This window comes from Pantoea sp. GM_Pan_4, assembly GCF_026541005.1.
Classification (GTDB): domain Bacteria; phylum Pseudomonadota; class Gammaproteobacteria; order Enterobacterales; family Enterobacteriaceae; genus Pantoea; species Pantoea dispersa.
The window spans coordinates 57,672-112,298 of record NZ_JALNUZ010000005.1 but is presented as its reverse complement, the minus strand read 5'-3'; the positions used below and the strand labels follow the sequence as shown (position 1 = coordinate 112,298).

The following is a 54,627-nucleotide window of genomic DNA, read 5'->3' as shown; positions in this document are numbered from 1 at the left end:
ACCAGCTGGTGCGACGATCACGACCAGATTTTAAAAGCGCTGATGCGCAAAGATCCCGCCGCCAGCAAACTGGCGATGTGGCAGCATCTGGAAAATACTAAACAGATGCTGTTCGACGCCACCGCCGATGATTTCGAATTCAACGTTGACCGCTACATGTTCGCAGAAAATCCGGTGATCCTGCCCTGAAGCCGCAATGGCAGAAACGCTGCATTTTCAGGCTAAAAAGTCAGTTAATCTGCAATAGTGTCAGCTCGTGTAAAGCTCCTTTTGACCATCTGCGTCAAAAGGTAAAACTCCTGTGCGACCGCGACTTTACACTGTCTGAATCCCGCGATTTTTGTTACAGTTATCGCCCTTTTCTTACCCTTTGCGACAGGGCTATAAAAAGTCGCTGATTTAACAATCAATTCTGGATGGATCCGGAAATCCTGCTCAGGTGGCATACCTAAAATGTATAACTTAACCCGCCTGCGCCTAAGCCCCTCACGGGCACGTTTAACAATGATGTTCAGGAATGATTGATGGATATTTTGCAAGCATTGCTGCATGCCCTGTGGCAGCAGGATTACGAAATGCTCTCCGACCCCACGCTGGTGTGGGCGATTTATGGCGTGTTGTTCATGATTCTGTTTCTCGAAAATGGCCTGCTGCCCGCCGCGTTTCTGCCTGGTGACAGTCTGCTGATTCTGGTCGGCGTGCTGATAGCGAAAGGCACCATGAGCTTCCCGCTTACTCTGCTGGTGCTGACCACCGGCGCCAGCCTTGGCTGCTGGGTCAGTTACATTCAGGGCCGCTGGCTTGGCAATACGCCGACGGTGCAGAAATGGCTCTCCCATCTGCCCGCGCAGTATCATCAGCGCGCCCACAGTCTGTTCCACCGCCACGGTTTGTCTGCGCTGCTGATTGGCCGCTTTATCGCGTTTGTCCGTACCCTGCTGCCGACCATTGCCGGCCTCTCCGGCCTGAGCAATGCCCGCTTCCAGTTCTTTAACTGGATGAGCGGCTTCCTGTGGGTGCTGATTCTTACCGTGCTCGGCTTTGCGCTGGGGAAAACCCCCATTTTCCGCCGCTATGAAGATGAGCTGATGTTCTGCCTGATGCTGCTGCCGCTGGTGCTGCTGGTCATCGGTCTGGTGGGTTCACTGGTAGTGCTGTGGCGTAAACGTCAGGCGGGTCAGAACGGGAAGTCACAGTAATGACAGGGTTGCGTAATTTCCCCAGGCGTTTACTCCCCTGGCTGTGCGCTGGCGTGCTGGCGCTGCTGGCTATCGGCATTGTGCCCAAACTGATGCAGCATGAAACGGTGGTGAAGATCCGCGTGGCACACAGCGGCACCAATCTGCCGGACGGCTTTTATCTCTACCAGCAGCTTTCAGCGCAGGGCGTGCGGATTAAAAGCATTACCTCGGCAGGCGATGCGCTGGTCATTCATTTTGAGAATGAAGAGCAGAGCCTGGCCGCGCAGAAAGTACTGCGCCGCCTGCTGCCACAGGGCTTTGTCGTGGCGGCGGGTCCGCAGGCGTCACAGCAGGTGGTGGACGCTAATCGCCCCACCTATAGCTGATCCCCGCCGTCGGGTTCACCGCCCGGCGGCACCTCAATCCTCGCTATCCCCGCGTGTTTTTTGAATTTTTTCGTCTGCTGTCTATTCTTAAGTAAGCGCGAGCAGACGACAAGCTGGGATGCCCCTCCTGTCCGGTTTGCGACAGGTCGTCAACAATGGAAGGTAAAAACCTGATGAAACAACAACTACTGCTGGGTGCGATTCTTTTCTCTCTCTCGGGTTCACTGCTGGCAGCGGAATCGCTGTGTCAGCAAAAACAGCAGGATATTCAGCGCGAAATTGAGATGGCGAAACAGCACGACAACCAGCGCCGGGTCACCGGACTGGAACGCGCGCTGACTGAAGTCCGCGCCAACTGCACTGACGAGAAACTGAAATCCGCCCACGCTGAACGCATTGAAGCCCAGCAGCATAAAGTGGCTGAGCGCGAGCACGAACTGCAGCAGGATCGCCAGGAAGGCAAAGACCAGGAGAAGATCGGTAAGCGCGAACGGAAGCTGGAAGAGGCACGCCAGGAGCTGAAAAAGCTGCAGGCCGAGCCTTATTAATCGGACTTAAATAAATGATGTAATGGAGAACACCATGGCTAAAGACACCACATCTGAACATCTGCGTGCGGAACTGAAAAACCTTGCCGACACCCTGGAAGAAGTGCTGAGCAGCTCGGCTGATAAGTCGAAAAGCGAGCTGGATAAACTGCGTCACAAAGCACGCGGTGCCATTGAGAGTTCACGCGAGCGGCTGGGCGAATCCGGCGAACGCATCGCGCAGACCACGCGTGAAGCGGCGGAGAAAGCGGACGTCTACGTGCGTGAAAATCCGTGGCACGGCGTGGGTATCGGCGCAGCAGTCGGCGTGCTGATCGGCATCCTGATTTCACGTCGTTGATATGAGCGAGAATCAGAGCCACGGCCCAGGCAAAGGGGTCTTCAATGTAGGTCAGCGCGTGGTGACAACGCTGGTTGGCATGGTCGAGACACGCGTGCGGCTGGCCGTTGCCGAGCTGGAAGAGGAAAAGGCCAATCTGATCCAGATGCTGATCATGATAGGCCTGACCATGCTGTTTACCGCTTTCGGATTGATGAGCCTGATGGTGCTGATTATCTGGGCGGTGGATGCGCAGTACCGGCTGATGGCGATTGCCATCACCACCGGCGTGCTATTCGCGCTGGCGCTGATTTTTGGTTTATGGACGTTGCGTAAATCCCGGCAGTCCACGCTGTTGCGCCATACGCGCAAAGAGCTGGACACCGATCGCACCTTACTGGAGGAGCATCGCTCATGAGTCAGCGTGAACGTGAAGCACGCATTCATGAATTGCTTAATCAGGTACAGCAGCAGCGGCTGGATCTCAGCGCTGCCCGCCGCGATTGGCTGGAAAGCACCGCGCAGTATGATCGCGGCTGGCTGACGTTTCTCAGCCTGCGCCGTTATCTGGCGATTGGCAGCAGCGCGCTCGCCATCTGGTCGATCCGCAGCCCCAACCGCATCATGCGCTGGGCCAAACGCGGACTCGGCCTGTGGAGCACCTGGCGCATGATCAAATCGGCAATGCCGCCACGCTAACTTCCTCACCTTAAACCGGATCGAAAAGGTTCGGTTTTCCTCCTTCAGAATTCCTGAATAACATCGACAGTTTATCTCGCTTACAACTATTGCTGCGCGCGACTATCATCTCCCTCCATCAGCCCGACGAACTGTTTAACGCGGTTTAGCGGGAAAATAACCCGGCAGGCCAACAACCTGCGCCAAAAACCTTGTTGGAGTAAATGATGAAAAAATTCGAAGACTCAGGCCTGCTGCTGGCACGCGTATTAATGACCATCCTGTTTATTACTGCCGGCTGGGGCAAAATCACCGCCTATGCAGGCACCGCACAGTACATGCAGGCGATGGGCGTGCCCGGCTTCCTGCTGCCGCTGGTGATTCTGCTGGAACTGGGCGGCGGCCTGGCGATTCTGTTCGGTTTCCTGACGCGCTTCACCGCGCTGTTCACCGCCGGCTTCACGCTGCTGACCGCGTTCCTGTTCCACAGCAACTTTGCGGAAGGCGTTAACCAGCTGATGTTCATGAAAAACCTGTCCATCGCCGGTGGTTTCCTGGTGCTGGGTCTGGTGGGTCCGGGCGCCTACAGCATTGACCGCCTGATTCGTCAGCGCTTTATGCCAGCAACCGCACGCTAAGCACACAAGCCGTGCAACAGCACATATACTGAATAGCAAGGGCGGGGATTTTCCTCGCCCCGTTTTTTTTATGGAGGGCTTATGGGACAACTGATTGACGGTGTCTGGCATGACACCTGGTACGATACGAAGTCAACCGGTGGCCGCTTCAAACGCACAGAAGCAGTCTGGCGTAACTGGATCACGGCAGACGGCAGCGCCGGGCCAACCGGGAAAGCCGGCTTTGCCGCCGAGCGCGATCGTTATCATTTATACGTTTCGCTGGCCTGCCCGTGGGCGCATCGCACCCTGCTGATGCGTCAGCTGAAGGGGTTAGAAGAGATGATTTCGGTGTCAGTGGTGCACCCGCTGATGCTGGAGAATGGCTGGACCTTCGACGATGACTTCCCCGCCGCGACCGGCGATTCGCTGTATCAGAACGAATTCCTCTATCAGCTCTATCTGCATGCCGATCCGCAGTACAGCGGGCGCGTGACCGTGCCGGTGCTGTGGGATAAAAAGCAGCACACGATTGTCAGTAATGAGTCCGCCGATATCATCCGTATGTTTAACAGCGCCTTCGACGCGCAGGGCGCTCGCGCCGGCGATTACTACCCGCCCGAGCTGCGTGACAAGATCGACGAACTCAACGGCTGGATTTATGACACCGTCAATAATGGCGTCTACAAAAGCGGATTTGCCACGTCACAGTCGGCCTATGATGAAGCCGTAACCGCACTGTTCCATTCGCTGGCACGGCTGGAGCAGATTCTGGGTCAGCATCGCTATCTGACCGGCGATCGCCTCACCGAAGCCGATCTGCGCCTGTGGACCACGCTGGTGCGCTTTGACCCGGTCTACGTGACCCACTTTAAGTGCGATCGTCATCGCATCAGCGATTACCGTAACCTGAACGGCTTCCTGCGCGATATTTATCAGATGCCGGGCATTGCCGATACGGTAAACCTGCCGCACATCCGCCATCACTACTACTGCAGCCACAAGACCATCAATCCGAACGGCGTTATTTCGCTGGGACCGGCTTTTGACTGGGATGAGCCGCACGGCCGCGGTTAACGGCTTGCTTACGCATGCCTGCCCTTCTCTCCCACTATTGGGAAAGCAAGGCAGGCAGTATTGCGCTGCCTTAGGCAAATTTGATCAACACCATCCCGGCCAGCAGCAGTGCCACGCCCAGCCAGCCGCGGGTGTTCAGACGTTGTCCGAACAGGATCCAGCCTGCCGCTACGGTAGCCACCAGACCGAAACCGCCCCACAAGGCGTAGGCCACCGAGAGATCGATCCCCTTCACTGCCTGCGACAGGGCACTGAATGCCGCCAGGACAGCCACCAGCGATACCACGCCATACAGCGGACGACGGAAGCCGTTGGCGTATTTCAGCGCGATGTTCGCCACAATTTCCAGCACGATGGCCAGCGCCAGCCAGGCCAGATGCACGACATTAAGCGTGGTCATGACGCAGCTCCTTACGGCTGAATGTCCCCGCTTTGATCAGCGCGATACCCGCGATCAGCGTGATCAAACCCGCCGCCTTCATCACCGACAGCGCCTCGTCAAACAGCATCACGCTGGACAGAGTGATAAACAGAATACCGACGCCTTCCCACATGGCATAAGCCACGCCAAGGGCAATACGTTTAACGGCAAAGGTGAGGAAGATGTATGACAGGGCGATCATCAACAGCATAAAAATATAGCCAGCGCTGCCGCCATTAACGCTGGCCCATTTCATTGACACGGTGCCCGTAATTTCGGCAGCAATCGCTAACGCTAATAAAATCCAGTACAGCATGATTTCTCTCCTGTGAGAAATAAACGCCATCCACGCGCAAACAGCAGCGTGATAGCTGAAAAAGATAAAAATCCAGGAAGGAGAGAAAAAACTACAGCGCGAAGCGCCAGTGCCGATCGCTCAGTGAGCAGCAGAAAACGCAGGTGGGTGAAGAGGTTAATACGTAAAGTGTAACGAAATGGTTATCCATAATTTTACAACTTATCCACGTTGTTGCTTTTCCCGGTGTGGATGAAAAATTGTCCTCAGTAGTTGAACACGCGCCTATTCTGGCACAGGGAAAAGAATGTTTTTGCGGATTTGCGTTTCTTTACGCAGAGAAATGGGGGTTTTGTGCGGTTTTATCTGGCTACGTGCGGTTTTCTGCCCTCACCCTAACCCTCTCCCACGGGGAGAGGGAATAGTTAGGTGCGATTTTCTGGCTACGTGCGGTTTTCTGCCCTCACCCTAACCCTCTCCCACGGGGAGAGGGAATAGTTAAGTGCGGTCTGGCAGGGCGAGCACTCAACTCGCCACACGCACAATCGGTCCCTTCTCCCGCTTGCGGGAGAAGGTTAGGATGAGGGACAGCACGCACCTTACCCCAAAAACAAAACGCCCGCAGATTCTCACCTGCGGGCGTCTTTATAAAAAAGTCGAAACTGACCGATAAGCCGGGTTCTGTCGTGGACAGTCATTCATCTAGGCCAGCAATCGCTCACTGGCTCAAGCAGCCTACCCGGGTTCAGTACGGGCCGTACCATGTGAACCCCTATTTGGCCTTGCTCCGGGTGGAGTTTACCGTGCCACGGACTGTTGCCAGCCGCGCGGTGCGCTCTTACCGCACCCTTTCACCCTTACCTGATCCCATTACTGGGCCATCGGCGGTTTGCTCTCTGTTGCACTGGTCGTAGGCTTGCGCCCCCCAGGCGTTACCTGGCACCCTGCCCTATGGAGCCCGGACTTTCCTCCCCTCTGCCCGTCTCCCCCGAAAGGGACGACGACAAAGCGGCGACTGTCTGGTCAGCTTCGGCGCGGGATAATAGGCGATCCGCCCGCGTTTGTCACGCCTCTTGCTGCTCCAGCGCATACTTGTACAGGGCGTTTTTCTTAACCCCATGAATTTCCGCCGTCAGCGCCGCCGCCTTTTTCAGCGGCAGCTCAGCCTGCAGCAGCGCCAGCGTGTGCAACGCCTCTGCCGGCAGCGTCTCTTCATCCGCTTTATGGCCTTCGACAATGAGCACCATCTCGCCCTTGCGGCGATTCTCATCCGCCTGCACCCACGCCAGCAATTCACCGACCGGCGCACCGTACAATGACTCCCAGGTTTTGGTCAGCTCTCGTGCCAGCACCACGTAGCGCGCCGCGCCCCATACGCTGACCATATCCTGTAGCGTATCCAGCACGCGATGGGTCGATTCGTAGAAAATCAGCGTGCGCGGCTCATCACTCAGGGCACGCAGCGCATCGCAACGCCCTTTACTTTTGGCCGGCAGAAACCCTTCGTAACAGAAACGATCGGACGGTAATCCCGCCGCGCTCAATGCTGTGATCGCCGCGCAGGCACCGGGCAACGGCACCACGCGTACCCCGGCTTCGCGGCAACGACGCACCAGATGGTAGCCCGGATCGTTGATTAACGGCGTGCCCGCATCGGAAACCAGCGCAATGCTCTGGCCCTCCTGCAGCTTCGCTAACAGCACGTCGGCCTTCTGCTGTTCGTTATGGTCGTGAAGTGCGAACAGTCGCGCATTGATGGCGAAATGTTGTAGCAACAGCCCGGTATGACGTGTATCTTCCGCAGCGACCAGATCGACGCTCGCAAGCACCGTCAGCGCACGCTGCGTGATATCACCCAGGTTACCGATCGGGGTAGGAACGATATAGAGCGTGCTGGCAGAAATCTCTGCCCGATCGAGTTGTTTCATTGTTTCATCCGAATTGCCGATTTAATATTGAGCATCTTGAAAAAAACATCACTGGATACAGTATGCTTCCTTCGAAAGTCGTACGTCATAAAGCAGGACGCCTGGTCCCTGTTTTGCTCGCGGGCCTGATTCTGGCCGCCTGTAGCGGCCAGGGACCGCAGCAAACCTCAAGCGTAAACGTGCAGGGTCCTGCCACGGGCCGCTCTGACTATTATCTGCAGCAGGTGCAGCAAAGCAGCGATGATAGCAAGACCGACTGGCAATTACTTGCCATCCGTGCCCTGCTGAAGGAAGGAAAGTATCCGCAGGCGCAAAATCAGCTCGGTCAGCTGCCACAGCAGCTCTCTGACGTGCAACAGCAGGAACTGCTGCTGCTGCGCGCCCAGCTGCAAATTGCCCAGCAGGATTTCAACGGTGCTCAGCAGCTGCTGGGACAGATAAAAGCCGCTGACCTGTCGCAGGATCAGCAGGTGCGCTACTACGCGCTGCAGATTGCCGCTGCGCAAAATCGTCCGTCGCTCGCGCTGCTGCGCGCCTATATTGCTCAGGAACCGCTGCTGAAAGGCGCCGATCACCAGAGCAATATTGACGCCACCTGGCAGGCGCTGACCCAGCTTACCCAGGATCAGCTCAACAGCGTGGTGATCAACGCCGACGAAAATACGCTACAGGGCTGGCTCGACCTGCTGAATACCTGGCACGCCAACAGCCAGGATGCCCAGATGCTGAAAGCCGCCATTAGCGACTGGCAGACGCGCTATCCGCAAAACCCCGGCGCGAAAACCCTGCCGACCCAGCTCAGCCAGGTGCAGAACTTTACTAAAGCCTCGACCAGCACAATCGCGCTGCTGCTGCCGCTTAATGGTCAGGCGCAGGTGTTCGCCAGTGCCATCCAGAAAGGCTTTAACGATGCGAAAAACGGTGTGCTGACTGCGCCGGCAGCCCCTGCCGCACCGGCCAGCAGCGATGCCAGCGCCTCCACGCAACAGCCCGCCAGCACGGCAACGCCAGCCAATGGCGATGCCAACGCGGTAGTCAGTCCGGCGGCCGCGGCCATCACGCCGTCAGACAGCGCACAGCCGCAGCAGCCCGCCGCACAGCCAGCCGTCGCGCAGCCTGCCAGCAGCGCCCAGGTGAAAGTGTATGACACCAGCAGCCAGCCGATTGCTCAGGTGATGCAGCAGGCGCAGCAGGATGGTGCCACCCTGGTGGTTGGTCCGCTGCTGAAAAATAACGTGGAACAGGTCGCCAACAGCCAGACACCGCTGAACGTGCTGGCGCTCAACGAGCCAGAGCAGATCCAGAACCATCCGAATATTTGCTATTTTGCGCTTTCTCCTGAAGACGAAGCGCGCGATGCCGCGCACCATATCTGGGATCAGGGCAAACGCCAGCCGTTGCTGCTGATGCCGCGCAGCAGCTATGGCGACCGCGTGGGCAAAGCGTTTGCGCAGGAGTGGCAGAAGCTGGGCGGCGCAACCGTGCTGCAGCAGCGTTTCGGCGGCGTGGGCGAGCTGAAACAGGGCATCAACAGCGGTGCCGGTATTGCACTGAGCGGCACGCCGCTGACGGTACAGCCGGACCAGCCGCAGGGCGTGGCGGTCGCCGGTCTGACGATTCCGGCACCGCAGACCAGCACTCCTGCACCTGAGAGCGCCAGCAGCAGCGGCAGCGTTGATGCGGTTTACATTATTGCCACTCAGGACGAACTGCAGCTGATCAAGCCGATGATTGCCATGCGCACCAGCAGCCGCAATAACATCGCCCTGTATGCCAGCTCGCGCAGCGCGCAGGCTGGTGCCGGTCCGGACTTCCGGCTGGAGATGGATGGCCTGCAGTTCAGCGATATTCCGCTGCTGTCCGGCGCCAATCCAGGCCTGATGCAGCAGGCGGCGCGCAGTTTCAACAACGACTATTCGCTGGTACGCCTCTATGCGATGGGCATTGATGCCTGGACGCTGGCGAATCAGTTTAACCAGATGCGTCAGGTACCGGGCTTCGCCATTGATGGCAACACCGGCAAGCTGAGCGCCGACACGGATTGCGTGATCAACAGGAAGTTGGCATGGAACCAGTATCGTCAGGGACAAATCGTTCCGGTGCAGTAAACCGCCAGCGCCTCGGCGCTGAGCAGGAGCAGCAGGCGCGTCGCTACCTTGAGCGCGCCGGACTGCAGTGGGAAGCCAGCAATGTGCGCTGCCGCAGCGGGGAAATCGACCTGATTATGCGCGACGCGGATTGCTGGGTGTTTGTTGAAGTGCGCTATCGGCGCGATGCACGTTTTGGCGGCGCGGCTGCCAGCGTGACGCGCCAGAAACAACAAAAGTTGCTGCGTACCGCTGCGCTGTGGTTGCTGGCACGCGGCGGCAGTTTTGATACGGTGAATTGCCGTTTTGACATCATCGCCATCACCGGGCGCGAACTGGTGTGGCTGGCCGATGCCTTTCGTGCGGATGGATAGAACCAGGTGGTCTTGTGCAGGACAGAATTAAAGCGTGTTTTACCGAAAGTATTCAGACGCAAATCGCCGCAGCCGAAGCGCTGCCAGATGCGATTTCCCGCGCCGCGATGACGCTGGTGCAGTCATTGCTGAACGGCAACAAAATCCTCAGCTGCGGTAACGGCGCTTCGGCGGCTAACGCCCAGCATTTTGCCGCCAGCATGATTAACCGTTTTGAGACCGAGCGTCCCAGCCTGCCGGCGCTGGCGCTGAGTGCGGACAATGTGATGCTGACGGCAATCGGTAACGACCGTCTGCACGACGAAATTTATGCCAAGCAGGTTCGTGCGCTTGGACAGGCCGGCGACGTTCTGCTGGCCATCTCCACCCGTGGCAACACCCGCGATATTGTTAAAGCGGTGGAAGCTGCGGTTACCCGCGATATGACTATCGTCGCGCTGACCGGCCATGACGGCGGTGAGCTGGCGGGCCTGCTCGGTCCGCACGATGTGGAAATTCGCATTCCGTCACATCGCAGCGCACGCATTCAGGAGATGCATATGCTGACGCTGAACTGCCTGTGCGATTTGATTGATAACACCTTGTTCCCACACCAGGAATGACTGAAGGAGCTCAAATGAAAGCATTGAACGCTATCGCCATTCTGTTAACCGCCATGCTGCTGCAGGGCTGCGTGGCGGTTGTCGCCGGCGGCGCTGCGGTCGCCACCAAAACCGCCACCGACCCACGTACCGTGGGCACGCAGGTTGATGACGGCACGCTGGAGCTGCGCGTCACTAACGCGCTGGCAAAAGATGAGCAGATCAAAAATCAGGCGCGCGTGGTCGTGACCGCGTATCAGGGCAAAGTACTGCTGACCGGTCAGGCACCGTCAGCCGATCTCGCCAGCCGGGCGAAACAGATCGCCATGGGCGTTGATGGCGCGACAGAGGTGTATAACGAGATTCGCACCGGGCAGAAAGTGAGCCTTGGCACGTCTTCATCGGATACGTGGATCACCACCAAAATCCGCTCGCAGCTGCTGGGCAGCGATCAGGTGAAATCGTCCAACGTGAAAGTCACCACTGAGAACGGGGAAGTGTTCCTGCTGGGTCTGGTAACGCAGGAAGAAGCGAAGGCAGCAGCGGATATCGCCAGCCGTGTCAGCGGCGTGAAGCACGTCACCACCGCCTTTACCATTCTGAAATAATGCCACAGGCGGCCAGCAGGGCCGCCTTTTTTATACCGGAATATCAATCACCAGCGCACGCAGCGGCGTTTCCGCCTGCAGCGTAATCTGCGCCTCTTCACTGACAAACGCCCCATCGCCACAGCGCAGCTGCTCCTGATGCGCACTGCTGGCCCGTACCTCAAGCGCACCGTGAATCGACTGCAAATAGGCGCGCGGTCCGTGCAGCGCCAGGCTGTACTGCTCGCCTGGTGCCAGCGTGACCTGATGTACCCACACCTGCTGGCGCAGCTGCAAACTGCCGTCCGCACCATCCGGTGACGCAATCAGCACATGGGTTTGCTGCGGCAGCGCACGTTTTTGCAGCAGCGGATTTTCCCGTTCCGGACAGGCGGCCAGCCACAGCTGCATGCGCGTCAGTGGGCGATCCTTGCTGATATTGTGTTCGCTGTAATTGACGCCCTGGCGAGCCGACAGCAGCATCGCTTCGCCCTCGCGCGCCACCAGGTGATTGCCTTCGCTGTCGCGGTATTCGGCTTCACCCTGCAGCACCAGGTTGAGCACATCCACCTGCGGATAGGTGCGCGGCTGAAATGCCGCACCGGGTGCCAGCACTTCCTGATTTAGCACGCGCAGCGAGGCGTAGCCCATCAGCTGGGGATCAAAATAGTGGCCAAATGAGAAGCTATAGCGCGCCTGCAACCAACCGAAATCGGCCTGGCCACATGCGGACGCGCAGCGGGTTGTCATCATGCTTTACCTCCGACGCACTGCGGTGAGAATCCACCACAGGCTTTATACGTCAATGGTAAAAGGCTGGACGCCGGATTGTTAGCCAGTTAATCTGCCTGGCATATTCAAATTTACTGACAGAGAGTCGGCATGGCTAAAGAGCGCGCGTTAACCCTGGAAGCTTTACGTGTGATGGATGCTATTGACCGTCGCGGCAGCTTCGCCGCGGCGGCCGACGAGCTGGGACGCGTGCCATCGGCGCTGAGCTACACCATGCAGAAGCTGGAAGAGGAGCTGGATGTGGTGCTGTTTGACCGCTCCGGCCATCGCACCAAATTCACCAACGTCGGGCGAATGCTGCTGGAACGCGGCCGCGTGCTGCTGGAAGCCGCCGATAAACTCACCACCGATGCCGAAGCGCTGGCGCGCGGCTGGGAAACCCATCTGACCATCGTGGCCGAAGCGCTAATCCCGACCGAACTGCTGTTCCCGCTGGTCGAGAAGCTGGCCGAGAAAGCCAATACGCAGATTTCGCTGGTCACCGAAGTGCTGGCGGGCGCGTGGGAGCGACTGGAACAGGGGCGCGCCGACATCGTGATCGCGCCGGATTTGCATTTTCGCGCCTCCACCGAAATCAACACGCGCAAGCTGTACAGCATTATGAGCGTGTATGTTGCCAGTCCGGATCACCCGATTCATCAGGAAGCCGAGCCGCTGTCCGAGGTCACGCGCGTTAAGTATCGCGGCATCGCCGTGGCGGACACCGCGCGCGAACGTCCGGTGTTGACGGTGCAGCTGCTGGACAAACAGCAGCGCCTGACGGTAAGCAGCATGGATGATAAACGCCGCGCGCTGCTGGCCGGTCTGGGCGTAGCGACCATGCCCTATCCGATGGTGGAGAAAGATATCGCCGAAGGCCGCCTGCGCGTCGTCAGCGCCGAGTATACCCGTGAGGTGGATATTATTATGGCGTGGCGTCGCGATAGCATGGGTGAAGCCAAAGCCTGGTGTCTGCGTGAGATTCCGAAACTGCTGGCGAAACGCGGCTGATTTCTGGTGCTGGCGGCGTTTCGCCCTCACCCCAGCCCTCTCCCGCAAGCGGGAGAGGGAGCCGTCCGCGCGTGGTTTGAGGGCCAGAATTCAGTCATTCCACCGGGCCTGAGGATCAGCGCCTGAACTCACTCGCCGCTGGGTCGGTCCCCTCGCCCGCTTGCGGGAGAGGGCTGGGGTGAGGGACAAACCGCACCCATCCCCATCACAACCGGCTCAGACAATCCATCGCCACCGCTTTAAAGCTGACGAAATCAGCGCAGTCGCGCAGTCTTGTTACCGCCCTTTCGCGCAGGAAGGTGACAAACAGATCGTAAATCGCCATCGCCTCCTCGTATTCACTCTTACTGATCGCCAGCAGAAAAATTACCGAAGCCGTCTCATCGCCCCAGCTCACGCCGTGCGGGGCCAGCACGGTATAAACCACGGTTTTTTTAGCCAGTAATCCCAGCGAGTGTGGCAGCGCAATCCCTTCGCCCAGCATGGTACTGACAATCGCTTCACGCTCTTCGACTGAAGGATAAAAATCAGCATCGACATAGCCCTCCGCCTCGAGCCGATCGCACAGCAGGCGGAACAGCGCCGACTGACTCATCGGCCGGTCGAGCACCATGAAATGCTGCGCGTCGAAGTACTTCTCCAGCATGTAAGGCCGGGTGCGGTCCACCAGCACCAGCTTGCCGAGCTGTTCCAGCTGAAACTCCGTAGGGAATGGCGACATCATCACTACCGGCTTGTTCTTCTCGCTGAGCCGCGCGGTTGAAATAACAAAATCTTCATCAATGTGCGCACGCACCTCGTAGTCACGCTGCGACAGCCGCGCCGTCACCACCAGCTGCGGGTATTTGCGCAGCAGCAGCGCCTCGATCATGCGCAGCGTGGAGTTGCCGCTGTCGCAAACCAGCAACACCTGCGGATGTCGCTGGTAGCCGACATCGTAATGTCGCTCCAGCCCGACGCCGATGTGCAGCACCAGAAAGCCAATTTCGTTTTCGCTGATGGTATACGGCGTGTATTTGCCCCAGCTGGTGACGGCCGCCAGCGTCACATCGTAGGCCATCGGATAGTGCTGCTTGATGTTACTCAGCAGCGGATTAGGGATGTGGATCTGATAGCGCACGCGGGTGATCATGGTTTTGATGTGCGTGAGCAGATCGGCGCGCAGCTGCTCATCCTGCTGCAGCCGGTAGTTGTAATGGGTGTTGATGTAGTTAAGCAGGTAATCCACCAGCGCATCCGCGTCATCGGCGTTGATGGTGCTGGGGGCCAGCGCCTGAATCTGCCGCGCCGCAATGTTAACGCGCAGCCAGTTCTCTTCCGCCTGCGAGATGCCTTTACCCACCAGCGGACGCATCAGATTAACCAGATCGTGCGCCGCCTCGCGTATCTCCTCGCCGACATCCTCCGCGCCGGGATCGCTGAGCGGGAAGCCTTCGCTGATGCGGCGCACCGCCACCGCGCAGTAAATCAGCAGATAGCGCTCGCCTTCATCGCTCAGCCGGATGGCATGCTGCGTGAAACACTGCGCCAGCAGTGGCTGCAGCTGCGCCAGCATGCCGCTGTGCAGCGCCTCGACCGTCAGCAACGGGCTGTCGGGTGTCTGCTGGTCGATTTGCCACAGCAGATCGGTCAGGCAGGTGCGAATCGCCGCCTCGCTGCCAAACAGTTTCATACCGTAGCGCGGCTTGGTTTCGATGTTGAGATGATAGCGGCCCAGCCACTCGCGCACTTCCGCCATATCGCTCTGCAGCGTGGCGCGGCTGACGAACCACTCTTCCGACAGATCTTCCAGCTTGAGCGAATACGCGGCGGTGAGAAAGCGGCTCAGCAAATAGCGCACCCGATCCTGCGAGGTGCGCGGCACCCGCAGCGGTGCCGCACTCTCCTGCTGCAGGCGGCCGAAGCGCACCGCGTCGTCGATTTTTAGCTGATAGCCCGCGCCGCGCGCCAGCACGAACTGAGCGCCGTGCTGTTCCAGCAGCGCATTGAGCGCGGTGATGTCGGTGCGCACCGTGCGCGTTGAAACGGAAAAACGCCGCGCCAGCTCATCCTGTGGCAGCGTTTCGCTTTGCAGCGCCGCGAAGAGTTGAGCTAAACGCTGATTGGGAAATCTCACGGAGCCTCACCTGTTACTCATTTGTTACAGCAGTTTCTTGCACGTTGCCAGAAGCTGACGCACATCGTCAATGCGCGTGTCGCCGCTGGCGCTATCAATAATTGAGCTGTAAACGTGCGGGATGACTTTACTGACCCCGGCCTCCAGAGCAATCCGCACAATCTCTTCGAAATTACTGAGATCGATACCGCCGGTCGGCTCCAGCCAGAAATCATGGTGCGCACAGGCGTCCGCCACCGCGCGATACTCCTCCACCGCTTTCAGTCCGCCCATCGGGAAATACTTCACCGAACTGCCGCCCATATCCTGCAGCATGGCGATCGCCGTGGCGATCGGCACAATGCCGTCCGCCGCCTGCGAACTGCGCGGACCGGTGGAGATTTTCACCTTGCCCGGCGTGCCGGTTGGTGAAACCAGACCGTTCACGATGGTGTGTGGCTGTCCGAGCAGCGCGCGGCTGGTGGCCACGCCGGTAAAGACCTGATTAACGTGCTGCGGCTGCAGTTCCGCCGAGATTTCACTGACCATCGCCGACTGATTCGGGTCGCCCGCACCCAGCCCGACCGACAGCGCATTATCAATCAGCGCCGCGTACTCGCGCATATCGGCAATCGCGGCCTCATTCGAGGCGTAGTTTTTCGACAGAACGCCGACCAGCACATGCCCTTCTGCCGCCTGCCAGATCGCCTGCGCATTCTGCTTTGAACCAGCCAGCACGTTGAGGCACAGACGGCCCTGATAGAAATTGGGGTTGAGATTCATGCGCGTTTTCCTCCGCTGAGCAGCGCCTGGATGCGGCTAAAGATAATGTGCAGCTGTTCCGCGCTGACGCTGCGCACATCCGCTTCGATAATGCCTTCGTTGGCTTTATAGCCGCGGAAATAGATGGCGATGTCGCCGTTTTTCAGCGCCTGCACCAGCTCGCCGGTCGGCCAGCCCGTCACCGCTTCATCAAATTTGATCTCAGCGCGGGCGATATCACGACCGGCCGCATCCCACACCACGCGCGCGCTGACGCCGTTCAGCGTGTTGAGGTTATCGATAAAGGGCGTCATCTTCGCCACCATGTCGGCACCGCTGGTTTTGCTCTGCAGCAGATAGTTTTCAATCGCCTGAGTCAGACCGAGAATGCCCTCTTTGCCAACTTTCATCGCGCGGCCAATGCCGTTGCTCTGGCGTTTCACCCACTCGACGTACTGGCTGCGGCCAATCACCAGGCCGCTGGTTGGCCCTTCAATCGCTTTGGCACCGCTGTAGATCACCAGGTCAGCCCCCATCTGGTAATAGCACTGCAAATCCTCTTCGGCCGCCGCATCGACAATCAGCGGAATGCCGTGTTTGCGTGCGACCACCGCCGCCTGTTCGACGCTGAGATGGCTTTTCTGCACACAGTGATGCGACTTAACGTACAGCAGCGCCGCGGTGGTCGGCGTGATGGCCGCCGCCAGCTGTTCTGGCGAGCACTCATTGCTGTAGCCGGCTTCAATCAGGCGTCCGCCGCCCAGCGCCACCATGCTGCCCACCGGCGCGCCGTAGTTCACGTTATGGCCTTTCGGCACCACAATGTCGTGCGGCACGCTGAGCGGCGCGGTGTGCAGGTTATCCAGCAGCCAGTCGTTATCTTTGACGATCACCGCCGCTACGCACTGGGCAATACCGGCCGAGGCGCAGGACACCACCACCGCGTTTTCGACTTCCAGCAGGCGCGCGATGTAGGCACCGGTTTTGTTGACCAGATCTTTGATCTCAAAGTAGTGATTGAGGCCGTAGCTGACGGTATCCACCACGTCGGCGGACGGCGTCGACACGCCAAGAATGGTCATACGGCCGGAGGCGTTGATCACCTGTTTCAGGTCATATTTCTCATAAATCGAAGACATGATGCGCTTTCCCTTCCTCAGTCAGATGCCACTGGCCCGCGATCACCACGGCCAGCGGCAGCAAATGTTGCTCACCCGTGACCCGTTCGCCTTCAGCATCGACGAACGGGCGGGCTTCCTCTTTGACGGTAAAAATTGTCAGATCGGCGTCATAACCGGCGGTGAGATGCCCTTTACCGGCCAGACGCAGACCCGCTGCGGCATTAACGGTGACGCAGGCGATCACCTGCGGCAGCGTCATGCCGATGGAGAAAAATTTCGACATCACGTGCGCCAGGCTGTGCACCGGGCCGTTGATGCGGTTGCGACAATAGATATCGGAGCTGATGGTGTCCGGCAGAATGCCCTGGGCAATCGCCTCGCGCGCCACCGCAAAACTGAAGCTGGCGCTGCCGTGGCCGATATCCAGCTTCACGCCGCGCGCGATCGCCTGCTTAACCGCCGCTTTCAGCTCGCCCTGCGGTGACAGAATGCGGTTCGGCTTGCCGTTAAAGCAGTGAGTGATGATGTCGCCGGAAGTGAGCAGCGCGGCGATCTCCTCCAGCACCGGCGGGTTGTTACCGATGTGCACCATCAGCGGCAGATTGCCCGCCGCCTGCTGAATGGCTTTGGCGCGCACCAGCGGCTGAATGCCGTTGTCGCCGACCACGCTGCTGCTCATGCGTGCCTTCAGGCCGACAATAAAGTCCGGGCGACGCTGTACCGCCTGCACCACCGCTTCACCGTCGATCTGCGCCATGTCGGCCAGCTCGTTCTGCGTGACGATGCCGGTGCGCGAGATGTTGATCAGCGCGCGCACTTCGGTCTTCGCGCTGCGCGTCAGCTGATAAAAGTCGTCGATGTGATCGGCACCGGTGCTGCCCGCATCCACCACGGTGGTGACGCCCTGCGCCACGCCAATCGCGTCGGCTTCGTCGTGGTAAATCGGTGATTTGGGATAGCAGTGTACGTGGCTGTCAATCCAGCCGGCGCTGACGTAGTAGCGGCCGCCGAGATCGCGCTCCTGTTGCGCTGCGCCGTCCACCTTACCGACCGCCGCGATTTTGCCGGCGCGAATCGCGATATCCACCAGCTGTTCATCACACAGACGCGCGCGGCGCAGAATCAGATCAAACATGCTTACTCCTCATGGTGCGCATGAATGCGCACCCTACAATCAATGCTTTACTCTAACGCTTGCGTAATATCAGGCATTGTAGGGTCGCCATTCATGGCGACCGCACACATCAAAGCGAAACCGGGAAGATAGCGCCGAGCACCATGGCACCGAGAATCGCGCCGCCGGTAATCGGCTTGTTCCACAGGTAAAACAGCAGCGCACCGACCAGCGAACCGAGGCCGATCGGAATCGACGCCGCCATAGCAGACAGAATAATCAGTGGACCAAGGAAGCGACCGGAGGCATTCCCGGCGCCCATCATTACGTCCGCGCCGTAGGTGGAATCGCTCTGGTTGATGGTGAATTTACGCGCGAGGATAATCACGTAGCCAATCGCCACGCCAATCACCAGCCCGGTTGCCAGCGAGGCGGCAAAGTTCGCCACCGGAAACACGATACCGGCTCCAAGCAGCAGCGCTGGCACACCGAGGCCGACGCCGGTCTGAATCGCGCCGCCGATATCCAGAATCCCTACCAGCGAGCCTTCAATAATGCGGGCAAACAGGAAGCTGGCACCAAACGCCGCCACCGCGCCGTACACGCCGGTTTCCATGCCGGAGCGCAGCATCGAAACGAATGCCACTTCGTTAAAAGCACCGATGCCGTACAGGTAGTACATGTGCGTCCCGGCGAATACGCCGGAGGAGAGCAGGCCGACAAACAGCGGGAAAGACCAGTCGGCGTACCAGAACCCTTTGTTTTCGTTCTCGTTCATGCTGAAGGCTCCTTATTTGCCGCTCAGACTGTTGTGGATCATGTCGAGCCAGCCAGGGATGCCGAGCTGGAAGGATTGCAGCAGTTTCACATCGAAGCCACGGAAGAAGCCGCTCAGCACAAACAGCAGGACAATCGCAGCCATCATCACTTTGGTGACTTTGTTCCAGCCGCTCTCTTCCACGCCTTTACCGATCAGAATGCCCAGCACCAGACCCGGCACGGCATTACCCATGATCAACTGCGCCAGACCACCAAAAATGGTTGCCCAGAAGCCCGATTTCTTACCGGCATCTATCGCCGCCAGCCAGAAGATCACCGGCATCACCGTGTTCACCAGCAGATTCGCCGCCGGCACCAGCACCTTTACCGCGGTCACCTGCAGCGCAGCCGGTACGGCGGAAGCAGTACTGTTCAGGAAGGCCACCACGATCATGCCGATGATGCCGCAGGCAATCGCCATGCGTTTCGGGTTATGCAGCGTTTCCGCGACGTTGCGGTTCTTTACCATCAGTGCGGCCGCGCCCCAGTTCGGCAGAATGCGGTGATCCACATCCTGCGTGAAGGAGCCCGCGGCAACGGAGGATGCCCAGGCGTTAAAGAAGAAGCCGAGACCAAAGGAGAAGTGCGAAGCCGGATCGCCCTCGCAGGAGTTGAGCTCGCCCAGCGTACGGAAGGCACCCATCCCCTGCGTGACGGGCGCGTGGAACATGCGCGCCGCGCCCGCTCCAACGCCCACGCCGACTAATCCACCTATGATCAACGACTTAAACAAAATGATTAAAAACATAATGTTACCCTTGTTGTCGTTATTCTTACGTTGCTGTGAAGGTCACGCTCTCGGTGTCGATCACAGTGACGCTGACGGTAATTTCCAGCTCCACGCTGTAATTCCGCCGTTCACGCGCGAGGAAGAAGAACAGAAATTTCTCCTTCCGCACGCTCTCCTGCGCGCGCAGCACCCGCACATCGAGCGGTTCAATGCGCAACAGAATTTTCTGGCTGGTGCGCAGCACCTGCTGCTGCACCTTGCTGAGCGCATCGGCGAAGGCTTTTGCTTTGCTGTCGCCTTTGCCCTGCACCGTGACCTGCGTCTCATACTGTTGTTTCATGCTTAGCTGCCGTGTTTTTTATTCCAGGCCTGAACCAGACGCTCACCCAGCTCTTCTTTATCCATGAAGCCAAAACCGAGCACGGTGGCGCCTTCGTTGATGGCGGTTACCCCTTCGTCAACCGAACGCATGCCGTGTTTGGCTTTGTAGCCGTACTTGTTCTGTGCGGTGATGGCACCGGCACCGCCGCTGCCGCAGAAGGAGATGCCGAAATCAGCGTTTTCCGCTTTCATCACGTCGCCCAGTTTCATATCCGCCGCCACGCCCGGCACCACTACTGCCCGGCCGCCGGCTTTTTCGACGCCAGCTGCCACTTTCTGTCCTTTACCCAGACGATCGCCAATCACTACCGTTACCATATTCTGTTCCTCTCTCAATTCATGCTTCGTTCGATTTCGCCACTTCGATATGCACCGACAGCAGCCAGGCTTCTTCGACAGGCAAATTGCCAAACAGATCCACCACCTGCTGCGCCAGCGCCATGGTCTCAGGCGAGATGTCCTCAAACAGTTCGGCTTCGACGTCCGGCAGCGCCTCTCCGGTGAGAGAGCGAGCCGCCATGGCGCGGACATGTGAGGCCAGCATTTGCTGTTGCACCGCATTGGCTGCAATGTGGTGCGCGGCATACAGCGCCGCGATTTGATTCATCACCTTATCCGCCAGCGCCTGGATTGCCTCCGGCGTGCTCGGTTTCAGCGGGACAGCATCACTCCTCACCTTGTTACTCCTGTTTACAGCGGACAATGTCAGATAATTCGCGTTGAGAAGAAATTACGCTGTCCGCCTGGCGGTGTGGAGACGCAACATTTCCACCTCAAAGTGGAAATCCCACGGGCGACTGTGCGCCAGATCGCACGATGCACGAACTATGCGAGATTGCTCACGAAATGCGTGAAATGAGATAAAAAGTGGGATAAAAACGGTGGAATGACGCGAAGCCGCGGCAGGAATAAGGCCAGCCTGCAGGCTGGCCCGGTTTATCAGCGGAATTTCTTATGGTTGGCGTTACGGATATCTTCCAGTTTCTTCGCTTCGGTTTTCGCCTCGTCCAGCTTGTTGGCCTGCGCCAGCTGGTCGACAACGTCGATCTGGGCAATCAGTGAGTCCAGACCGGCGTGGTAATCCTTGATCTGTGCGCTGTCAGCGCCCTGACCTTCCAGTTTTTCCGGCGTGGATTTTTTTGCATCCTGCGCAGCGGCACGCATCTTGCCCAGTGCAGCGTGCATTTCCTGTGCGTCAGAAGTTTTCTTGACGACACTCAGCCCGTCTTTCAGGGTATCCATATCCTGCTCCAGGTCAGCCGCGAACAGGCTGGCTGAAGAGAACAGCAACGACAAAGACAACATAGCAATCACATGCTTACGCATAATGTTTTCCTTTAATTATTATCAGGCAAAAAAAAGCAGCCGCTGTGGGCTGCTTTCATCAAGCGATGTCTTTATTGTCCGGCGATTTTCATCTCCGGCAGCAGCACCGATCCGCATTGTATATTGCTGCGCGTTTCAATGTCGTTACCGACCGTTACCATATTGAGCCACATATCTTTGAGGTTGCCCGCAATTGTGATCTCGCTCACAGGGTATTGAATTTCACCGTTTTCAACCCAGAAGCCCGCCGCACCGCGCGAGTAGTCACCGGTCATGGCGCTGACGCTGGAACCCATCATCTCGGTAACGATCAAACCGCGTCCCATCTGCTTCACCAGATCGTCAAAGCTGTGGCCCTGACCGGCGATGCGCCAGTTATGAATGCCGCCCGCGTGGCCGGTGCTTTGCAGGCCGAGCTTACGCGCCGAATAGCTGGTCAGCAGCCAGTTCTGCAGCACGCCATCTTTCACGATTTCGCGCGCTTCGGTGCGTACGCCTTCGCTGTCGAACGGCGTCGACGCCAGCCCTTTCAGCAGGTGCGGCTTCTCTTCAATCGTCAGCCACGACGGCAAAATCTGCTGGCCCAGCGCGTCGAGCAGGAAGGTGGATTTGCGGTAAACGCTGCTGCCGCTGATCATGCCCACCAGATGGCCGAACAGGCCGGTGGCCACTTCCGGTGCGAACAGCACCGGCGCTTTCATGGTCGGCAGCTTACGTGGCGAAAGACGTGCCAGCACGCGGCGCGCGCACTCCGCGCCCACCCAGTCGGCGCTTTGCAGATCGCCCATTGCGCGGCCAATGGTGTAGGCGTAGTCGCGCTCCATGTCACCGTTGTGCTCGGCAATGACGCAGCTCGACAGCGAATGCCGGCTCGAGCAGTAGCTCTGCAGCATGCCGTGGCTGTTACCAAAGACTTTGATGCCGACGTGGCTGTTAAAGCTGCCACCCTCGGTATTGGTGATGCGTTTATCAGCCTGCAGTGCGGCCTGCTCGGCCTGCGCGGCCAGCTCAATGGCGCGATCGGCGTCGATCTCCCACGGGTGATAGAGATCGAGATCCGGCGCCTCAAACGCCAGCAGATCGCGGTCGGCCGGCGCAGCACAGGGATCGGGCGAGGTGTAGCGCGCGATATCGATCGCCGCCTGCACGGTGCGTTTAATCGCGTCCGGGCTGAGATCGGTCGAGGAAGCACTGCCTTTGCGGTTTTGGTGATAGACGGTGATGCCAAGCGCGCCATCGCTGTTGAATTCGACGTTTTCCACTTCGCCGTAACGGGTACTGACACCGATTCCGGTGGTTTTGGTGACCGCCACTTCTGCTCCGTCGGTGCTGGCTTGCGCCAGTTCCAGCGCCTGCGCGACAGCCTGTTCCAACACTTTACGTTGTTCTGCAACCTGAGTAGATACGTTCATCGACCTGCCGTCTAATCTTAAGTATGAATTTATTGAGTCTATCAGACTCAGAGAACAATTTCGCAGTCGCCCGATAAACTGGTAGGATTAGCCTCTTTTTTTAGGGAGCCAACAGATGACGAAGCAGCCCGAAGACTGGCTCGACGATGTGCCGGATAATCAGGAAGAAGAAGACGAAGAGATTATCTGGGTCAGTAAAAGTGAAATTAAACGCGACGCCGAGGAGCTGAAACGCCTGGGCGCCGAGTTAGTGGATTTAGGGAAAAACTCCCTGGATAAGATCCCGCTTGATGAACAGCTGCGTGACGCCATTGAACTGGCGCAGCGCATTAAGAAGGAAGGCCGCCGCCGCCAGCTGCAGCTGATTGGTAAAATGCTGCGTCAGCGCGACGAAGAACCAATCCGCCTGGCACTGGATAAGCTGAAGAACCGCCACAACCAGCAGGTTGCACTGTTCCATAAGCTGGAGCAGCTGCGCGATCGGCTGATCGAGCAGGGTGATGACGCGGTGGCGGAAGTGCTGAATCTCTATCCGCACGCCGACCGTCAGCAGCTGCGCAGTATGATCCGCAACGCTCAGAAAGAGAAAGCCGCCAATAAGCCGCCAAAAGCCGCCCGCCAGATTTTCCAGTACCTGCGCGAGCTGGCTGAAGCGTAAGTCCACTGCGGACGGTTGCCCCGCCCTCACCCTAACCCTCTCCCGCAAGCGGGAGAGGGGATCTAAAGCGCAGTGCTGAGGTAGCTGAGGCAGAGCGCTGAAGTAGCTGAAGCAGAGTGCTGAGGTAGCTGAGGACGAGCGCTGGATGTGACGTCCGCACCGGACGGCCCCTTCTCCCGCTTGCGGGAGAAGGCTGGGATGAGGGCAGATCGCCTCTCGGCCCAGGGCCGGCCACGCATTACTTACCTAACCGCTCCAGCAGTTTCTGATGAATCCCGCCAAAGCCGCCGTTGCTCATCACCAGAATCGAATCACCCGGCTGCGCCGCTTTAGCCACCATCTCCACCAGCGTATCAATGTCCGCGCTCCAGTGCGCCGGCTGAATGCAGGCGTCCGCAACGTCCGCGACCTGCCACGGAATGTGGTGCGGCTGGAACAGGAATACCTCATCGGCACGCCCTAACGAAGGGGCCAGTTCGTTCTTGCTCACGCCCATCTTCATGGTATTAGAGCGCGGCTCAAGCACCGCCAGAATGCGTGCGGTGCCGCCGACTTTACTGCGCAGCGCCGCCAGCGTAGCGAGAATCGCCGTTGGGTGATGGGCAAAATCGTCATACACCTTAATCGCGTTCACTTCGCCGCGTAGCTCGAGGCGACGACGCGCGTTAATGAAACTGTTCAGCGCCTCACCGGCATCGCACGGCTTCACGCCAACGTGACGTGCGGCGGCAATCGCCATCAGGCCGTTGTGCATATTGTGTTCGCCGACCAGCGCCCAGTTCACTTCCGCCACTTTCTCACCGTCGAGCCAGGCTTCCCAGCGCGAGGCATCCGGTACCAGCTTCTTCGCCTGCCAGCGGCCGTTGTCGCCCACGCTCTCCTGCTCGCTCCAGCAGCCCATCGCCATCACCTGCTTAATATTGTGATCGTGTTCCGGCAGCAGGATCTTGCCCTGACCCGGCACGATGCGCACCAGATGGTGGAACTGCTTCTGGATCGCCCGCAGATCGTCGAAGATGTCGGCATGATCGAACTCAAGATTGTTGAGGATCATGGTGCGCGGGCAGTAGTGTACAAACTTGGAACGCTTGTCGAAAAACGCGCAGTCGTACTCATCCGCCTCGATGACGAAGAATGGACTTTTTCCTAATTTTGCCGATACGTCGAAGTTACCCGGCACCCCACCAATAATAAAGCCCGGTTCCAGGCCGCAGGCCTCGAGAATCCACGCTGCCATGCCGGCTGTGGTGGTTTTGCCATGGGTACCGGCCACCGCCAGCACCCAGCGATCGCGCAGCACGAAATCATGCAGCCATTGCGGTCCGGAGAGGTAAGGAATGTTGCGTTCCAGCACCGCTTCCACGCACGGGTTGCCGCGCGTCATGGCGTTGCCGATGATTACCAGGTCCGGTTCCGGGTCCAGCTGCGAGGCGTCGTAACCTTCAGTTAATTCAATGCCTTGCTGTTGCAGCAGCGTGCTCATCGGCGGATAGACATTGGCATCTGAACCGGTCACTTCGTGTCCGAGCGAGCGGGCCAGCATCGCCAGTCCGCCCATAAAAGTGCCACAAATCCCAAGGATGTGAATGCGCATAAAAAGATCCATTACTCAAAAGTTCGGCGCACAGTGTAACGCCGAGTCCGGAGGGAAGAAACGGATTAGGACTATGGTTTTTGAAGTTCAATCGGCTAAACTGCGTACGCATACGTTGGTAGCTTGTTACAGCTGCTGCCACTCCATCGTAGATTCAGGGAATGTGTTATGAAAACGTTAGGCGAATTCATCGTCGAGAAGCAACACGACTTTCCTCACGCCACAGGTGAACTGACGGCGCTGATTTCCTCCATCAAGCTGGGCGCAAAAATCATCCACCGCGACATAAACAAAGCGGGTCTGGTGGATATTCTTGGTGCCAGCGGCGTAGAGAACGTGCAGGGTGAGCAGCAGATGAAGCTGGATCTGTTCGCTAACGAAAAGCTGAAAGCGGCACTGAAGGCGCGCGGTGTGGTCGCGGGGATTGCTTCCGAAGAAGAAGATGAGTTTGTCATCTTTGAAGGTTCGGAGAACGGTAAGTACGTAGTATTGATGGACCCGCTGGATGGTTCTTCGAACATCGACGTTAACGTTTCCGTCGGCACCATTTTCTCGATTTATCATCGTATTAGCGAGCCAGGCACGCCGATCACTGAAGCCGATTTCATGCAACCGGGCCACAAGCAGGTTGCCGCAGGTTACGTGGTGTACGGTTCCTCAACCATGATGGTGTACACCACTGGCGTGGGCGTTCATGCCTTCACTTACGATCCGTCGCTCGGTGTGTTCTGCCTGAGCCACGAACGCATGACCTTCCCGGAAAAAGGCTACACCTACTCGATCAACGAAGGGAATTACATCCGCTTCCCGCAGGGCGTGAAAAAGTACCTGAAGTTCTGCCAGGAAGAAGATGTATCAACGAAGCGCCCTTACACCTCGCGCTACATCGGTTCGCTGGTGGCGGATTTCCACCGTAACCTGCTGAAAGGCGGCATTTATCTCTATCCCAGCACCGCCAGCCACCCGAAAGGCAAGCTGCGCCTGCTGTATGAGTGCAACCCGATGGCCTTCCTCGCCGAACAGGCGGGCGGTAAAGCCAGCGACGGTAAAAACCGTATCCTTGATATTCAGCCGGAAACGCTGCACCAGCGCTGCCCGTTCTTCTGCGGTAATGATGCGATGGTCGACGACGTTGAACGCTTTATGCGTGAGTTCCCGGACGAACATCAGGCGTAAGTAAGCGGGCAGTTAAAATGCCTGCGTGTGTGATGCCTGTCAGTAAATGATTTTCGGTCGCCATTAATGGCGACCCTACAGGTCGATGGCACGGTTTATGTTGGGTGCGCATGAATGCGCACCGGCATACAGAAATTAATTGCCACTTAATCGGCATTACGCCGGCGCCCAGGCTTAATTATTTTTTATTTCTGATTCTTGCCTGACGATTAATTAATTCACCATTCTCCGCATAATAACGACTCGGCCAGATCTCAGCCGGCGAAATACCAATTGCTTCGGCAATAATTAATTCCCCTTTCGGCCACGGACGCGCCAGCGCGTTGGCTAACGTGGTGGAACATAATCCCGCCTGTCGGGATAACGCCGCCATTGAGGTTCCCTTTTTACGCAGCGCCGCAATGATATCGGCCGGATGCCAGTCTGACTTCGCATTATTCACGCAACTCTCCTTAGTTCGCTTATCCATTCCCGTAACGATACTACGTTACTCGTAGTATCTGACAAGCGCTAAATCTACGATTCTCGTAGTCATGAAACCGACCTCCTCGCTGCAAGACACTTTTTGTCGACGCCTGAAACAAGCGCGTCTGGCGAAAGGTTTGTCGCAGAAAGGATTGGGTATTGCCGCAGGGATCGAAGAGTTTTCTGCCAGCGCGCGTATTAATCGCTATGAACTGGGCGTGCATAAACCGGATTTATTAACGCTGCAATTACTGGCGCAGGTACTGGAAGTGCCGGCAGCCTATTTTCTGGCGGAAGATGATCGGCTGGCAGCCATGATTCTGGCATTTCCCGCCGGTCTGAACAGCGGTGCACCATAAGGCGCACCGCGTAAATTACCGCGTTATCTTCTCCCGCGTCGCCATCCATCAGGGCAAACGCAGGCAACGTTACCGGTCATCCCTGACCACATCATAACTATGCCGCCTGCACGCGGAACTGGGCCATGGATGCCTGCAACTGCTGCGACTGCGCTTCCAGCGACTGCGTAGCGGCGCTGGCCTGTTCCACCAGCGCGGCGTTTTGCTGTGCGGCTTCATCCATCTGCGTCACCGCCTGGTTAACCTGTTCAATACCGCGGCTCTGCTCTTCCGAGGCGATGGAGATCTCCTTCATCAGCGCGGTGACCCGCATCACTTCGCTGGAGATCTCATCCATGGTTTCGCCAGCGCGCGTGGCCATGTCGCTGCCCTCTTTGACCCGCGTCTGTGATTCGCTAATCAACTCACGAATCTCTTTGGCGGCGCTGGCGCTGCGCCCGGCCAGGGTGCGCACTTCATTGGCAACCACGGCAAAACCGCGCCCCTGCTCACCGGCACGCGCCGCTTCCACCGAAGCGTTGAGCGCCAGGATGTTGGTCTGGAACGCAATACCGTCGATCACGCTGAGAATATCGGCGATCCGATCGGAGCTGTGGGTGATCTCACGCATCTTCTCCATCACATAGCACACCACTTCTGCGCCGCGATCGGCGGTATCGGACACGCTACTGGCCAGCTGATTGGCCTGCTGCGCGTTACTGGCGTTAAGCCGGACGGTGGCCGTGAGCTGCTCCATGCTGGCGGCAGTCTGCTCCAGCGAGGCCGCCGACTCTTCCGTGCGCTGCGACAGATGCACCGTGCCCGCGGACAGCTCGCGGCTGCCGACGTCAATCTGCAGGCTGGCTTCACGCACCTGGCTGACCGAGTTGCGCAGCGCCAGCTGCATTTCCGTCAGCGCCTGGTTCAGACGGCCGATTTCGTTATTGGCCGCTGCCGGCAGCGGCTGCGACAGATCGCCGGCTGCAATTTGCTCCAGATGCTGGATCGCCCCGTCCAGCGGACGCAGTAGCGCGCGGCGCAGTAGCAGCCAGGCCAGCGCAATCAGCAACAGGGTCAGCGCGACGGCGACACCAATCATGATCTTCATCTGCAGTTCATTGTGCGCCGCTGCCGCCAGACGTGCGGCAGAGACCTCGTCGGCATACAGGCTGAAGTCGTTCACTGCCTTCGAATAGTTAGCCGCCAGCTGCGACAGGTTGCCTTCCAGCACCTGGTAATACTCATCGGTATACTGCTTTTGCAGCGCATCCATCATGGGTGCCATGGCACCTTTCTGATACGCGCTGAACGCGGCCGCGACCGCATCAGCGAGGCTTTTGCCCTGCGCGGTGACGGTACCGGCATCAATAAACGCGGCCAGATGGCGTTGCGAGCTGGCGACATCCGCCTGCGCCTGTTTGCTAACGGTCGCGCCCTCGTCCAGCAGGCCGATTTCGATTTTGCGCACCGCCAGCGCGGCGCTGGCGCGGGCACGCATCAGATCCGCGTTGCTCTGATACAGGCTGTTGAGTTCAATGCCCTGAATACGGTTGATGGCATCGAGTGACTGGTTGCCGGAATTGATGGCGTAGATGCCCATACCGCTCACTGCCAGCAGCAGCAGCGTCATAAAGGCCAGAAGAGAGAGTAAAGCCGTGCGTATAGATAGCTGTGTGATCATGATAATTCCCGTGCGCTTTAAAAAAGGGAGAATCCAGTAGCCCTAAAACGGAGAGATTATCGGCAGTGACCGGGGGAAACTTTATCCTTCATTGATGGTCAACCTGATTACGATCATCAACGCTTCAGATTTCCTGAAGTTCGTAGCGCTAAAAGCAAGGAATGTAACGATGAAAAAATGGCTTCCGCTCGCCTGTCTGTTCGCGTCCAGCGTGGCAATGGCACAGCAAAACCCTATCGATCAGCAGCTCAATCAATGCCTGAATAAAGAGTCCAGCACCGCCGGCATGTCGCAGTGCTACAGCACGGCCAATAAGGCGTGGGACAAAGAGATGAATGCGCAATATAGTCAGCTGATGAAGAAATTAACCGGTGAGCCCAAAGACAAACTGCGCAATGCGCAGCGCGCCTGGCTGGCCTACCGTGATAGCTGGACCGATGCCAGCCGCAGCTATTTCCTCAGCAGTCAGGGCTCCATGGCGGCGCTGTCAGTGGGCGCGCAGGGCGTCAGTCTGGTGCGCAACCAGGCGCTGATGCTGCAATCAATCAACAAAGGCAGTTGCGCCAATCCCGATGATTGTTGATAAATGGGGGCGTTAAACACGCTTAGCGCTGGCCACGGTCAGCGCGCCCATTATTCACGGAGAAACCATGGCTGCCTACGCCTCGACCCTCATTCTTATCTGCCTCGCCATCCTGAGCTACTTCGTCCACAACAGCGCCGTTACCATTTCGATTCTCATCCTGCTGGTGATTAAGCTCACGCCGCTGGCACAGTTCTTTCCCTACGTCGAAAAGCAGGGCATCCAGATTGGTATCATTATTCTCACCGTGGCCGTCATGGCACCGCTGGCAAGCGGCACGCTGCCGGCCTCGTCGCTGCTGAAATCCTTTGCTAACTGGCAATCCATTGTGGCGATTATCGTTGGCGTGTTTGTTGCCTGGCTCGGCGGTCGCGGCGTCAGTTTAATGAGCGTGCAGCCGTCGGTGATTGGCGGGTTGCTGATTGGCACGGTGATTGGTGTGGCGTTCTTTCGCGGCGTGCCGGTCGGGCCGCTAATCGCCGCAGGGATTGTGTCGCTGTTTGTCACCACGAAGTAGCCTGCTGGACCATTCCGAAACGCCAAAAAGGGGGCATACTTTCAGAGTCAGTTGGCTATAATAGCCGTCACTCAACTTACGACTAATGAAGGAAAGCCAGATGAGTTTGAACCAGGTGCCTGCAGGTAAAGATCTGCCAGAAGATATCTATGTCGTCATCGAGATCCCGGCCAACGCCGATCCGATCAAATATGAAGTGGACAAAGAGTCTGGCGCCCTGTTTGTAGACCGTTTCATGTCTACCGCCATGTTCTATCCGTGCAACTACGGTTACATCAACCACACGCTGTCTCTGGATGGTGACCCGGTTGACGTACTGGTGCCAACCCCGTATCCGCTGCAGCCAGGTTCAGTGATCCGCTGCCGTCCAGTGGGCGTGCTGAAGATGACCGACGAATCAGGTGAAGATGCCAAACTGGTAGCGGTTCCGCACACCAAGCTGAGCAAAGAGTACGATCACATTAAAGATGTGAACGACCTGCCAGAACTGCTGAAAGCGCAGATCACCCACTTCTTCGAGCACTACAAAGATCTGGAAAAAGGCAAATGGGTGAAGGTTGACGGCTGGGACAACGCGGAAGCGGCTAAAGCTGAAATCATCTCCTCTTTCGAGCGCGCACAGAAGAAGTAAGTTTTCTGTCAGCGCTGTCGCATCGCTATGTATGGCGATCGGCAGATAAAAAAACACCGCCCACTGGGCGGTGTTTTTATTTACGCTTCTGCGGCGTCATCGCGCCGTAACCAGTCGCCACTCGCGATGCGGGTGCGACCGGCAATCGAACGCTGATACACGTACAGCCAGGCGCTGCCGTAGGGCGTCTGGATCAGCTGGCGCTTATACTCGCCGTTCTTGCTGCGCAAGGCATCCAGCTCGCCGAGGGTGCTGGCGTCGATGCGATACACTTCGCAGTACACCGTGCCGTCCCCCTCAACCACGCCCGGATAGTGACCGAGATTGTAGAGCGCAAACCCTTCAATCTGATGGTCGCCGAGCCATTGCGCATTGGTCATCCAATGACTATTTCCCTGTTTGCGCCGTAAACTGCCGTAGACAATTATTCGCATTGCTAAAACTCAAACTGATAGAGCAAATCCAGTGCCTGATCGAGACCCGACACGGCTTCCAAATAGAGTTTGGGCATCAGGCGATAACGCAAAGTGAGCGTCGCCAGTGAATCAAATATGCCAACACCGTATTTTACCTGCAGACCCGGCAGCACATAACCACTCACCTGCACCTGCTGGCTGTCGCCGACACCGGTGGTATCAAGCGCAAGGTTACTGACGCCGAAGGTCTCGCCGATTTTACCCATAACCTGACCACTTTGTGCAACCCCCAGTCCAACCAGCGCCGAGGTTAAGGCGTTGCTGTCGCCATCGCTGCTGAGTCCCTGACCGCGTAACAGGTAAGACAGCGCCTCCTGCTGCGACATTGCCGGGTCGGAGAAGACCTCCACCTTCGGCTCGTCGGCCAGTCCGGTGACGCGCAGACCGGCTGTCACATCATCCTCGGTGGCTTCCGGGTTACGAATCGCCTCCAGGTTGACGTACGGCTGATCCGGCGGACCGGCGAACTGCAGCTCGCCTTTACGCACAATCAGATCCTGACCATACGCGTGGAAACGGCCGGAAGGAATATTGATTTGTCCGTTTAAGCCCAGGCCGGTTTTATCCTGCACCAGTTTGAGATCGCCGTTGAGGCGCGCTTTCAGGCCAAAGGCCGAGAGACGCACATCGTTGCCGACGTGGATCACCAGATTGCTGTTGATCGGGATTGCGGCAGTTTTCGGCTGAATCGGCTTGAGGTTCTCATCCAGCATCACCTCATCCGACGACACGCCGGTAGCGCTCTCCGGCACTTCCTGCACCGTGATGCGCGCCCACGGAATATCAACCTTGCCGTCAAGATTGAACGCCGCCGGTGTGGCTTCAAACGCCAGGTCCGGCGAAACGTCCATCCGCACCATCGGCGGAACGGTAACGCGAATACGGCTGCCCTGCGCAGTAACGCGCGCGCGCCAGTTATCCAGCTGGCTCCAGTCCGCGTTGCCACCCAGATTGAGGTTACCCTGCTGCGTCTGGATCAGGCCGTTGAGCGTGGAACTCATGCCGTTAAACACCAGGTTGAGATTGGCCGAGGTGAGATCGACTGGCATAAAGCTGCCGTCCACATCAACATCGCTCAGTCCCAGCTGACCAAAGATCTGCGGCTGCTGCAACGTGCCGCCGAGACGCAGATTGCTGTTGAGGTTGCCTTTGATCTTCTCGCCCTGCATCAGCGCCGGGTTGAGCATCGCCAGCGAAATGTTGCTGATGCCGATGTTGCCTGACAGCTGGCGGCGATTCTCCGGATCGGCGATCTGCACGTTGCCGCTCAGCTGACCGTTATTCACGATGTGAATCAGCCAGTCGAGCTGCGCGCGTCCATTACGCAGCGCCGCATTCAGGTTGAGCGTGTCGAAGGCGATCGGCAGGTTATTCCCCTGCACATCCTGCACCACTTTTACGCCGTTTCCTTTAAGCGATACCGTGCCGGTCGGCAGCGCGCCGTCGGCGGTCCAGTTCACGCGTGCATCACCGCTGAATACGCCGTTCAGCTGGGTGGCATCGGTGAGGAACGGCTTGATCATCGCCAGATCGAAGCGGTTCAGCACCACGTGCGCATGGCCGCTGGCACCGGCCTCGATCGGCTCCGGCACGCACAGCTGCGCGTTGGGGTTTTGCCAGCAGTGCGGCCCGATGGTGGCGCTCTGTTTGCTGTTCAGGTAGTCAATCATCATCGCGCGCGTCAGGCGCCATTCGCCCACCGGCGTGTCAAAACGCGTATTGTTGAGATTACCCTGCCAGCGCTGCGTCTGGCGGTCAAAGCTGCCGTTGAGCGCCAGCTGGCCGGAGACCGGCTCGCCCTGCACGTTGAGTTTCAGCTGATGCTGCTTCTCGTTACCGTCGGCGTTGAGCGTCAGCAGGCCGATCTTAAGCGCGTCCTGCTGTAGCTGCTCCACGCGCAGCTGCAGTTTACCGGCGACCTGATCGCTGGATTTCACATCGCTCTGCAGCGTGACACGGCGGATCTGCAACTGCTGCCAGCGCAGGCCGCTGGCGGTAAGATCGGCCAGAAGCTGGGGCGCCTGCAGCGTACCGCGCGCTTTGATGGTGCCTTTGGCTACGCCGCCGAGGCCCGGCAGCGCGTTATCCAGATGCGGTGCATCGACACTGGCATCCAGATTTAGCGCGTCGCCCAGTTCGCCCTTCACGTCGAGATGGTTGCGCCCCAGCGCGATGTCAATGCCGGGGATTTTCCACTGATTGTAACTGTTGCCGGTCAGCGAGCCTTCGGCGCTCACCGCGTTCTGTTTCACATTGCCCTTCAGCGCCAGCTGCGGCACGCTAAGCTGCCAGCTACCGCCGTACAGGCTGCCGCGCGTGGTGATTTTACCGTCGAGCTTTGCCGGCCAGTCAGGATACTGTTTAGCGGTATTGATGCCCGCCAGCGTCAGTTCGCTGCGCCAGCTGATGGCTTTGCTCCAGTCCACCAGCGCGCTAAGGTCAATGTTGCCCTGCAGCGCCGCCACGCGAAGTTTATCCAGGCTGAACTGCTGCACGTTGCCTTTACCGTCCAGCGTAATGGTGGCCGGCGGCACCGCTTCGCCCTTCACCGCGGTGCGCAGCGACATCACGTAGTCGGTGGCTTTACCGCTGAACTGGTAGTCGAGATTATCCGCCTGATACTGCACCGGACCGGTCAGCGGCCAGCGCAGCTGCGGGCTGGTGAGTTTGAGCGACAGCGGCAGACCGGCGACCGCTGGCTGCGCGGCGGCGTCCAGCTGGGCACGCACCGGCCCCGAGAGATTCAGGCCCAGCTTCAGCTCGTCGCGCATCGCCCCGGCGAGGTTCAGTTTGATCTTCTCGCCTTTAATCGGATCGAGATTCAGCGAGCCGTTGAGCACAAAATTGACCGGCCAGTTATCTGCCAGCCGGGCATCGCCGCTGGCGTTGAGCTGTCCCTGCGGCGAGTCGACGTCAAAGGTCTCCAGCTGCATATGTCGGTCGGTGGTTTTGGCCTTCAGCAGCAGACGCGTAATCGCCACGTCCGTATCGCCGGTGATGCGCAACTGCTCACCCAACAGCTGCTGCACATTGATATCGAGCGGCAGCTGGAAATCCGGCAGTGCCGGCAGCAGCGGCTCGGCAAACATCGCCTGCAGCGTTTCGCCCAGCGGTTTTTCATCCGGCTGCGGCTGCTGTACTTTAGGCTGCACCACCTGTTCGTCCGCCACTTTCGCCGCCTTCGGCAGCGCGATTAGCAGGCTCTGGATATGGGTGGGATTGAGCGTCAGCGCGCGATCCTGCCACTGCAGGCCGCTGGTGAAATCGAGCAGCGAAATGGCGGTGTCATCGACTTTGACGTTGATGTTATGCAGGCTGACCCGGCTCAGGGTAATCGGGTATGGCGTGCTGAGATTGCTGCTGCCGCTCTCCTCTTCCGGCGGCGGCGCACTGGCTGGCGTCATTTTTTTGCTGTCGACCACCACGCTGACGTCCTGCAGCGCGATATCGTTCACGCACACCGAGGAGTGCAGCAGGCAGTTGAGGTTGAGCGCCAGATGGAAGCGCCCGGCATCCACGCTGACGCCCGGCATCTGGTACTTCACGCCGCTCAGCGTCAGATCGCGCCAGCCGCCTTCCACCTTGTTAATCGACAGGCCCGGCACCCAGCGATCGGCACCTTTAAACAACAGATGCAATCCGGGCGTGGTGCCCACCAGAAACGCCACGCTGGCCAGCAGCACCAGCACGAAAATACCGATACCGATCAGGACCTTTTTCCACAGCTTCATAGTTCAGGCCCCAGTCCTACATAAAATTGCAATCCATGCTCCTTGTCGTCACCAATCGGGCGCGCGATATCAAACTTGATCGGCCCTACCGGAGAAGACCAGCGCACGCCGAAGCCTGCACCGGTTTTAACATTACTCTGCTTGATGTCGTTGACCGCTTCACCGGAGTCGACGAATACCGCGCCCCACCATTTGCCGGAGACGTTGTACTGATACTCGAGCGAGCCGGTGGCCAGCTTTGAGGCACCGGTGAGTTTGCCTTCGTCATCGCGCGGCGAGATATCTTTGTATTTGTAACCGCGAATGCTGCGGTCACCGCCGGCGAAGAAGCGCAGATCGGGCGGCACTTTTTCAAAGTCGTTGGTTTCAATCCAGCCAAGGTTACCGCGCGCCACAAAGCGATGCTTCTCGCCCAGCGTGCGGATCCATACGTTCTGCGCCTGCAGGATCAGGAAGTCGACGTCCGAGCCCCAGGTGGTGTCCGACACGTCTACCGAGTAGCGCTGTGAATCGCCCCAGGTCGGCATCAGGCCGCCGCGCGAACGGGTGCGGTTCAGGCTGACGCCCGGATAGAGCAGCATAGTGGTGTTGGTGACGCTGCCCTGAGTAAAGTGGTCGAGGCTCCAGCGCAGGTTAACCGCGCGCTGCCAGCCGGAGCTGCTGTCCCAGTTACGCGACATCGCCAGCGTGGTGGTGTCCGATTTGGTGTCGTTGAGATCGGTGCGTTTCAGGCCGCCGGAGAAGGTGTAGTACTGCTCCAGCGGACTTTTCAGCAGCGGCACTTTATAGCTGAGATCAAGCTGCTGCTCCGGCGCGGAGATATAGGCGCTGGAGGTCAGGCTGTGGCCGCTGTCGTTGATCCACGGCTTTTTCCACGTGCCTTTCAGCCGCGGTCCGACGTCCGTCGAGTAACCGACACCGGCTTCGATGGTGTTCTCCACGCGCGGCGACACGGCGGCGCTGAGCGGCAGCACTTTGGTCTGGCGTCCTTTATCGAACTCGGGTGCCACGACGACAGAATTAAACCAGCCGGTGGCGGAGAGGCGACGATTGAGTTCGGCCAAATCGCGTGAGCTGTAGGGATCGCCCTTTTTGAACGGCACCAGATTGCGCAGATAGGCTTCATTGATTTGCGAGCCCTCAAAGCTGACATCGCCGAAGCGATAGCGCGGGCCGCTGTCGTAGTCGATATCCCAGAATGCTAAACGCCGTTCGACCGAGACACCAAGCTGGCTCTGCTTAAAGTCACCGTCGAAGTAACCATTACGCAGCGCCAGGCTGGAGAAGCCGTTTTTGAATTTATCGTAGTCGCCGTGATTAAGCTGGCTGCCGACTTTAGGCCTGCCCTGCTTCACCCACGCCTGATAGTCAGGATCGTCTTTTGCGGCGCCTTCCACCACGATGGTGCTGCCGCCAATCTTCACCGGCTCACCGGCGGTGACGCGGGCAATCAGCACCGGACGCCCCCCCTGCGGCGGTGCCGGGCGTGATTCAAAGTCGATCTGCGGCTCGTAATAGCCCAGCGCACGCAAACCTTCTTTGATCGCGGCAGCCACGCGCGCCTGGAAACGGCCGTCGTTCGACACCTCGTCACTGCCGATAGTGGACAAGCGCGCCCTGACGTTTTTCTGTAACTCCCCGGTCAGGCCTTCCAGCTGCAGTCGCACTTTGGCTGCCTCAACAGCAGGTGCGGCAAGCAGCAGGCTGGCCAAGCAATAAGCATGAAATCGCGGCACGCGTACTCCTGTTAATAATGCCTGCCCCTATTCCGCAGGGGCGTTAACTCTGGTGGAAAGGGTATCACCACACCTTGCATACCCATCAGCATAGCCGCTCTTTTTTGCGAGCGGCTGCGTAAAAACGGCCGCTAAGCCAAATCGACTGCTATTGTCGGTAAATGTGCGTACCGATACAACAACGAAGCCGCGCTTCTGCGCACCGCCAGTCGCCACTCGGATTAATCCGAGCCGGCCAATCACGCCGCTGGCGGCAGCAATAGCGCTGCTGCTATAATCAGCGACCAGCAGGCCTCGCCTGCACGCATTTCTGCCCCGACGTTAACGTGACTTTGTCGAACTGGCGCAGACATTTTTGGCACGGATAGCCCTGTTTGACGGGTAAGTACCGGATGTACGCCTCTTCGCGCTGCCCAGGCCAAAAATGACAAGTGATTAACCCAACGGATCTTTTATGCTTGATAGCCTGCTTGTCATTCTTTTACTGATCGTAATCAGTTCATTTTTTTCTCTGTCGGAGATCTCGCTGGCGGCTGCCCGCAAGATCAAACTGAAACTGCTGGCCGATGAAGGCAACATCAACGCGCAGCGCGTGCTGAAGATGCAGGAACAGCCTGGCATGTTCTTCACCGTGGTACAGATTGGCCTCAACGCCGTCGCGATTCTCGGCGGTATCGTCGGCGATGCGGCGTTTTCGCCCGCCTTCAGCAGCCTGTTCAACCGTTTTATGGAGCCGGAACTGGCGGATCAGCTCAGCTTTATCTGCTCCTTCACTATCGTCACCAGCCTGTTCATTCTGTTTGCCGACCTGACGCCAAAACGCGTCGGCATGATCGCGCCGGAAGCCATCGCGCTGCGCATCATCAATCCGATGCGCTTCTGCCTGCTGGTTTTCCGCCCGCTGGTGTGGCTGTTCAATGGCCTGGCCAACGTGTTCTTTCGCATCTTTAAGCTGCCGATGGTACGTAAAGATGACATCACCTCGGATGACATTTACGCGGTAGTGGAAGCCGGTGCGCTGGCTGGCGTGCTGCGCAAACAGGAGCACGAGCTGATCGAGAACGTGTTCGAGCTGGAATCACGCACCGTGCCTTCGTCCATGACCTCGCGTGAAAATATCGTGTGGTTCGATCTGCACGAAGACGAAACCAGCCTGAAAACCAAAATCGCGCAACACCCGCATTCGAAGTTTCTGGTGTGCGACGGTGATATCGACCATATCGTCGGTTACGTTGATTCCAAAGAGCTGCTGCTGCGCGTGCTGGGCAACCAGAGCATGACGCTCAACAGCGGCGTGCAGATTCGTTCGGCGCTGATTGTGCCGGATACACTGACGCTGTCAGAGGCGCTGGAGAGTTTTAAAACCGCCGGCGAAGACTTCGCGGTGATCATGAACGAATATGCGCTGGTGGTCGGAATTATCACGCTTAACGACGTGATGACCACGCTGATGGGCGATCTGGTCGGTCAGGGGCTGGAAGAGCAGATTGTGGCGCGCGACGAGAATTCCTGGCTGGTGGAAGGCGGTACGCCGATTGATGACGTGATGCGCGTGCTGGATATCGACGAGTTCCCGCAGTCCGGCAACTACGAGACCATCGGCGGCTTCATGATGTATATGCTGCGTAAGATCCCCAAACGCACCGATTTCGTCAAATTCTCCGGCTACAAATTCGAGGTGGTGGATATCGACAGCTACCGCATCGACCAGCTGCTGGTGACGCGCATTGATGACCGCCCGCCGGTGCTGAATGTGTCGAAGAGTACGCTGGATGAGTCTGAAGGGCCTGCCGCATAGCAGTGATCGTGCGGTTACAGAAAGATTCAGGGCGCCAGCGGCGCCCTTTCTTTTGCTTAGTTGTACTCGGCTTGCAGCCGCAGCACCTGGCGGTTGATTTCTGACATCACGCTAAGGTGCTGTTTATCCTTGACGCGCGGCAACATGACTTTGCCTTTATCGAACTCAAACGCGCCAACATCCTTGATGTACAACCTTCCTTTAAATAGCGTCTTTACATATTTCGCAATTTGCAGCGGATTATAGCGCTGGAAGATCTTCATGCTGTTTAACTCCTGAACAGATGTAATACGCTTCGCCGTTGCCAAATTCGGTACGAGCCCTTGAAGCGCAAATGAGGCATAACTATAGAACATGATTCCTTGCCGATGTTCCGAAAAAATGGATTTTTTACTGAATTGACACATCATTACAGAGAACTCTGTCATAACGATCACAAAATCCAGTATAAACCTTCATTGGTTAAGGAATTGTGGCATGGGTTACAAAGCTGCTATCTCATCGCGACAGGCGCATCATCCACGCCTAATATTGCAAAAACATGAATAACTGGTCGGATCACTAAGGAGCATTACCATGCGTTTGGCACATTCCGTGATAGCCCTGGCGCTGCTGCTGCCCAGCCTTGCCTCAGCCCACGCGTTTAAGGTTGGCGAACGCGTACCGGCAGTCGGCGTTAACGACAAAGGAGAACTGCTGTATCAGCAGGAGAAGTTTCGCTACCAGCCCTGGAACAGCGCCCAGCTGAGTGGCAAAGTGCGGGTCATCCTGCATATTGCCGGACGCTCGTCAGCCAAAGAACAGAACGCCGCGCTGATTGAAGCCATCAAAGCCGCCCAGCTGCCGCACGACCGCTATCAGACCACCACGGTGGTCAATACCGATGATGCCATTCCCGGCACCGGGATGTTTGTGCGCAGCAGCATTGAGAGCAATAAACAGCAATATCCGTGGTCGCAGTTCATTGTCGACAGCAACGGCAACGCGCGCAAGGCGTGGCAGCTGGAGAAAGGCGGTTCGGCAATTGTGATTCTGGATAACACCGGCCATGTGCGTTACGCCAAAGACGGTCCGCTGACGCAGGATGAAGTGCAGCAGGCGATGAAACTGATCCATCAGCTGCTGCAGGCGTGATCGCGCCACAGCGGGTGGCGCGCACAGCGTATCAGAACAGTGAGACGCGGAAGCCCGGATTCAGAAACGACTCGCGCGGCGCGTAGTCGAGGGTTTTGCCCTGCCAGTCATGCACGTGCGCGCCAGCGGCAATTGCTACCGCATGGCCGGCACCGGTATCCCAGATATTGGTCGGCCCGAAGCGCGGATAGAGCTGCGCCTTGCCCTCTGCCACCAGGCAGAACTTGAGCGAGGAGCCGATAGCGGTGGTCTGGTGCTCGCCCAGCTGGGTCAGATACTCTTTCAGCTCTTCGTCTTTATCAGCGTGCGAACGGCTCACTACCACCAGCAGCGGTCGCGCTTCACGTACGTGGATCTGCGTGGTGTGGCCGCCCTCCTCTTTCCACGCTTTGCCTTCGGCCGCAGAATACATCACCCCCAGCGCCGGCGCGTACACCACGCCCAGCACCGGTTTGCCGTGCTCAATCAGCGCGATATTGACCGTGAACTCGCCGTTACGCTTGATGAACTCTTTGGTGCCGTCGAGCGGATCGACCAGCCAGTATTGCTGCCAGTGCTGACGCACATCCCAGCCGGGTGGATCCTCTTCCGACAGCACCGGCACGTCAGGCGTCAGCGCCGCTAAGCCCTGCACGATAACCTGATGTGCCGCCAGATCGGCCGCCGTGACCGGTGAATCATCCGATTTACGCGTCACGTCCAGCGGTTGTGCGCCATCGTAGACCTGCATAATGGCATCGCCCGCGCTGCGCGCCAGCTGGCAAATTTTATCTAACATTGTTCACCTCATTTCGGCTGATGCTGCCGCTGAAACCCCGGCAGCCCGTCTCCAGATATTTTAGCAGGTGCGCTGTGACAGCCGCAGCTAAGCGTATTCGCTTTGATTATCAATATCATAGTTCGGCCGTGGCGGCTATGGCGCAATGCTGAATGGCAGGCACTCCGTCAGCTTACGCAGGAAAGAGGCAAAACCCCGAGCCCCATCACAAATTGAAATGATAATTCGTCATGGTTTTACATTATTTTGAGAGGCCCATTAAAGCGAACAAGGAGCAAGCCATGTTCAAAGCGAGCATGTCGTTACTGGCACTGTGCGTTGCAGCCGCCACGGTGCAGGCTGCCACGGTGGATTTACGCATTCTGGAAACCACCGATCTGCACAGCAACATGATGGATTTCGATTACTACAAAGACACGCCGACCGAAAAGTTTGGTCTGGTGCGCACCGCCACGCTCATCCAGCAGGCGCGCGGCGAAGTAGCAAACAGCGTGCTGGTGGATAACGGCGACATTATTCAGGGCAGCCCGCTGGGCGATTACATGGCGGCCAAAGGCCTGCAGCCGGGTGAAATCCATCCGGTGTATAAAGCCCTTAATACGCTGGATTACGCGGTAGGCAATCTCGGCAACCACGAATTTAACTACGGCCTGCCCTATCTGCAGCAGGCGATTGCCGGGGCACGTTTTCCCTACATCAATGCCAACGTTATCGATGAAACCAGTGGTAAACCGCTGTTTACTCCCTATTTAATTAAAGAAACCACGGTAAAAGACCGCGACGGCAAGCCGCATACGCTGAAAATCGGCTATATCGGCTTCGTACCACCGCAGATTATGGTGTGGGATCGCAACAATCTGCAGGGCAAAGTGCGCGTTGGTGACATCACCGAGACAGCGAAGCGCTATGTGCCGGAAATGCGCGCAAAAGGTGCTGAAATAATCATCGCTATTCCGCACTCCGGTCTGAGCAGTGAGCCGTACCATGCCATGGCGGAAAACTCGGTGTATTACCTCAGTCAGGTGCCAGGTATAAATGCCATCATGTTCGGCCATGCGCACGCGGTGTTTCCCGGCAAAGAGTTTGCGGCGATTAAAGGCGCGGATATCGCTCAGGGCACGCTTAACGGCGTACCGGCGGTGATGCCCGGCATGTGGGGCGATCATCTCGGCGTGGTTGACCTGGTGCTGAAAAATGACGGCGGCGGCTGGCAGGTGACCCAGGGTAAAGCCGAAGCGCGGCCCGTTTACGATGCGGTGGCGAAAAAATCGCTGGCGGCGGAAGATGCCGATCTGGTGAAAGTGCTGGCCGACGATCATCGCGCCACGCGTGAATTTGTGGCAAAACCGATCGGCAAGTCGGCGGATGTGATGTACAGCTACCTGTCGCTGGTGCAGGACGATCCCACCGTGCAGATCGTCAATAATGCGCAGCGTGCTTACGTCGAACGCTTCATTCAGGGCGATCCCGATCTGGGCCGCTTACCGGTGCTCTCGGCAGCGGCCCCGTTCAAGGCCGGCGGCCGTAAGAACGATCCGGCCAGCTACGTTGAAGTGGAAAAAGGCGATCTCACCTTCCGTAATGCCGCCGATCTCTATCTCTACCCAAATACGCTGGTGGTGATGAAAGTCAGCGGCGCGCAGGTGAAAGAGTGGCTGGAGTGCTCGGCGGCGCAGTTTAATCAGATCGACGTGCATCGTCGTCAGCCGCAGTCGCTGATCAACTGGGATTTCCGCACCTACAATTTTGATGTGATCGATGGCGTGCAGTATCAGATCGATGTGACGCAACCGGCACGCTACGACGCCGAATGCCAGCTGATTAACCCGGCGGCATCTCGTATTCAGGATCTGCGCTGGCAGGGCAAACCGATCGATCCCAAAACGACCTTCCTCGTTGCCACCAATAATTACCGTGCCTGGGGCGGCAAATTTGCCGGCACCGGCGAGCAGTATGTCGCGTTTGCCTCGCCGGATGAGAACCGCTCGGTGGTGGCCGCCTACATCAGCAGCGAAACCCGCACCCACGGCGCGGTGCAGCCACAGGCCGATCACAACTGGCGGCTGGCACCGATCGCCAGCGCAACGCCGCTGGATATTCGCTTTGAGACCGCGCCGGGCGCAAAAGCCACGCAGTTTATTGAGAAGTATGCTGATTATCCGATGAAAGCCGTCGGCAGTGATGAAACGGGCTTTGCAATCTGGCAGGTGGATTTACAGAAGCAGGCAGAGAAGAAGTAGTGACAGGGGCGCCAGACACGGCGCCCGCTGTTTATTACAGGATTTCCAGCAGCTCGACTTCGAAAATCAGGGTGCTGAATGGTGGGATAGAGGCACCCGCGCCGCGCTCGCCGTAAGCGAGATTGTGCGGAATGGCCAGCTCCCACTTCGAGCCTACCGGCATCAGGGTCAGCGCTTCAATCCAGCCAGCAATCACGCCGCTGACCGGGAATTCAGCCGGTTCGCCACGGGCAACGGAGCTATCAAACACGGTGCCGTCAATCAGCTTACCGGTGTAGTGCACGCGTACGCGATCCTGACGTGATGGGATCGGACCATCGCCCTGGGTGATGACGCTGAACTGCAGGCCGGATTCGGTGCTGCTCACGCCTTCACGCTGTGCATTCTGCTCGAGGAACTGCTGACCTTCGGCCGCCATGGCTTCGACGCGCTCACGACGTACGCCTTCGGCACGCTCGTGGACTTCACGCAGCGCACGGTGTACCACGTCAACCGGAACTGCCGGTGAGTTCCCTTCCAGCGCGTCGCGCAGGCCCGCAAGCAGCGCTTCTGGCTGCAGACCCTGCAGTCCAGACTCTTGCAGCTGCTGACCAACCTGTAAACCGATACCGTAACTTGCTTGTGATTCGACGCTGTCAAATGAAGGGGTCGTCATCTTGTTTCCTTAATCCCGGAGAAAATAGAACCGGCAGCATAACAGCGCAGACGGCTGGCGTAAAATCTCGCGCGCCGCGGATGACATTTCCCGGGGAAAGAGAAACAATATGCAGGTCAAATTTTTCAATGCTGGCAGGCACTTCGCGCCCGCTTTGCCCATACTATAGAACAAGAGAGCATCCATGGGCCAAATCGCCCCACGACGTCGCAGGACGCGCGCACCGCGTACCTTATTTTCCCGGTTGCAACGCTGGCTGCCTGACAGGCGCGTCACGACCGCCAGCGAGGAGGAGGAAAGAATGGCTTCTGAAACCCCGTCGCGTATACCCGCTGTACTGCAGCGCATCTGGCATCTGCTGGATAACGTACGCTGGATGGATCCGCTGCCGCCGCTGCACCGACGCGGTATCGTTATTGCCCTGCTGGTGATGCTGCTGGCGTTTCTCTGGCCTGCCAGCACGCCGCAGTATCCGGTGGAACGTCCGGCAGAGAGCAGCGGCAAAGAGGTGCCGATGCAGGCGGAAATCTACGATAACAATGCGCAGCCGCCGCAGAATACGACGCCAAAGAGTGATGCCCAGGGCGAATGGCACAGCTATACCGTGGCCTCGGGCCAGACGCTGGCACAGCTGTTCCGTGACAACAATCTGCCGGTCAATGATGTGTTTGCCATGGCGCGGGTGGAAGGCGATGGGCAGCCGCTGAGCGCGCTGCAGAGTGGTCAGCAGGTGAAGATTCGTCAGAACGCGCAGGGCGTGGTGACCGGCTTAACGGTCGAGAGCAGTAACGGCCCGGTGCTGTTTACCCGCCAGCCGGACGGCAGCTTTATCCGCGCGCAGTAAGCGACAGAAACAAAAACGCCGGCACAAGGCCGGCGCTTTCAAACTAAGTAAAAAATTACTCAGCTACTACATTCACAACCAGTTTCGCGAATACTTCGCTGTGAACCTGGAAGTCAACTTCGTGCTCACCGGTGGTGCGCAGAACGCCGTTTGGCAGGCGAACTTCGCTCTTCGCCACTTCAACGCCAGCTGCAGTAACTGCATCAGCGATGTCGCGGGTACCGATGGAACCGAACAGTTTACCTTCGTCGCCTGCTTTAGACGCGAGAGTAACGGTGCCCAGTGCATTGATTTTCTCTGCACGTGCGTTAGCAGCAGCCAGAACGTCAGCCAGTTTGGCTTCCAGTTCAGCGCGGCGCGCTTCGAAGAACTCAACGTTTTTCTTTGTAGCAGGAACAGCTTTACCCTGTGGAACCAGGAAGTTACGAGCGTAGCCCGCTTTAACGTTAACCTGATCACCCAGGCTGCCCAGGTTTGCTACTTTATCAAGCAGAATAACTTGCATTACCTTATCCTCTTAAAGTCGTTAATGGACAGTTGCCGATTACTGATGACGATCAGTGTACGGCAGCAGAGACAGGTAACGCGCGCGCTTGATAGCACGAGCCAGCTGACGCTGGTATTTTGCACGAGTACCGGTGATACGGCTTGGAACAATCTTGCCGCTTTCAGTGATGTAGTTTTTCAGCGTTGCGATATCTTTATAATCGATCTCTTGAACGCCTTCCGCGGTGAAACGGCAGAACTTGCGACGACGGAAATAACGTGCCATTTGGCTAGTCTCCAGAATCTATCAATTCAATCTGCTCGGCATGTAACACAAGTTTGCTCTGGCCATTGCGTGCCTGATGGCAGCTAATAAAACCTTCGAGTGTGAGTTGCGTGCCGACCGTTATATGTTGAGTAATCGCCTGATGGGCGCTGCCGCTGATAATCACCGGCATCTGACACCAGGCTTGCCGGTGAAACCCGGCTTCCTCCTGCACAGAACGATGCTCAAGCACGAACTGGCAGTGAGGAATCCCTGACGGACTGACTTTTCGAACTGGCGTCTTGCACACGGTGCCAGACAGGCGCAGCCGATTGGCCGTCATCGTGGATTACTCTTCAGAATCCCCAGCATCTGAGTCTTCTGCCGATTCGTTAGCGAAGTCTTCGCGGCGCTCACGACGCTCGTCTTTCGCTTTAACCATCGGAGAAGCTTCAGTTACCGCGTGCTTAACGCGCATAACCATGCTGCGGATAACGGCGTCGTTGAAGCGGAAGTTAGTTTCCAGCTCGTCGATCACTTCCTGCGGTGCTTCTACGTTCAGCAGAACGTAGTGTGCTTTGTGCAGTTTGTTGATCGGGTAAGCCAGCTGACGGCGACCCCAGTCTTCCAGACGGTGGATCGTGCCCTGTGCACCAGTGATAGCACCAGTGTAACGCTCGATCATGCCCGGAACCTGCTCGCTCTGGTCAGGATGGACCATAAATACGATTTCGTAATGACGCATCGATAGCTCCTTACGGATTATTCAGCCTCCTGTCAGGGTCAGCTGCGGCCCACGGAAGCAAGGAACGTTATAGGTTGCGAATCACCCAAAAGATGAAACACACCTCTGAATGCAGCTGAAAAATTGACGCGTAATCATACTGACCTCGCCGGGGAAACTCAAGCGCACAATTCATCAAATTGTCGCTGCCGTGCCAGGCGGGGACACCTTTCGTGCTAAGGATTGAGATTCAGCAGGTTAGTCAGAGATTGTTCAAAATCCCTGAACGAGGCGTTCAGCATGACGATCTGGCGTCGTACTGGTGAAGAACTAAACTCTCTACAGGCGCAACGGTTTGGCTTAATCAGCGCGCCTGAGAGTGAAATCCCTGGAGTGAGGAGTCGATTATGAAAGCTGTCATTATCGCCACTTTACTGGGTCTCTTCCTGTCTACCCCCGCTCTTGCCAGCTCCGCTGACCAGGCGCTGCAGATGAGAAGTAACAGCAGCAAAGCGGCTTCAGGCTATGTCTACGTTAACCGGCTGGATGCGCCAGGCGGTAACCCGGTCAGCGCGAACACCAGCGCCGCCGACCGCTTGTCGTCACAACTGTAGTCCGGCCTGTTATCCCGGGCTGGCGTGCTCCGCGCCGCCAGCCCGTTCCGTTTTACAAATGATGTTTAAAGAAACTGACCAGCGCGGTGAGCGCTGGCGGCGTGATTTTGTGCCCGATCTGCTTTTCCGCCAGAAAGGTGAGCCGGCTGTCGAGCTGCGCCTCGCGCAACGCCTTCTCCAGCCGTACCGTTTCGGCAAACGGTACGACTTCATCCGCTTCACCGTGCCATAACAGCAGCGGCCGGTTAGCCAGCTGCGCCAGCTGCTGACAGGGATCGTAGGCTGCCAGCGGGGCCAGCCGCGCCTGTAACGCCGCTTTTTGCTCTGGCGTGTGCGCTACCAGCGGCGGGAACAGCGTCTGACTGAGCTGCATGAAGTAACCGGAGCCCATCAGGCAGGCAACGCTGTGCAGGTGTGGATAGCGCGCCATCGCGCCCAGCGCGGTCATCCCGCCCATTGAGGCGCCGGCAATGGCGAAACGCTCGTCCGCCACCCAATCGTTGTCGCGCAGCGCCGCTTCCAGCAGCGGCACTTCATCAATGTTCTGGCGCAAAATCTCCCAGAAGTGCGTCATGCGCGCGTCGGTATCGCCGTTGTAGCGTGCGCCGTGCATCTCTGCATCCGGCATCACCACACGGAAACCGGCCTGCGCCAGCGCCACGGCAAAGTAGCTGTACACTTCTTTCGACGAGGTAAATCCGTGATAAAACAGGATGGTGGGTAAGCGCGCCAGCCGCTGTCCGGCCGGTGCCGCGTGAATACACTCAATGCCCGCCAGGTTCTCCGTTGCCAACTCAATCATACCGTCTCCGTTGAGAATGATTATCACTGGTCTCAGTGTACGTGCTGCCGGCCAAAACGCGAGCCACATCACATTTATTTCGATTAATTTCTGCCCTAAACATTTGCCGCATTTTGCCGTTGATCCTGTACCCCTCCAGTTATTTATTAAAGGTACTTTATGAAGCGTCTCTCTCTCAGCGCCATGAGTCTCGGAATTAAGCTGTCTGTATTGACGTCTTTCAGTGTGGCAATCGTGCTGTTTGCCCTGACGTTAACGCTCAGCCATAACGCCGCGCGCCAGCTGGAGCAGTTAGCTGTCGACGATATGCAAAACCAGGTGCTCGGCATTAATGAAATGGCCACGATGTTTAACGCGACCTTATCGGAAGAAGTGGCGAACTATACCCGGCTGTTTCAGAGCTTTTTACCAAAGCGATTCAGCCGTGACGACAGCTCACGCATTCAGGTGGGATCGTTCAGCACGCCGACGCTGCGTGCCGGGCTGAAAACCCTCAACCTCGATCAGATCGCCGTGGACGATTTTCTCGATCGTACCGGTGCAGTCTCCACCATTTTTGTGCGCGACGGCGAGGATTACATTCGCATCGCGACCTCACTGAAGAAAGAGGATGGCAGCCGCGCGGTGGGCACCCAGCTTGACCGCAGCAGTGCAGCGTGGCGCAGCGTGAATAAGGGCGAAGTGTATCGCGGCCTGGCGACGCTGTTCGGCCATCGCTACATCACCCAATACCAGCCGGTGCAGGACGACAGCGGCGCAGTGATCGCCATTCTGTTTGTTGGCGTGCAGATTGATAAACAGTACGCGCTGATGCGGGAGAAAGTGCTGGCGCGACGTCTCGGCGACAGCGGCAGCTTCTTCGTGCTGAACGGCACACCGGGCAGCGCACAGGGCCAGTATCTGTTTGCCCGTCAGTCAGAAGGCAAGCTGCCGGACTGGGATCGCAGCGTACAGCAGCAGATCCTGACGCAGCCGCACGGCCTGCTGGAGATCGCGCATCAGGGCGAAACCCGCCTGCTGGCATGGCAGCAACTGCCGGGCTGGAACTGGATTATCGCCGGTGAAGTCAGCCGCGCCAGCCTGCTGGCACCGATCACCCACAGCCGCAATCTGTTCATACTGATTGGCCTGGCGCTGGTGCTCGCCTTTGCGATTGGCTTTGTGCTGTATAGCCGGCGCGCCATTACCCGGCCGCTGCAGCAGGTGATCCATCTGGCCGAGCAGTATGCGGCGGGTAATCTGCAGGCGCACCTCGACTCAGCGCGCCGCGACGAGATCGGCCAGCTGGTGAGCGCGATTAACGGCATTGGCGACGGCCTGGAGAAAGTGGTAGGCCAGGTACGCGCCGCCGCGCGTGAGATCAGCGACGGCACCGACACCATTGCGGCCAGCAGTTCCAGCATCAGCGAGCAGATTGGCCGCCAGGCGAGCAGCGTTGAAGAGACCTCGGCCAGCATGGAGCAGTTTGGCGCAACCGTGGCGCAAACCGCCGCTAACGTGCGTCAGGCGATGGCGCTGGTCGGTGAAGCCGCCAGCACCGTCAGCCAGGGCGGCAGCACCGTGGCGCGCTCGGTAGAGACCATGGCGGAGATTCGCATTGCCTCGCAGAGCATCGCCGACATTACCCACGTGATCGAGTCGATTGCCTTCCAGACCAATATTCTGGCGCTCAACGCTGCGGTTGAGGCGGCGCGCGCCGGTGAGCACGGCAAAGGCTTCGCGGTCGTCGCTGCGGAAGTGCGTGCGCTGGCGCAGCGCAGCGCCAATGCGGCGAAGGAGATTGACGGGCTGATTGCCAGTTCGATCGACAAAGTGGCCGCCGGCCATGCGCTCTCGGAACAAACGCGTGACGCCATGAGCCATATTGTCAGCCATATCGAACAGGTGAAAACCCTGATGGGGGAAATCAATATCGCCGCTCAGGAGCAGGCCGCGGGCATTGGTCAGGTCAATCTGGCGATGAACCACATCAGCCATGCGACCCATCAGAGCAGCGACATGATTAACCAGTCCGAGCACACGGCGCAGCACCTGAGTCAGAAAGGCCATCATCTGACCCAGTTGGTGAGTATTTTCCGCCTCAACGACTGATGAGCCGGGGCAGATGGCTTACACTTGAGTCATCTGCCTGTTTTCCGGAGCCACCATGCGTACGCTTATTCTGCTGCTGGGCCTGCTGCTGAGCGGCTGTGCCGCACTGCACACCACGCCACAACCCCCGCCAGCGCCCACCACTCAGGCGCAGGAGATCACCCGCGCGCAAAGCTATGGCCTGCCGAAGCTTGGCACCGTCAGCGCCCATTCACGCGGCTCGCCGGATGATGTGCAGCGTGCAATCGCTGCACGCGCCAATCAGAGCGGTGCGGTTTACTATCAGATCCTGATGGTCGATGAGACCACCATGCCTGGCTTCTGGTATGCCACCGCCATTCTGTACGGCGCGCCCTCAGGCGGCAGTAGCACGCTGCAGTAAGCGTGCGCTCAGATCATCACTCAGCGCCTGTGCCGGGCGCGATGAAAGATAACGCGCGCACCAGCTGTCCGCCAGCGGCGGTTCTGCCGCTTTCAGCAGCACCGCGGCACTCGCCAGCCGAATCAGCATATCGCTGACCTGCCGTCCCTGCTCTTCGCGCAGGTTGCCGAGTTGCAACCGCAGCTGACGCCAGCAGCGATCGAAGTGGCGATTGCTGCCCTTCACTGCATCAAACTCATCCTGCAGCATACTAAGCACCTCCGCATGCCGTCCCAGTACACGCAGCACATCCAGGCACATCACGTTACCCGAGCCCTCCCAGATGCTGTTCACCGGCATCTCGCGATACAGGCGCGGCAGTTCACTCTCTTCGCAGTAGCCAATGCCGCCCAGCACCTCCATGGCTTCAGCCACAAACGGCATACCGGCTTTGCAGATCACGAACTTGGCCGCCGGAGTGAACAGGCGTGCATACAGCCGTTCATGCGCGCTGGCTGGCGTTGACCAGGCGCGCGCCAGACGCAGCAGCAGTGCGGTTTGTCCCTCCAGCTGCAGTGCCTGCTGCGCCAGCACCGCGCGCATCAGCGGCTGATCGCTAAGGTTTTTGCCCATCACCTGGCGCTGACCGGCGTGATGCAGCGCTATCGCCAGCGCGCGTCGCATCTGGCCGTGGCTGCCGAGCGCACAGTCAAAGCGCGTCATACCGCCCATTTTCAGGATCAGCCGCACGCCATCGCCCTCCTCACCCATCAACCAGCCGAAGGCATCCTGAAACTCCACTTCGGCACTGGCATTGGCGCGGTTGCCCAGCTTGTCTTTCAGACGTTCAAGACGAATGGCGTTGCGCGTGCCGTCCGGCAGCAGGCGCGGCAGAAAGAAGCAGCTCAGCCCCGCGGCGGTCTGCGCCAGAATCAGGTGCGCGTCGCTTTGCGGCACCGAGAAAAACCACTTGTGGCCGGTGATGCGCCAGGGTTCGCCCGGCGCACGCGTGCCAGGCGGTTCGGCGCGTGTGGTGTTGCTCAACACATCGGTGCCGCCCTGCTTCTCCGTCATGCCCATGCCAATCAGCAGGCCGCGCTTCTGGCTGCCGGGCAGATGATGCGCATCATACCGATCGCTCAGCAGCCGATCGTGCCAGTCGGCGTAGGGAGCGGGCAGATGGGTTTGCAGCAGCGGGATCGCGGCGTGAGTCATGGTTACCGGGCAGAGTGAACCGGCTTCCACCTGCGCATGCAGAATGAAACGCGCCGCGCGTGCCACCATGGCGCTGCCCTGCACGTCAGGCTGCCAGCTCAGGTTATGTAACCGGCTGGCGCACACGCCCTGCATCAGCAGATGCCAGGCAGGATGAAAGCGCACCTCGTCGAGCCGCTCACCGCGCGCGTCGTAACGCAGCAGCTCCGGCGGCTGTGCATTGGCCAGGCGACCTAATTCCAGTGACTCCGCGCTGCCGAGCTGCAGGCCGACGGACGCCAGCCATTCGCGGTCCCAGCCGGCCCCTTCACGCACCACCGCCTCGCACAGCGCGCTGTCGCCGGTGAAGAGATTGCTGTTGCTGAGCGGAGATGGTTGATTGAATACGCTGTGAGTGGTCCAGGCCATGGCACTCTCCTCTCCTGTTGCCCGTACTGATGTGGCTATAAGTATGGAGAGGATGTGCAGTTATGCCTGGTACAGCTGAGGTTTTGCGGCGGCGATCACGCCTGGCGCTGACGCACCGCTTCGAACAGACAAACGCCGGTGGCCACCGAAACGTTGAGGGAAGAGACGCTGCCGGCCATCGGGATGCTGATCAGCTCATCGCAGTGTTCGCGCGTCAGGCGGCGCATGCCTTCTCCTTCCGCACCCATCACCAGCGCCATCGCGCCGGTCATTTTGCTCTGATACAGCGTGTGGTCTGCTTCACCGGCCGTGCCGACGATCCAGACGTTGTACTCCTGCAGCAGACGCATGGTGCGCGCCAGATTGGTGACGCGAATCAGCGGCACGTTTTCCGCCGCCCCGCTGGCGACTTTTTTCGCCGTGGCGTTAAGCGGTGCCGAACGGTCTTTCGGCACGATCACCGCATGCACACCAGCCGCATCGGCGCTGCGCAGGCAGGCGCCCAGGTTATGCGGATCGGTGACGCCATCCAGAATCAGCAGGAACGGCTGATCCAGTGAAGCCAGCAGATCCGGCAGATCGCCTTCCTGATAGTTTTTACCCGGCTTAACGCGCGCCACGATACCCTGGTGCACGCCGCCTTCGACCTGGCCGTCGAGCCACTGGCGGTTGGCCAGCTGAATCACAATTCCCTGAGCTTCCAGTGCGGCGATCAGCGGCTGCAGGCGGCGGTCATCGCGGCCTTTAAGGATAAAGACTTCCTGAAAACGCTGGGGATCACGCTCCAGCAGCGCCTGCACGGCGTGAATGCCAAAAATTATTTCACTCATTACTTTGCTCAAGGTTGGATGTATATCGTTGAATACAGAACATTAATCAGGCTGCGCGTTGGGGCGCAGCCTGCGAAACAGGGTTGAGCAAGGTGCGTCAGCGCTGACGCACCTGGCCGCTGGCGGGTGAAGAGGCCATCAGGCTTCGCTGGCCTTCTTCTTCACTGCGCGCTTCGCCTTGGTTGCGGCGGCGATTTTACGGGTTTTTTCGGAGACTTTTTTGCTTTTTTTCTCGCTTTTATTCGCCGCAGCCGGCTGCTTCTCACCGCGGAAAGCGGCGTCCGGCTCAAAGTTGCCCTTGCGACCCGCATCGCGACGCCGCTTCGCCGGTGGCTTGCCGCCACGCTTCTCACGCTCGCGCGCGGTTTTCCCTTCACCGCGCGGTACGCGTTTGCTGGAGATCAGCGCGAAATCGATCTTGCGCTCATCCATGTGCACCGCGTCAACGCGCACTTCCACCGCATCACCCAGACGGTAAGTGCGACCGCCGGATTCACCAATCAGACGCTGCCCCACCGGATCGAAGCGATAGTAATCATTGTCCAGCGTGGAGACGTGCACCAGGCCATCAATGAACAGATCGTTGAGGCGAACAAAGAAGCCAAAGCCGGTCACGCTGGAGATCACGCCGTTGAATACGTTACCCACCTGATCCTGCATAAAATCACACTTCAGCCAGTCGGCCACATCGCGCGTCGCTTCGTCGGCACGGCGTTCAGTCATCGAACAGTGCTGACCCAGCTGCAGCATCTGCTGCATATCGTAGTGATAACCACCGGTTGGCGTGGTGTTGCCTTTTACCGTGCCCTGCTCTTTGGCCAGCAGATACTTGATGGCACGGTGCAGCAGCAGATCCGGATAGCGACGGATCGGCGAGGTAAAGTGCGCATACGACGCCAGCGCCAGGCCAAAGTGGCCGCGGTTTTCCGGATCGTACACCGCCTGCTTCATCGAACGCAGCAGCATGGTTTGCAGCATTTCAGCATCCGGACGGTCGGCAATCTGCGTCAGCAGATCGGCATAATCGATCGGCTGCGGTTTCGACCCACCCGGCAGGCTGAGACCCAGCTCGCCCAGCACGGTACGGAAGCTGGTGATGCTGTCTTCGCTCGGGCGATCGTGATCGCGGAACAGCGCCGGCTCCTGATGTTTCTCAACGAAACGCGCGGAGGCGATGTTGGCCAGAATCATGCACTCTTCAATCAGCTTGTGCGCATCGTTACGTACGGTGCGCTCCACGCGCTCAATGCGACGCTCAGCGTTGAAGATGAATTTGGCTTCGTCGGTTTCAAACGAGATGCCACCGCGCTGTTCACGGGCGGTTTCCAGCACCTCATACATACGGTGCAGCTCTTCGAGGTGCTTCACCTGCGCCGCATACTGTTCACGCAGCTCCGGGTTGCCCTGCAGAATGCTCCACACTTTGTTGTAGGTCAGACGCGCATGTGAGTTCATCACCGCTTCGTAATGTTTGAAGCCGGTGAGTTTACCGCTGGCCGAGATGGTCATCTCGCACACCATGCACAGGCGATCCACCTGCGGATTGAGCGAGCACAGGCCGTTCGAGAGGATCTCCGGCAGCATCGGTATCACCTGCGACGGGAAGTAGACCGAGGTGCCGCGCTGCTGCGCTTCGTTATCCAGCGCGGTGCCGGGACGCACGTAATAGCTGACGTCGGCAATCGCCACCCACAGGCGCCAGCCGCCACCGCGTTTTTTCTCGCAGTAAACGGCGTCATCGAAGTCACGCGCGTCTTCACCGTCGATGGTCACCAGCGGCAGTTCACGCAGGTCGACGCGGCCTTTTTTCGCCGATTCCGGTACCTGCTCTTTCAGTCTGGAAATCTCTTTCTCGACTTCTTCCGGCCATGAGTGGGGAATTTCATGGGTGCGCAGCGCCATATCCACGGCCAGACCGGTGCCCATGTTGTCGCCGAGAATTTCAGTAATTTTGCCGATGGCTTTGCTGCGGCGCGTCGCGCGCTGCACGATCTCCACCACCACCACCGATCCCATGCGCGCATTCAGCGTCTCTTCCGCCGGGATCAGAATGTCAAAACTCAGACGACTGTCGTCCGGTACCACGAAGCCGGTGCCGGCATCGGTGAAGTAGCGGCCAACAATCTGGCTGTTGCGCGGTTCCAGCACGCGGACCACGCGCGCTTCACGCCGCCCTTTGCGGTCGGAGCCGCCTGGCTGGGCGAGGATGACATCACCGTGCAGGCAGAACTTCATCTGCTCCGCCGAGAGGTAGAAGTCATCTTTCTGACCATCAACGCGCAGGAAGCCGTAGCCATCGCGATGGCCAATCACTTTGCCGCGCAGTAAATCCAGACGCTCCGGCAGGGCGTAGCACTGGCGACGGGTGAACACCAGCTGGCCGTCACGCTCCATGGCGCGCAGGCGGCGACGCAGCGCTTCAAGCTGATCTTCGCTGGTGATGTTTAACTCTTCGGCGATCTCTTCGCGGCTCGCCGGCTTTTCACGCTTTTCTAATAGCGCGAGGATAAATTCCCGACTGGGAATAGGATTTTCGTACTTTTCAGCTTCTCTATCCTGAAAGGGATCTTTTGACATTACGGTTCCTCCGATGTCATTTATGTGGAATTGCCACCGGCGGTTCGGACAATAAGATGTGGTAAAGCGAATCGTTGTTTTGCACCAGGTCGGCGAGCGTATATTTATCCAGTTCCTGCAGGAATAGCTGGACCGCATTATTCAGCGCGCTACGCAGGCGACAGGCTGGATTTATCGCACACTCTTTACAGTTTACCAGCTGCAAAGGCTCCATTTTTCTCACGACATCGCCAATGACGATTTTTTCCGGGTCCATGCCTAAACGAATTCCGCCGTTTTTACCGCGTGTCGCGGCAACAAAGCCGGCCCGGCTCAGTTGATTGATGATTTTAACCATATGGTTACGCGATACCCCGTAGGTATCGGTGACTTCGGTAATGTTGGTCTGCTGACCTTGCGGCAATGTCGCCATGTAAATCAGGGCGCGCAGACCGAAATCGGTAAAACTTGTTAGCTGCACATGTACCTCAGTGAATCATCGATATTGTTGTTATAACGCCCGTGAGCGCTTCGATTAACATTGATGATAAACCAGTGTGGAAAACCCGGAGCGCTTTTTTCCTGCAACTCCTGAAACCAGCAGGAAAAAATGAAGTGA

Annotated in this window: 60 protein-coding genes and 1 other RNA gene (1 of these 61 cut by a window edge); 27 read left to right on the top strand and 34 right to left on the bottom strand. The window is 58.2% G+C overall.

What is annotated here, in order from left to right; all coding sequences use genetic code 11:
- From exuR to OXR61_RS13200, 9 genes are all read left to right on the top strand, one after another.
- Positions 1–189: the end of a transcriptional regulator ExuR gene (gene exuR, locus OXR61_RS13240; RefSeq protein WP_021509704.1), read on the top strand. It extends 564 nt beyond the left edge of the window; 189 of the gene's 753 nt are visible here — the last part of the coding sequence; its start codon lies beyond the left edge, outside the window; the stop codon is at positions 187–189.
- A gap of 335 nt (positions 190–524) precedes the next feature.
- Entirely contained in the window at positions 525–1,199 is a 675-nt protein-coding gene (locus OXR61_RS13235; protein ID WP_021509705.1) for a DedA family protein, read from the top strand.
- Positions 1,199–1,567: an EnvZ/OmpR regulon moderator MzrA gene (gene mzrA, locus OXR61_RS13230; protein WP_031280145.1), complete on the top strand. Its 369-nt coding sequence runs from the start codon at positions 1,199–1,201 to the stop codon at positions 1,565–1,567. The genes OXR61_RS13235 and mzrA overlap by 1 nt, the downstream gene beginning before the upstream one ends.
- Positions 1,568–1,740: 173 nt before the next feature.
- Complete coding sequence (locus OXR61_RS13225; RefSeq protein WP_031280146.1) at positions 1,741–2,115, top strand: DUF1090 domain-containing protein; 375 nt, start codon at positions 1,741–1,743, stop codon at positions 2,113–2,115.
- Between the two features lie 34 nt (positions 2,116–2,149).
- Positions 2,150–2,455 carry a YqjD family protein gene (locus tag OXR61_RS13220; RefSeq protein WP_021509708.1) on the top strand — a complete coding sequence of 102 codons (306 nt, stop codon included), beginning with the start codon at positions 2,150–2,152 and terminating at the stop codon, positions 2,453–2,455.
- A gap of 1 nt (position 2,456) precedes the next feature.
- Complete coding sequence (locus OXR61_RS13215) at positions 2,457–2,852, top strand: phage holin family protein (protein WP_021312955.1); 396 nt, start codon at positions 2,457–2,459, stop codon at positions 2,850–2,852.
- Positions 2,849–3,133, top strand: coding sequence for a YqjK-like family protein (locus OXR61_RS13210; protein WP_010618800.1), 285 nt, complete (start codon positions 2,849–2,851; stop codon positions 3,131–3,133). Before OXR61_RS13215 ends, OXR61_RS13210 begins: the two co-directional genes overlap by 4 nt.
- Positions 3,134–3,339: 206 nt before the next feature.
- Positions 3,340–3,750 carry a DoxX family protein gene (locus OXR61_RS13205; RefSeq protein ID WP_010618799.1) on the top strand — a complete coding sequence of 137 codons (411 nt, stop codon included), beginning with the start codon at positions 3,340–3,342 and terminating at the stop codon, positions 3,748–3,750.
- 81 nt (positions 3,751–3,831) lie between these two features.
- Positions 3,832–4,806 carry a glutathione S-transferase family protein gene (locus tag OXR61_RS13200; RefSeq protein ID WP_021509710.1) on the top strand — a complete coding sequence of 325 codons (975 nt, stop codon included), beginning with the start codon at positions 3,832–3,834 and terminating at the stop codon, positions 4,804–4,806.
- Between the two features lie 70 nt (positions 4,807–4,876).
- Here the strand turns inward: OXR61_RS13200 and mdtI are convergent, their stop codons facing one another.
- The 4 genes from mdtI to rsmI all read right to left on the bottom strand — a co-directional run bounded on the left by mdtI (position 4,877) and on the right by rsmI (position 7,450).
- Entirely contained in the window at positions 4,877–5,206 is a 330-nt protein-coding gene (gene mdtI, locus OXR61_RS13195) for a multidrug/spermidine efflux SMR transporter subunit MdtI (protein WP_021509711.1), read from the bottom strand.
- Complete coding sequence (gene mdtJ / locus OXR61_RS13190) at positions 5,193–5,543, bottom strand: multidrug/spermidine efflux SMR transporter subunit MdtJ (protein ID WP_021509712.1); 351 nt, start codon at positions 5,541–5,543, stop codon at positions 5,193–5,195. The genes mdtI and mdtJ overlap by 14 nt, the downstream gene beginning before the upstream one ends.
- Positions 5,544–6,176: 633 nt before the next feature.
- An RNA gene (rnpB, locus tag OXR61_RS13185) (RNase P RNA component class A) lies at positions 6,177–6,553 on the bottom strand.
- Positions 6,554–6,586: 33 nt separating this feature from the next.
- On the bottom strand, positions 6,587–7,450 hold the full coding sequence (gene rsmI / locus OXR61_RS13180; protein WP_021509713.1) for a 16S rRNA (cytidine(1402)-2'-O)-methyltransferase: 864 nt from the start codon (positions 7,448–7,450) through the stop codon (positions 6,587–6,589).
- 62 nt (positions 7,451–7,512) lie between these two features.
- Here rsmI and OXR61_RS13175 point away from each other — a divergent pair, with 62 nt between their 5' ends.
- From OXR61_RS13175 to dolP, 4 genes are read left to right on the top strand one after another with little or no spacing between them, the layout of a single operon-like run.
- Positions 7,513–9,558, top strand: coding sequence for a penicillin-binding protein activator (locus OXR61_RS13175; protein ID WP_031280147.1), 2,046 nt, complete (start codon positions 7,513–7,515; stop codon positions 9,556–9,558).
- Positions 9,516–9,911 carry a YraN family protein gene (locus tag OXR61_RS13170; RefSeq protein WP_021509715.1) on the top strand — a complete coding sequence of 132 codons (396 nt, stop codon included), beginning with the start codon at positions 9,516–9,518 and terminating at the stop codon, positions 9,909–9,911. The genes OXR61_RS13175 and OXR61_RS13170 overlap by 43 nt, the downstream gene beginning before the upstream one ends.
- 14 nt (positions 9,912–9,925) lie before the next feature.
- The gene (diaA, locus tag OXR61_RS13165) at positions 9,926–10,513 is read left to right on the top strand and encodes a DnaA initiator-associating protein DiaA (RefSeq protein WP_021509716.1); all 588 of its coding nucleotides are present in this window, start codon (positions 9,926–9,928) and stop codon (positions 10,511–10,513) included.
- A gap of 14 nt (positions 10,514–10,527) precedes the next feature.
- Positions 10,528–11,100: a division/outer membrane stress-associated lipid-binding lipoprotein gene (gene dolP, locus OXR61_RS13160; protein WP_021509717.1), complete on the top strand. Its 573-nt coding sequence runs from the start codon at positions 10,528–10,530 to the stop codon at positions 11,098–11,100.
- 30 nt (positions 11,101–11,130) lie between these two features.
- Here dolP and OXR61_RS13155 read toward each other — a convergent pair whose 3' ends face one another.
- Positions 11,131–11,832 carry a pirin family protein gene (locus tag OXR61_RS13155; protein ID WP_031280148.1) on the bottom strand — a complete coding sequence of 234 codons (702 nt, stop codon included), beginning with the start codon at positions 11,830–11,832 and terminating at the stop codon, positions 11,131–11,133.
- Between the two features lie 129 nt (positions 11,833–11,961).
- Here OXR61_RS13155 and OXR61_RS13150 point away from each other — a divergent pair, with 129 nt between their 5' ends.
- Positions 11,962–12,861: a LysR family transcriptional regulator gene (locus tag OXR61_RS13150; protein WP_021509719.1), complete on the top strand. Its 900-nt coding sequence runs from the start codon at positions 11,962–11,964 to the stop codon at positions 12,859–12,861.
- A 205-nt stretch (positions 12,862–13,066) separates the two neighbouring features.
- On the opposite strand, the gene OXR61_RS13145 is transcribed toward OXR61_RS13150, so the two are convergent.
- The 11 genes from OXR61_RS13145 to pmbA form a co-directional block, all read right to left on the bottom strand.
- Positions 13,067–14,977 carry a PRD domain-containing protein gene (locus OXR61_RS13145; RefSeq protein ID WP_021509720.1) on the bottom strand — a complete coding sequence of 637 codons (1,911 nt, stop codon included), beginning with the start codon at positions 14,975–14,977 and terminating at the stop codon, positions 13,067–13,069.
- A gap of 24 nt (positions 14,978–15,001) precedes the next feature.
- Entirely contained in the window at positions 15,002–15,739 is a 738-nt protein-coding gene (locus OXR61_RS13140; RefSeq protein ID WP_021509721.1) for a KDGP aldolase family protein, read from the bottom strand.
- A complete protein-coding gene (locus OXR61_RS13135) occupies positions 15,736–16,857 on the bottom strand; it encodes a DgaE family pyridoxal phosphate-dependent ammonia lyase (protein ID WP_021509722.1) in 1,122 nt (373 codons plus the stop codon). The genes OXR61_RS13140 and OXR61_RS13135 overlap by 4 nt, the downstream gene beginning before the upstream one ends.
- Complete coding sequence (locus tag OXR61_RS13130) at positions 16,841–17,974, bottom strand: amidohydrolase/deacetylase family metallohydrolase (protein WP_021509723.1); 1,134 nt, start codon at positions 17,972–17,974, stop codon at positions 16,841–16,843. Before OXR61_RS13130 ends, OXR61_RS13135 begins: the two co-directional genes overlap by 17 nt.
- A gap of 109 nt (positions 17,975–18,083) precedes the next feature.
- Positions 18,084–18,731: a DUF4310 family protein gene (locus OXR61_RS13125; RefSeq protein WP_021509724.1), complete on the bottom strand. Its 648-nt coding sequence runs from the start codon at positions 18,729–18,731 to the stop codon at positions 18,084–18,086.
- 12 nt (positions 18,732–18,743) lie between these two features.
- A complete protein-coding gene (locus OXR61_RS13120) occupies positions 18,744–19,520 on the bottom strand; it encodes a DUF4311 domain-containing protein (RefSeq protein ID WP_021509725.1) in 777 nt (258 codons plus the stop codon).
- A gap of 25 nt (positions 19,521–19,545) precedes the next feature.
- On the bottom strand, positions 19,546–19,842 hold the full coding sequence (locus OXR61_RS13115) for a DUF4312 family protein (RefSeq protein ID WP_021509726.1): 297 nt from the start codon (positions 19,840–19,842) through the stop codon (positions 19,546–19,548).
- A gap of 2 nt (positions 19,843–19,844) precedes the next feature.
- The gene (locus OXR61_RS13110) at positions 19,845–20,201 is read right to left on the bottom strand and encodes an SFCGS family glycine-rich protein (RefSeq protein ID WP_021509727.1); all 357 of its coding nucleotides are present in this window, start codon (positions 20,199–20,201) and stop codon (positions 19,845–19,847) included.
- Between the two features lie 19 nt (positions 20,202–20,220).
- Positions 20,221–20,559 (bottom strand): glycine dehydrogenase, encoded by a 339-nt coding sequence (locus OXR61_RS13105; protein WP_010617110.1) that lies wholly within the window; start codon positions 20,557–20,559, stop codon positions 20,221–20,223.
- Between the two features lie 263 nt (positions 20,560–20,822).
- The gene (cybC, locus tag OXR61_RS13100; protein WP_021509728.1) at positions 20,823–21,209 is read right to left on the bottom strand and encodes a cytochrome b562; all 387 of its coding nucleotides are present in this window, start codon (positions 21,207–21,209) and stop codon (positions 20,823–20,825) included.
- 71 nt (positions 21,210–21,280) lie between these two features.
- Complete coding sequence (gene pmbA / locus OXR61_RS13095; RefSeq protein ID WP_021509729.1) at positions 21,281–22,621, bottom strand: metalloprotease PmbA; 1,341 nt, start codon at positions 22,619–22,621, stop codon at positions 21,281–21,283.
- 115 nt (positions 22,622–22,736) lie between these two features.
- Here pmbA and yjgA point away from each other — a divergent pair, with 115 nt between their 5' ends.
- Entirely contained in the window at positions 22,737–23,279 is a 543-nt protein-coding gene (yjgA, locus tag OXR61_RS13090) for a ribosome biogenesis factor YjgA (RefSeq protein ID WP_010617112.1), read from the top strand.
- A 238-nt stretch (positions 23,280–23,517) separates the two neighbouring features.
- Here the strand turns inward: yjgA and mpl are convergent, their stop codons facing one another.
- Entirely contained in the window at positions 23,518–24,873 is a 1,356-nt protein-coding gene (mpl, locus tag OXR61_RS13085; protein ID WP_267412311.1) for a UDP-N-acetylmuramate:L-alanyl-gamma-D-glutamyl-meso-diaminopimelate ligase, read from the bottom strand.
- Between the two features lie 168 nt (positions 24,874–25,041).
- Between mpl and fbp the strand changes: the two genes are divergently transcribed.
- Positions 25,042–26,049 carry a class 1 fructose-bisphosphatase gene (fbp, locus tag OXR61_RS13080; RefSeq protein ID WP_021509731.1) on the top strand — a complete coding sequence of 336 codons (1,008 nt, stop codon included), beginning with the start codon at positions 25,042–25,044 and terminating at the stop codon, positions 26,047–26,049.
- Positions 26,050–26,227: 178 nt separating this feature from the next.
- Here the strand turns inward: fbp and OXR61_RS13075 are convergent, their stop codons facing one another.
- Positions 26,228–26,491 (bottom strand): helix-turn-helix transcriptional regulator, encoded by a 264-nt coding sequence (locus OXR61_RS13075; RefSeq protein WP_021509732.1) that lies wholly within the window; start codon positions 26,489–26,491, stop codon positions 26,228–26,230.
- Between the two features lie 91 nt (positions 26,492–26,582).
- Here OXR61_RS13075 and OXR61_RS13070 point away from each other — a divergent pair, with 91 nt between their 5' ends.
- Positions 26,583–26,873, top strand: a complete 291-nt coding sequence (locus OXR61_RS13070; protein ID WP_021509733.1) for a helix-turn-helix transcriptional regulator — start codon at positions 26,583–26,585, stop codon at positions 26,871–26,873.
- A 97-nt stretch (positions 26,874–26,970) separates the two neighbouring features.
- On the opposite strand, the gene OXR61_RS13065 is transcribed toward OXR61_RS13070, so the two are convergent.
- Positions 26,971–28,530 (bottom strand): methyl-accepting chemotaxis protein, encoded by a 1,560-nt coding sequence (locus OXR61_RS13065; protein ID WP_031280150.1) that lies wholly within the window; start codon positions 28,528–28,530, stop codon positions 26,971–26,973.
- Positions 28,531–28,702: 172 nt separating this feature from the next.
- Between OXR61_RS13065 and OXR61_RS13060 the strand changes: the two genes are divergently transcribed.
- The 3 genes from OXR61_RS13060 to ppa all read left to right on the top strand — a co-directional run bounded on the left by OXR61_RS13060 (position 28,703) and on the right by ppa (position 30,264).
- Positions 28,703–29,116 (top strand): lysozyme inhibitor LprI family protein, encoded by a 414-nt coding sequence (locus OXR61_RS13060; RefSeq protein WP_021509735.1) that lies wholly within the window; start codon positions 28,703–28,705, stop codon positions 29,114–29,116.
- A 67-nt stretch (positions 29,117–29,183) separates the two neighbouring features.
- Positions 29,184–29,633, top strand: a complete 450-nt coding sequence (locus OXR61_RS13055; RefSeq protein WP_021509736.1) for a DUF441 domain-containing protein — start codon at positions 29,184–29,186, stop codon at positions 29,631–29,633.
- Between the two features lie 100 nt (positions 29,634–29,733).
- Positions 29,734–30,264 carry an inorganic diphosphatase gene (ppa, locus tag OXR61_RS13050; protein WP_021509737.1) on the top strand — a complete coding sequence of 177 codons (531 nt, stop codon included), beginning with the start codon at positions 29,734–29,736 and terminating at the stop codon, positions 30,262–30,264.
- A gap of 80 nt (positions 30,265–30,344) precedes the next feature.
- On the opposite strand, the gene OXR61_RS13045 is transcribed toward ppa, so the two are convergent.
- From OXR61_RS13045 to OXR61_RS13035, 3 genes are read right to left on the bottom strand one after another with little or no spacing between them, the layout of a single operon-like run.
- The gene (locus OXR61_RS13045; RefSeq protein ID WP_031280151.1) at positions 30,345–30,698 is read right to left on the bottom strand and encodes a gamma-glutamylcyclotransferase; all 354 of its coding nucleotides are present in this window, start codon (positions 30,696–30,698) and stop codon (positions 30,345–30,347) included.
- A gap of 2 nt (positions 30,699–30,700) precedes the next feature.
- Entirely contained in the window at positions 30,701–34,471 is a 3,771-nt protein-coding gene (locus OXR61_RS13040; protein WP_021509739.1) for a translocation/assembly module TamB domain-containing protein, read from the bottom strand.
- On the bottom strand, positions 34,468–36,207 hold the full coding sequence (locus OXR61_RS13035; RefSeq protein ID WP_031280152.1) for an autotransporter assembly complex family protein: 1,740 nt from the start codon (positions 36,205–36,207) through the stop codon (positions 34,468–34,470). Before OXR61_RS13035 ends, OXR61_RS13040 begins: the two co-directional genes overlap by 4 nt.
- 454 nt (positions 36,208–36,661) lie before the next feature.
- Here OXR61_RS13035 and OXR61_RS13030 point away from each other — a divergent pair, with 454 nt between their 5' ends.
- A complete protein-coding gene (locus OXR61_RS13030; protein ID WP_021509741.1) occupies positions 36,662–38,005 on the top strand; it encodes a hemolysin family protein in 1,344 nt (447 codons plus the stop codon).
- Positions 38,006–38,061: 56 nt separating this feature from the next.
- Here the strand turns inward: OXR61_RS13030 and OXR61_RS13025 are convergent, their stop codons facing one another.
- On the bottom strand, positions 38,062–38,268 hold the full coding sequence (locus OXR61_RS13025) for a DUF1107 domain-containing protein (protein ID WP_031280153.1): 207 nt from the start codon (positions 38,266–38,268) through the stop codon (positions 38,062–38,064).
- Positions 38,269–38,581: 313 nt separating this feature from the next.
- Between OXR61_RS13025 and OXR61_RS13020 the strand changes: the two genes are divergently transcribed.
- Positions 38,582–39,139, top strand: coding sequence for a YtfJ family protein (locus OXR61_RS13020; RefSeq protein WP_021509743.1), 558 nt, complete (start codon positions 38,582–38,584; stop codon positions 39,137–39,139).
- Between the two features lie 31 nt (positions 39,140–39,170).
- Here the strand turns inward: OXR61_RS13020 and cysQ are convergent, their stop codons facing one another.
- On the bottom strand, positions 39,171–39,917 hold the full coding sequence (gene cysQ, locus OXR61_RS13015; RefSeq protein WP_021509744.1) for a 3'(2'),5'-bisphosphate nucleotidase CysQ: 747 nt from the start codon (positions 39,915–39,917) through the stop codon (positions 39,171–39,173).
- Positions 39,918–40,198: 281 nt separating this feature from the next.
- Between cysQ and OXR61_RS13010 the strand changes: the two genes are divergently transcribed.
- A complete protein-coding gene (locus tag OXR61_RS13010) occupies positions 40,199–42,157 on the top strand; it encodes a bifunctional 2',3'-cyclic-nucleotide 2'-phosphodiesterase/3'-nucleotidase (RefSeq protein ID WP_021509745.1) in 1,959 nt (652 codons plus the stop codon).
- A gap of 34 nt (positions 42,158–42,191) precedes the next feature.
- Here the strand turns inward: OXR61_RS13010 and fklB are convergent, their stop codons facing one another.
- Positions 42,192–42,812: an FKBP-type peptidyl-prolyl cis-trans isomerase gene (gene fklB, locus OXR61_RS13005; protein WP_021509746.1), complete on the bottom strand. Its 621-nt coding sequence runs from the start codon at positions 42,810–42,812 to the stop codon at positions 42,192–42,194.
- A 184-nt stretch (positions 42,813–42,996) separates the two neighbouring features.
- On the opposite strand from fklB, the gene OXR61_RS13000 reads away from it, so the two are divergent.
- The gene (locus OXR61_RS13000; protein WP_150360361.1) at positions 42,997–43,656 is read left to right on the top strand and encodes a LysM-like peptidoglycan-binding domain-containing protein; all 660 of its coding nucleotides are present in this window, start codon (positions 42,997–42,999) and stop codon (positions 43,654–43,656) included.
- 55 nt (positions 43,657–43,711) lie between these two features.
- Here the strand turns inward: OXR61_RS13000 and rplI are convergent, their stop codons facing one another.
- Genes rplI through rpsF form a run of 4 tightly spaced genes read right to left on the bottom strand, consistent with a single transcriptional unit; the run spans position 43,712 to position 45,152 of the window.
- The gene (gene rplI, locus OXR61_RS12995; RefSeq protein ID WP_021509748.1) at positions 43,712–44,161 is read right to left on the bottom strand and encodes a 50S ribosomal protein L9; all 450 of its coding nucleotides are present in this window, start codon (positions 44,159–44,161) and stop codon (positions 43,712–43,714) included.
- Between the two features lie 39 nt (positions 44,162–44,200).
- Positions 44,201–44,428, bottom strand: a complete 228-nt coding sequence (gene rpsR, locus OXR61_RS12990) for a 30S ribosomal protein S18 (protein ID WP_000135199.1) — start codon at positions 44,426–44,428, stop codon at positions 44,201–44,203.
- Positions 44,429–44,432: 4 nt separating this feature from the next.
- Positions 44,433–44,750, bottom strand: coding sequence for a primosomal replication protein N (priB, locus tag OXR61_RS12985; RefSeq protein WP_031280155.1), 318 nt, complete (start codon positions 44,748–44,750; stop codon positions 44,433–44,435).
- Between the two features lie 6 nt (positions 44,751–44,756).
- Positions 44,757–45,152 (bottom strand): 30S ribosomal protein S6, encoded by a 396-nt coding sequence (rpsF, locus tag OXR61_RS12980; RefSeq protein WP_021509750.1) that lies wholly within the window; start codon positions 45,150–45,152, stop codon positions 44,757–44,759.
- 386 nt (positions 45,153–45,538) lie between these two features.
- Here rpsF and OXR61_RS12975 point away from each other — a divergent pair, with 386 nt between their 5' ends.
- Positions 45,539–45,745 carry a hypothetical protein gene (locus OXR61_RS12975; RefSeq protein ID WP_021509751.1) on the top strand — a complete coding sequence of 69 codons (207 nt, stop codon included), beginning with the start codon at positions 45,539–45,541 and terminating at the stop codon, positions 45,743–45,745.
- Positions 45,746–45,797: 52 nt separating this feature from the next.
- Here OXR61_RS12975 and yjfP read toward each other — a convergent pair whose 3' ends face one another.
- Positions 45,798–46,547, bottom strand: a complete 750-nt coding sequence (yjfP, locus tag OXR61_RS12970; protein WP_021509752.1) for an esterase — start codon at positions 46,545–46,547, stop codon at positions 45,798–45,800.
- A 159-nt stretch (positions 46,548–46,706) separates the two neighbouring features.
- Here yjfP and OXR61_RS12965 point away from each other — a divergent pair, with 159 nt between their 5' ends.
- On the top strand, positions 46,707–48,638 hold the full coding sequence (locus OXR61_RS12965; protein WP_031280156.1) for a methyl-accepting chemotaxis protein: 1,932 nt from the start codon (positions 46,707–46,709) through the stop codon (positions 48,636–48,638).
- A 55-nt stretch (positions 48,639–48,693) separates the two neighbouring features.
- Positions 48,694–49,020: a biofilm peroxide resistance protein BsmA gene (gene bsmA / locus OXR61_RS12960; protein WP_021509754.1), complete on the top strand. Its 327-nt coding sequence runs from the start codon at positions 48,694–48,696 to the stop codon at positions 49,018–49,020.
- Here the strand turns inward: bsmA and OXR61_RS12955 are convergent.
- From OXR61_RS12955 to nsrR, 4 genes are all read right to left on the bottom strand, one after another.
- Entirely contained in the window at positions 48,994–50,622 is a 1,629-nt protein-coding gene (locus tag OXR61_RS12955; protein WP_021509755.1) for an isovaleryl-CoA dehydrogenase, read from the bottom strand. The two genes, bsmA and OXR61_RS12955, sit on opposite strands and share 27 nt — an antisense overlap.
- A gap of 95 nt (positions 50,623–50,717) precedes the next feature.
- Complete coding sequence (gene rlmB / locus OXR61_RS12950) at positions 50,718–51,452, bottom strand: 23S rRNA (guanosine(2251)-2'-O)-methyltransferase RlmB (RefSeq protein WP_021509756.1); 735 nt, start codon at positions 51,450–51,452, stop codon at positions 50,718–50,720.
- Between the two features lie 138 nt (positions 51,453–51,590).
- Positions 51,591–54,029 (bottom strand): ribonuclease R, encoded by a 2,439-nt coding sequence (gene rnr / locus OXR61_RS12945; protein ID WP_021509757.1) that lies wholly within the window; start codon positions 54,027–54,029, stop codon positions 51,591–51,593.
- A gap of 16 nt (positions 54,030–54,045) precedes the next feature.
- Entirely contained in the window at positions 54,046–54,489 is a 444-nt protein-coding gene (gene nsrR / locus OXR61_RS12940; protein WP_021509758.1) for a nitric oxide-sensing transcriptional repressor NsrR, read from the bottom strand.
- Positions 54,490–54,627: the final 138 nt, after the last annotated feature.

Bases quoted from the DNA above. Each gene is read 5' to 3' on its own strand.
- OXR61_RS13235 (WP_021509705.1), top strand. From the start codon at position 525: ATGGATATTTTGCAAGCATTGCTGCATGCCCTGTGGCAGCAGGATTAC.
- mzrA (WP_031280145.1), top strand. From the start codon at position 1,199: ATGACAGGGTTGCGTAATTTCCCCAGGCGTTTACTCCCCTGGCTGTGC.
- OXR61_RS13225 (WP_031280146.1), top strand. From the start codon at position 1,741: ATGAAACAACAACTACTGCTGGGTGCGATTCTTTTCTCTCTCTCGGGT.
- OXR61_RS13220 (WP_021509708.1), top strand. From the start codon at position 2,150: ATGGCTAAAGACACCACATCTGAACATCTGCGTGCGGAACTGAAAAAC.
- OXR61_RS13215 (WP_021312955.1), top strand. From the start codon at position 2,457: ATGAGCGAGAATCAGAGCCACGGCCCAGGCAAAGGGGTCTTCAATGTA.
- OXR61_RS13210 (WP_010618800.1), top strand. From the start codon at position 2,849: ATGAGTCAGCGTGAACGTGAAGCACGCATTCATGAATTGCTTAATCAG.
- OXR61_RS13205 (WP_010618799.1), top strand. From the start codon at position 3,340: ATGAAAAAATTCGAAGACTCAGGCCTGCTGCTGGCACGCGTATTAATG.
- OXR61_RS13200 (WP_021509710.1), top strand. From the start codon at position 3,832: ATGGGACAACTGATTGACGGTGTCTGGCATGACACCTGGTACGATACG.
- mdtI (WP_021509711.1), bottom strand. From the start codon at position 5,206: ATGACCACGCTTAATGTCGTGCATCTGGCCTGGCTGGCGCTGGCCATC.
- mdtJ (WP_021509712.1), bottom strand. From the start codon at position 5,543: ATGCTGTACTGGATTTTATTAGCGTTAGCGATTGCTGCCGAAATTACG.
- rsmI (WP_021509713.1), bottom strand. From the start codon at position 7,450: ATGAAACAACTCGATCGGGCAGAGATTTCTGCCAGCACGCTCTATATC.
- OXR61_RS13175 (WP_031280147.1), top strand. From the start codon at position 7,513: ATGCTTCCTTCGAAAGTCGTACGTCATAAAGCAGGACGCCTGGTCCCT.
- OXR61_RS13170 (WP_021509715.1), top strand. From the start codon at position 9,516: ATGGAACCAGTATCGTCAGGGACAAATCGTTCCGGTGCAGTAAACCGC.
- dolP (WP_021509717.1), top strand. From the start codon at position 10,528: ATGAAAGCATTGAACGCTATCGCCATTCTGTTAACCGCCATGCTGCTG.
- OXR61_RS13155 (WP_031280148.1), bottom strand. From the start codon at position 11,832: ATGATGACAACCCGCTGCGCGTCCGCATGTGGCCAGGCCGATTTCGGT.
- OXR61_RS13150 (WP_021509719.1), top strand. From the start codon at position 11,962: ATGGCTAAAGAGCGCGCGTTAACCCTGGAAGCTTTACGTGTGATGGAT.
- OXR61_RS13140 (WP_021509721.1), bottom strand. From the start codon at position 15,739: ATGAATCTCAACCCCAATTTCTATCAGGGCCGTCTGTGCCTCAACGTG.
- OXR61_RS13135 (WP_021509722.1), bottom strand. From the start codon at position 16,857: ATGTCTTCGATTTATGAGAAATATGACCTGAAACAGGTGATCAACGCC.
- OXR61_RS13130 (WP_021509723.1), bottom strand. From the start codon at position 17,974: ATGTTTGATCTGATTCTGCGCCGCGCGCGTCTGTGTGATGAACAGCTG.
- OXR61_RS13125 (WP_021509724.1), bottom strand. From the start codon at position 18,731: ATGAACGAGAACGAAAACAAAGGGTTCTGGTACGCCGACTGGTCTTTC.
- OXR61_RS13120 (WP_021509725.1), bottom strand. From the start codon at position 19,520: ATGTTTTTAATCATTTTGTTTAAGTCGTTGATCATAGGTGGATTAGTC.
- OXR61_RS13115 (WP_021509726.1), bottom strand. From the start codon at position 19,842: ATGAAACAACAGTATGAGACGCAGGTCACGGTGCAGGGCAAAGGCGAC.
- OXR61_RS13110 (WP_021509727.1), bottom strand. From the start codon at position 20,201: ATGGTAACGGTAGTGATTGGCGATCGTCTGGGTAAAGGACAGAAAGTG.
- cybC (WP_021509728.1), bottom strand. From the start codon at position 21,209: ATGCGTAAGCATGTGATTGCTATGTTGTCTTTGTCGTTGCTGTTCTCT.
- pmbA (WP_021509729.1), bottom strand. From the start codon at position 22,621: ATGAACGTATCTACTCAGGTTGCAGAACAACGTAAAGTGTTGGAACAG.
- yjgA (WP_010617112.1), top strand. From the start codon at position 22,737: ATGACGAAGCAGCCCGAAGACTGGCTCGACGATGTGCCGGATAATCAG.
- mpl (WP_267412311.1), bottom strand. From the start codon at position 24,873: ATGCGCATTCACATCCTTGGGATTTGTGGCACTTTTATGGGCGGACTG.
- fbp (WP_021509731.1), top strand. From the start codon at position 25,042: ATGAAAACGTTAGGCGAATTCATCGTCGAGAAGCAACACGACTTTCCT.
- OXR61_RS13070 (WP_021509733.1), top strand. From the start codon at position 26,583: ATGAAACCGACCTCCTCGCTGCAAGACACTTTTTGTCGACGCCTGAAA.
- OXR61_RS13060 (WP_021509735.1), top strand. From the start codon at position 28,703: ATGAAAAAATGGCTTCCGCTCGCCTGTCTGTTCGCGTCCAGCGTGGCA.
- OXR61_RS13055 (WP_021509736.1), top strand. From the start codon at position 29,184: ATGGCTGCCTACGCCTCGACCCTCATTCTTATCTGCCTCGCCATCCTG.
- ppa (WP_021509737.1), top strand. From the start codon at position 29,734: ATGAGTTTGAACCAGGTGCCTGCAGGTAAAGATCTGCCAGAAGATATC.
- OXR61_RS13045 (WP_031280151.1), bottom strand. From the start codon at position 30,698: ATGCGAATAATTGTCTACGGCAGTTTACGGCGCAAACAGGGAAATAGT.
- OXR61_RS13040 (WP_021509739.1), bottom strand. From the start codon at position 34,471: ATGAAGCTGTGGAAAAAGGTCCTGATCGGTATCGGTATTTTCGTGCTG.
- OXR61_RS13030 (WP_021509741.1), top strand. From the start codon at position 36,662: ATGCTTGATAGCCTGCTTGTCATTCTTTTACTGATCGTAATCAGTTCA.
- OXR61_RS13025 (WP_031280153.1), bottom strand. From the start codon at position 38,268: ATGAAGATCTTCCAGCGCTATAATCCGCTGCAAATTGCGAAATATGTA.
- OXR61_RS13020 (WP_021509743.1), top strand. From the start codon at position 38,582: ATGCGTTTGGCACATTCCGTGATAGCCCTGGCGCTGCTGCTGCCCAGC.
- cysQ (WP_021509744.1), bottom strand. From the start codon at position 39,917: ATGTTAGATAAAATTTGCCAGCTGGCGCGCAGCGCGGGCGATGCCATT.
- OXR61_RS13010 (WP_021509745.1), top strand. From the start codon at position 40,199: ATGTTCAAAGCGAGCATGTCGTTACTGGCACTGTGCGTTGCAGCCGCC.
- fklB (WP_021509746.1), bottom strand. From the start codon at position 42,812: ATGACGACCCCTTCATTTGACAGCGTCGAATCACAAGCAAGTTACGGT.
- OXR61_RS13000 (WP_150360361.1), top strand. From the start codon at position 42,997: ATGGGCCAAATCGCCCCACGACGTCGCAGGACGCGCGCACCGCGTACC.
- rplI (WP_021509748.1), bottom strand. From the start codon at position 44,161: ATGCAAGTTATTCTGCTTGATAAAGTAGCAAACCTGGGCAGCCTGGGT.
- rpsR (WP_000135199.1), bottom strand. From the start codon at position 44,428: ATGGCACGTTATTTCCGTCGTCGCAAGTTCTGCCGTTTCACCGCGGAA.
- priB (WP_031280155.1), bottom strand. From the start codon at position 44,750: ATGACGGCCAATCGGCTGCGCCTGTCTGGCACCGTGTGCAAGACGCCA.
- rpsF (WP_021509750.1), bottom strand. From the start codon at position 45,152: ATGCGTCATTACGAAATCGTATTTATGGTCCATCCTGACCAGAGCGAG.
- OXR61_RS12975 (WP_021509751.1), top strand. From the start codon at position 45,539: ATGAAAGCTGTCATTATCGCCACTTTACTGGGTCTCTTCCTGTCTACC.
- yjfP (WP_021509752.1), bottom strand. From the start codon at position 46,547: ATGATTGAGTTGGCAACGGAGAACCTGGCGGGCATTGAGTGTATTCAC.
- OXR61_RS12965 (WP_031280156.1), top strand. From the start codon at position 46,707: ATGAAGCGTCTCTCTCTCAGCGCCATGAGTCTCGGAATTAAGCTGTCT.
- bsmA (WP_021509754.1), top strand. From the start codon at position 48,694: ATGCGTACGCTTATTCTGCTGCTGGGCCTGCTGCTGAGCGGCTGTGCC.
- OXR61_RS12955 (WP_021509755.1), bottom strand. From the start codon at position 50,622: ATGGCCTGGACCACTCACAGCGTATTCAATCAACCATCTCCGCTCAGC.
- rlmB (WP_021509756.1), bottom strand. From the start codon at position 51,452: ATGAGTGAAATAATTTTTGGCATTCACGCCGTGCAGGCGCTGCTGGAG.
- rnr (WP_021509757.1), bottom strand. From the start codon at position 54,029: ATGTCAAAAGATCCCTTTCAGGATAGAGAAGCTGAAAAGTACGAAAAT.